The sequence below is a fragment of the Streptomyces polygonati genome (assembly GCF_042650325.1).
In the GTDB taxonomy this organism is placed as follows: Bacteria; Actinomycetota; Actinomycetes; order Streptomycetales; family Streptomycetaceae; genus Actinacidiphila; species Actinacidiphila polygonati.
In genome coordinates this window covers 479,670-537,340 of the sequence record NZ_JBHSBB010000009.1, presented here as the reverse complement: position 1 = coordinate 537,340, position 57,671 = coordinate 479,670, and the positions used below count along the sequence as shown (strand labels likewise).

Sequence of the window (57,671 nt, the reverse complement as noted above, 5' to 3'; positions counted from 1 at the left end):
CGCGGTCGTGGAGGGGCCCGCCGCGGCCAGGCGTCGCTGCAGGCGGGCGTGACGGAACTGGTACACCGCGCCGGTCCGGCGCAGGACGCCCCGCCGGTGGGCGTCCTCCAGGAACAGCATCAGCCGCAGCGGGGTCCGGCCGCGAAGCGCCAGCCAGACGCGGCTCATCGTGAAGGCGCCCCAGGGCCGCGACACCGCCACGCTCGCGCCGACGGCGACCGCGAACGCGGCGCCCGCCAGGAGTCCGTGCGCCAGATCGGGTGCCCGGGAGATCGCCGTACCTCCCAGGGCGATTCCCGCGAGACCGTAGGCCACCGCCCCCACCCGGCGGAAGAGGAAACGGCCCAGCAGCGAGGAGGCCAGGGCGGCGGACAGCGCGAGCCGGAGATCGAAACCGAGGTGGTGGTAGGCCTTCTCCGTGCTGTAGGTGAAGGCCATGGTGTAGGCCAGCCCGAGCGACACCGCGAAGGACAGAGTGAAGGCGAGCGCGGCCAGGCGCTCCTGGCTGAGCACCGCGGGCGGACTCGATATGCGCCGGACATCGGTGGGGACGTCCAGCCAGACGTGCGCGCCGAGCCCGAGTCCGAAGACCGCCAGCAGCCAGCCGAAGAGGTCCGCCGGGATCGACCAGCCGAGGCCGAGCCCGCCGGCCGCCACCAGACCGATCGCGAATCTCGTCGAGAAGCGCCGGGCGGTGCCCCGGAAGCGGACTTCGACCCGGGCCGGGCCCGGCCGCCGTCCCCACCCGTTGGCGACGTAGCCGGCCAGCCCGTAGGACGATCCGTAGACCAGCCCCACCAGGGGACCCTCGGCGAGCATCCCGGTGACCGCGAACATCACCGCGGCCGGCAGCCCGAGGGCGAACCCCCGGGTGGCCGGGGGCATCGCGCGGTCCAGCTGCCACCACGCCAGGTCCGACGTGTGCGCGTTGTGCAGCTGGCGGGCGAGGAAGGTGAGCCAGCGCCTGGCCTGGTCCGGGCTGTAGTCCGGCGACGGCGCGGCGCGTCGGTCCGGATCGGGCGGGGCGGGCCGCCGGGCGTAGACGGCGGGCAGGAAGGCGTCCAGCAGATGGTTCTCGATCGCGGCGCGGTCGGGGAAGCGTACGGCGTCGGTGAGTTCGGCCGGATCGGCGGACGGTGCGGCGTAGGCGGTGCGGGCCAGGTCCACCATCAGCGCGGTCGACAGGGCCCGCGCGAGAGGTCCGTCCGGATGCCGGCGCAGCCGCTCGACGACCGGCTGCCAGCGGGTGGCGCCCGGCGGCTGCCGGGCGGTGAGGAAGTCGGCGGCTTCCTCGACGCCGACCGGGTCGATCTCCACCACGGCGGCCCTGGCCAGTATCGCGCCGCCGACGTGCACCGCCGTCTCGTACTCGGCGCCGCGGCAGGTCACCACGAGCGGACGGCCCCCGGACAGCGCCTGGTCCAGGGCGTCGATCGCCGGCGCGTGCAGCGCGGGCGGCATCTCGTCCAGGCCGTCGAGCACCGGCAGCACCCGGCCCTCGGTCACCAGCCGGACGGCGGCGTCCGGACCGTAGGCCGCCGCGTTGTCCAGGCCCGGATACTCCTCGACCAGCTTGCGGGCCAACCAGGTGTGCAGATGCTCCCGGTGCGGATCCCAGGACGACAACGGCACCAGTACCGGGGTGGGTTCACCCGGTTCGGGATCGCCGAGCAGGCCGAGCGTCAGCAGGATCGCCAGTACGGTCTTGCCGGCCCCCGGCTCGCCCAGCACCACCAGCTGGCGGGCCGGCAGCCGGCGGAAGGCGGCGACCGCGCCGGCGAGATCGCCGCGCAGGTCGAGCCGCTGGGTCTGCCCGGCAGCCCTGCTGTCCGCGCCGAGCACGGCCGACGCCCCGGCGGCCACCGGCCGCCCGGTGCTCGACCACCGGACGCGTATCGGCGCGGGCCGGTGCAGCGACCGGGTCCGGGCCTCCACCGTCCACTGCTGAAGGACGACGGCGGCCAGTTCCCTCGCCGCGCGGTCCAGCCGCCGCCGATCCGTGCTCCCGGCCGTCGGGTCGTCGGCGGCTCCGGGCCCGGGCGGGATCGGGGGAGGGGCGGCGGGCGCCGCGGCCGTCAACTCCGGTTCGTCCCGCAGGATCCGCCGGTGCGCCTCGCGCAGTTCCGGTCCCGGATCGATGCCCAGTTCGTCCGCCAGGGTCCGGCGGGCCTCCTCGTAGGCGGCCAGGGCGTCGGCGCGCCGGCCCGCGCGGCAGAGGGCCAGCATCAGCAGGAGCCGCAGACTCTCCCGCAGCGGATGGGCGGCCACCAGCGGCGTGAGCCGGGCGACGGCCTCGCCCGGTAATCCCTGGTCCAGACTCAGCCGGGCCCGCAGGGAGAGAGCATCGAGCCGCAGTTCGCGTAAGCGCTGCTGTTCGGCCTCGAACGCCGCTCCCGTCAGGCCCTCGAAGGGTTCTCCCCGCCACAGCGCCAGCGCGGCGTCCACCCGTGCCACCGCCGCGTCCGGGTCGCCGAGCCGGCGGTACTCCCCGGCCAGGTGGAGATGGCGGGCGAAGAGGGCGGCGTCGAGCCCGGCGGGGTCGCCGTGCAGGACATAGCCCGCGCCCGCGGCGACCAGCATCCCCTCCGGTGCGCCGAGCCCCGAACGCAGCGCCTGGCGCAGCCGGCTGACGGTGGTCTGCAAGGCGTTACGGGGATGGGCGGGCGGCTGCTCGCCCCAGACCGCGTCGACGATCGCCGCCGCCGGGACCGGTGTGTTCATGTGCAGCAGCAGAACCGCCAGCAGCGCCTGCTGCCGGGCCCCGAGTTCGACCGGCCGGCCTGTCCAGCGCACCTGTACCGGACCGAGCACGCCGAAACGGAACTCGTCGTTCGCCACCGTTCTCCCGTTCACCCTGTCACCTCAAGCCCCGGCATGGCGCCCTCGAACCTACCCCAGGACAGCGACGCTCTTGGTCGAGGCGCCGCCCCGCACGGCCTCCTGACCCCCTGTGAGCAGCGTGAATGCGTGATGACAGCGCTCTGTACGCGGCCTTGTCCAGGCTGGGCGGGCCGACGGCGGCGAGGTCCGGCGCGCGGGCCGACCCGCGTCGTCCGACGCCGGGCCCGGGCGGACCCGCGCCACCCGATCCGCCGCACCCGGCCCGGCCCGGCCCGCCCCGCCGCCGGCCGAGCGGCCGCTGTCCGGGGCCGCGTGACCATGCACCGAGGAAAGGCAGCACCACCGTGACGGCAACCCCGCAGACGACCGGCCCGACGTACGGGGACGACACAGCGAGATGGGGAAACACCCTGGAGCTGGGGCCGGTGCGGATGTCGGTGACACGCGTGGCGGGGCGGCCCTCGCCGGTGCTCGGCCGACCGGTCGGCGGTGACCGCCGGGACGTGTGCCGGATGGCCCTGGCCTGCGACAATCCGCTGACCCTGGGACACGGCGCGCACGCCACCGCGCTGCGGCCGGGCGACCTGATGCTGTGCGGCTCGCCCGAGGAGTCCGACGCCGCGCCCGGGGCGGGGGAGCGCCCGGCGCGGGTGATCGTCTGGGAGCTGCCGCGGCCGCTGCTGGCCGTGCCCGACGACGCGCTGCTCGGCCTGGCGGGGCGGTCGGTACCCACGCGCGGCGGTCCCGGCGCCCTGCTCGCCCGCTTCGTCGAGGGGCTCGCCGAGCAGGCGGAGGAACTGGCGGTCCGCTCGGCCGGATGGCTGGGCGCGGCGGTGGTCGACCTGACGGGTGCCTTCATCTCCGGCGCGGCCGACGCGGGTCCGGTCCGGCCGCCGCAGTCCCACCAGGCGGCGCTGCTGCACAAGGTCAAGACGTACATCGACGGCCATCTCGGCGACCCGGACCTGTCACCGCGCGCCATCGCCGCGGCGCACCACATCTCGTTGCGGTATCTGCACCACCTGTTCCAGCAGGACAAGCGGACCGTCGGCGGCTACGTCCGGGAGCGGCGCCTGGAGCACTGCCGCGCCGAGCTGTCCGACCCGCGGTTCGCCACCAGCACCGTCGGCGAGATCCGGTCCCGGTGGGGCTTCGGCGACGCCGCGGTGTTCTGCCGGACCTTCAAGAAGGCCTACGGGATCTCGCCCGCCGAGCACCGCGGCCGGCCGGCGGCCGGGGGGACGGGAAGGTACGCCGGGCGGTGAGGTGACAGCAGGACCGGCACCGCGCCGTCGGGGCGCGGTGCCGGTCCGGCCGGCGAGTCACGGGCGCAGCTGGGCCGACGTGTGGATGCCGGTCGACTGGAGGGGCTGGTAGCCCTGGGCCAGCAGGGTGGCGGTCAGCGACACCGGGCGGGGCTTCGAGCCGTTGAGGGTGACGGTGAAGGCGGTGCGGTAGGAGCCGCCGGGGCCGAGGTCGGTGTGGGTCGGGGGCGCGACCACCGCGGAGAGCGTGCCGGACTTGTCGGCGGTCAGCGTGACGGGCCGGCCGTCCGCGGTCACCCTGAGGTCGCGGGCCGCGAGGCCGCCGGACCGGGAGAACACCAGCCGGGTCCCGACCGAGGTGTAGGCGGGGCCGTTGCGCGGGCTGCCGAAGGTGATGAAACCGCCGAGCGGTTTCGCGGCCGACCGGCCGGAGGAGCCGCCGGCCAGGGTGATCCGGCCCTGGGCGTCCTTCCCGTCCACGGTGAACTCGTAGACGGTGCCGTTCACCGCGAGGTTGTCGACGTAGGTGTCCAGGCCGGCGCCCGCGTCACCCAGCCGGCCCACATTGGCGATCACACCGATCGCGCCGTCACCGGCGGCGTCGCAGGCCGCGACGTAGTCGCTCAGCGGGTGCTCGCTCTGGGCGCCGAAGGACGCTACCGCCCGGGAGGTGGACCAGTGCGAGGCCGGGCCGGCCACGAAGTGCCGCCAGGTGTCGGCCACCGCGCCGGTGCGTCCCTGGCTGTCGGTCGCCAGCTCGGGCAGGAAGCTGAGCGTGGTGAAGGCGCCCTGGCAGAAGACCGGCAGCTGGAGGTTCGCGCCGTAGGGGATGGCCGCCGGGGTGGAGGTCCAGCTCCGTACGTACATGTCGTACGAGGGGGTGACGGCGGTGAGGGTACGCAGCGGGATCTTGCGGTTGAAGTAGTGCGCCGCCTGCGCCTGCTGGGCCTGGGGGGCGGGCGCGACCGCGAGGTGCAGGCTTCCGTCGAAGCGGACGGGGTCCGCGAAGGGGGAGACCTCCTGCACCCCCGGGGGCCGGCCGGCGTTGCTGGGGTCGTCCTGGAGCCGCAGCCAGGGCCCGGACGGTCCGAGGTCGCGGGCGGTGACCCGCTGCAGGGCGAAGGCGGTGGCCCCCGCGGCGGGCGCGAGCGCGGGCAGGGCCGCGACGACGGCGGCCGTGAGGGAGGCGGTGAGCACTGCGGTGAAGCGGGGCATGCCGTGGGGTTCCCATCGGTAGGGGCGGTGGACGCGGGGGATAGATCCCACCGCGGCCCGGCGGTGACGCCTGCGGCACCCGTTCTCACCCGTACGGCCCGGCCGCGGGGGCCTGGAGGTGCCAGACCCGGGCGGGCGGCAGATTCGCCCAGACGGTCAGGGACGTGGCGACGGCGTGATCGCGGCGCCACTCGTCCAGCGCGGCCTGCACCCGGTGCTGCCGGACAACGCCGGGGGAGGCACCCAGGGCGATGCGGGCGCGGGCGGCGGCGCGATAGGCGATGTACGCCAACTGGCCGCCCGGTGCCAGCGCGTCCCGGTAGAAGTCGAGGACGGCCGTCAACTCGGGCGGGTCGAAATTCGCGAACGGCAGCGTCGAGACGATGACGTCGTAGCGGCGGTCCCTACCCAGCTCGGTCACCGGGGCGTTGATGACCCGTATGCGGTCGTGCCCGGTCAGCCGGCGGTCGCCCCGGAGCCGGGCGGCGAAGCGCGGGTTCAGCTCGACCAGGTCCAAGGAGTCGTCCGGGCCGAGCAGTTCGGCCAGCACCCGGGACACCGCGCCGGTGCCCGCACCGACCTCCAGCACCGCCAGCGGACGGTCGCCGGACCGGTGGGCCAGCGGCCGGGCGAGGGCTCGGGCGAGCCGGCGGCTGCTGGGCGCCACCGCCCCCGTGGCGTGGAAGGCGGCGAACATCTGGGCGGTGAAACAGGCACGGTCGACGAACCGGGGGCGGTAAAGGATCATGCCCTCGACGCTAGGAAGCGCGGCGGCGCGGGGTATCGGCCGGTGCGACACGCCCCACCCCGACGAAAGTCGGGGGTGGGCATGGCCGACCGGCCGTACGGCGGCACTCCGGCCGGTGCTTACGATCAGCCGGTGGACAGCCCCTACCAGCACCGCGGCCCCCTGTGGACGGAAGTCGCCCTCGTCGTCGTCCTCGTCGGCTGGCTGGTGCAGCAGCAGGTGGCGGCGGCGGGCGCCCGGGGGCCGGACGTCCGCGACCTGGTCGCGCTCGCCGCCGCACTGGCGCTTCCGGCCCGCTGGCGGCTGCCGCTGCTCACGGCCGGTCTGGCGGTCGCGGCGATGGCCCTGCGGGGCGCCATCGAGCCGGTCTGGGTGATGCTCTTCCATCTGGCCGCCCGCAGCCGGGTCCGGCCGGCCGTGGCCTTCGCGGCGGTCGTCGCGCTGCTGCCGCTGTTCCCGCGGCCGGAGTGGACCGACGACCGCAGCCCGCCCTGGGGCCCGGGGGTGATGGCCGCGCTCGCGCTGACCGCCGGGCTGTGGTGGGCCGGCCGGCGCCGGCTGATGGATTCGCTCGCCGCTCAGGTGGAGTTGCGCGGCGAGCAGGCCCGGCTGGCCGAACGCGCCCGGATCGCGGCCGAGATGCACGACGTGCTCGCGCACCGGCTCAGCCTGCTCGCCCTGCACAGCGGAGTGCTGGCGATGCGGGCGGACACCCTGCCGCCGCAGGTCGCCGACCGGCTGCTGCTGCTGCGTACCGCCTCCACCCAGGCCCTCGCCGACCTGCGCGACGTCCTCGGCGTACTGCGCGCCGACGAGCCGCCGCCCGGACCGGGGCAGGCGCAGACTCCGGTGCTCCAGGACCTCTCGGTGGTCCTGGCCGAGGCGCGCGAGGCCGGCCAGACGATAGCGGCGACGGTCACCGGGGACATCGAGGCGACCCCGGCCGGGCACCGGCTCGCGGTGCGCCGGCTGGTCCAGGAAGGGCTCACCAACGCCCGCAAGCACGCACCCGGAGCGGCGGTGCGGCTGGCCGTCCACTTCGGGGAGCCGGTCACCACCGTCGAAGTGGTCAACGACCCGGCCCGGACTCTCCCACCGCCCGCGGTGAGCAGCGGCTACGGCCTGATCGGCCTGGACGAGCGGGTCGGCGGCCTGCACGGGCGCTTCAGCTACGGCCGTACGGACGAGGGCGGCTGGCGGCTGGCGGCCCTCATCCCGCTGCGAGCGGGAACGGAGCCGGCATGACCAGGGTGATGGTGGTCGACGACGACGCCCTCGTCCGGCTCGGCCTGTCCGATCTCATCGAGAGCGATCCCGGGCTGGAACTCGTCGCGCAGGCGGCGGACGGGCTCGAAGCGATCGAACACGCGGGCCGGCAGCGGGTGGACGTCGCGCTGGTCGACGTACGGATGCCGCGGCTCGACGGCATCGCCACCACCCGGCGGCTGCGCGCCCTGCCCGCGCCGCCGAAGGTGATCATGCTGACCACCTTCGACCTCGACGAGTTCGTCCACGACTCGCTGGCTGCCGGCGCCGACGGCTTCCTGCTCAAGGACGCCGAACCCGCCGAGATACTGCGGGCGGTCCATGTCGTCGCCGCCGGGCACGGCATGCTCCACCCCGCTGCGGCCCGCCATCTGATCGACCGCTACCACCGCTCCGACCGCCCCGAGGCCCGGCTGGCCAGGGAGCGGGTGCGCCGGCTCACCCCGCGCGAGCGGGACGTGCTGTCCCGGCTCGCCCAGGGCGACACCAACGCGGAGATCGCCGGCCGCCTCGGCATGCGGGAAAGCACCGTCAAGGCGCATGTCAGCCGCATCCTCGCCGCGCTGGAGGCGACCAACCGCGTCCAGGCCGCCCTGACCGCCCGGGACGCGGGCCTGCCGCCCGGGCCCACCCCGCCGGGGGTCTGACCCGCGGTCCGCACCGGGCGCCGACCGGCCCGCGGGCGCGGCCGCGCCGATCTCACCCGCCCGTATCTCCCGCGTGCGGGGGCTGTAACCACGCCGCTGCCGTGATCGTGACCGTCGCGCAACAGCCCCTTCCTAGCGTGCCCCTGGCGGGGAGATCCCGGCGGCGACGACGAAGGGGGCCCGCGTGCCGGAGCCGCAGGCGGCGACCGAGCAGGTCCGTACGGTGTGCTCGTACTGCGGCGTGGGCTGCGGCATCGTGCTGGACGTCGAACGCGGGGCCGGGGGACGGCGCGCCGTCGTGCGGGCGTCCGGGGACCGGGCGCATCCGGCGAACGGCGGCCGGCTCTGCACCAAGGGCGCGACCGGCGCCGAGATGCTCGTGGCTCCCGGACGGCTGACCCGGGCGCTGGTGCGCGCCGAGCGGGGCGCCGAACCGGAGCCGGTGGCCCTCGACGAGGCCGTCGCCGAGGCCGGGCGGAGACTGCGGGCGGTGATGGACGAGCACGGCCCGGACGCGGTGGCCCTCTACGTCTCCGGGCAGCTGTCGCTGGAGGCGCAGTATCTGGCGAACAAGTTGGCCAAGGGCTTCATACGGACCAGCCGGATCGAGTCCAACTCCCGGCTGTGCATGGCCAGCGCGGGCAGCGGCTACAAGCTGTCGCTGGGCGCGGACGGGCCGCCCGGGTCGTACGAGGACTTCGACCGCGCGGAGGTGTTCTTCGTCATCGGGGCCAATATGGCCGACTGCCACCCGATCCTCTTCCTGCGGCTGCTGGAGCGCCGGAAGGCCGGCGCCAAGCTGATCGTGGTGGACCCGCGGCGCAGCGCCACCGCCGACAAGGCGGATCTCTTCCTGCGGATCAGGCCGGGCACCGACCTGGCCCTGCTCAACGGGCTACTGCACCTGCTGGTCGAGAACGGCGACATCGACGAGGAGTTCATCGCCGAGCACACCGAGGGCTGGGCGGACCTGCCCGACTTCCTGGCCGGCTTCCCGCCCGCGAAGGTCGCCGGGATCACCGGCATCCCCGAGGCGGACATCCGCCGGGCGGCCGCCTGGATCGGCGCGGCCGGGGAGTGGATGAGCTGCTGGACCATGGGCCTGAACCAGTCCACCCACGGCACCTGGAACACCAACGCGCTGGTCAACCTGCATCTGGCCACCGGGGCGATCTGCCGCCCCGGCAGCGGCCCCTTCTCCCTGACCGGCCAGCCCAACGCCATGGGCGGCCGGGAGATGGGCTACATGGGCCCCGGCCTGCCCGGCCAGCGGTCCGCGCTGGACGCCGACGACCGCGCGTTCACCGAGGAGTTGTGGGGGCTGCCCGCCGGGACCCTGCGCGCGGAGGCCGGCCAGGGCACCGTGGAGCTGTTCGAGCGGATGGCCGCCGGGGAGGTCAAGGCCTGCTGGATCATCTGCACCAACCCGGTGGCCTCGGTCGCCAACCGCGGCACCGTCATCAAGGGCCTGGAAGCGGCCGAACTCGTCATCACCCAGGACGTCTTCGCCGACACCGAGACCAACGCCTTCGCCGACATCACGCTGCCGGCCGCGCTGTGGGCCGAGAGCGAGGGGGTGATGGTCAACTCGGAGCGCGGTCTGACGCTGAGCCGGCAGGTGGTCGACCCGCCGGGCGAGGCACTCGCCGACTGGCGGATCATCACGCGGGTCGCCCGGGAGATGGGCTTCACCGAAGGCTTCGGGCACGGCAGCGCCGCGGAGGTCTTCGAGGAGCTCAAAGGCGCCTGGAACCCCAGGACGGGCTGGGACCTGCGCGGGGTGAGCCACGAACGGCTGCGCCGGACACCCGTGCAGTGGCCCAGCTCCGACCCGGCCGGCCCCGCGCGCAACCCCGTCCGCTACCTCAATGACGGCGTCAGCCAGACCCCGCTGGTCCGCCCCGACGGCACCCGGCCCCGGCTGGCCTTCCCGACCCCGAGCGGCCGCGCGGTCTTCTTCGCCCGGCCGCACCTGCCGGCCGCCGAACTGCCCGACGACGACTACCCCTTCCTCCTCAACACCGGCCGCGTACAGCACCAGTGGCACACGCTGACCAAGACCGGCAAGGTCGCCAGACTCAACAAGCTCAACCCCGGCCCCTTCGTCGAACTGCACCCGCGCGACGCGGCCGGGCTCGGGGTCGGTGACGGCGACCGGGTGGAGGTGGCCTCACGGCGCGGGCGCGCCGTCCTGCCCGCCCGGATCAGTGACCGGGTCCGGCCGGGCGACTGCTTCGCGCCCTTCCACTGGAACGACCTGTTCGGCGAGTACCTCAGCGTCAACGCGGTGACCAGCGACGCGGTCGACCCGATCTCCCTCCAGCCCGAGTTCAAGGTGTGCGCCGTGCGCCTGACGAAGGTGGCCGCCACCGGCTCGGCTTCACCCGGGGGCGGGATATCCGGGGCCAAGTCGGCCGCGCCCGAGCCCGCGCCCGAACTCGTCCCAGGAATCGACCCCGCGCCGGCATCCGAGCCCGGGCCGCTGGCCGTACTGGCGGCGCTGTGGGGCGTCGGGACCGCGCCCCCGGCCCTGGCGGACGCGGAACGCCAGTACCTCGGCGGCTTCCTCGCCGGGCTGGCGTCGTCGCCCCCTGCCGTCGGCACGCTCCCGGCGCTGCCGGCTTCGGCGCCGCTGGAACGCGGTCACGCCGCGTGGGCCGGCGGTGTGCTGGCCGGGATCTTCTCGCGCGTCCCGGCGCCCGGCACGGCGTCGCCGGCCTCGAAGCCCGCCCCGGACCCTGCCGGCGAGCCCGCCCCCGCCCCCGCCCGGCAAGTCGTCGTCCTGTGGGCCTCGCAGACCGGGAACGCCGAAGAAGCCGCCGCCACCGTGCACGACCGGCTGGCCCGGGCCGGCCGGGCCGTGTCGTCGCGGAGCATGGCCGACACCGCCCCGGGAGACCTCCCCGGCGGCGCCGACCTGCTCGTCGTCACCAGTACCTTCGGCGACGGCGACGCCCCCGACAACGGCGCCGCATTCTGGGAGCGGCTGACCGGCGACCAGCCCCCGGCGCTGCGGGACGTGCGCTACGGAGTCCTGGCCCTCGGCGATTCCAGCTACGACGACTTCTGCGGCCACGGCCGACGCCTGGACGAGCGCCTGGCGGAACTCGGCGGGCGGCGGCTGCTGCCGCGCCTCGACTGCGAACCCGGCGCCCACCAGCGGCAGGCCGAGCGGTGGGTCGAGCAGATCCTCGCCCTCCTGCCCGGTCCCGGTCCCGCTACCCGCCAGCCGGCCGCCACTGCCGCTGCCACTGCCGCCGCCACCGGACCCTCATCCGTACCGCTCCCGGCTCTCGCGACCGGGGCCGTTCCCGCCCAACCCCCCTCCGCCCAGGCGCCCTGCCTCGCGAGGCTGACGGGCAATCGGCTGCTCAGCCTCCCGGGCGCCGCCAAGGAGGTCCGGATGTTCACCTTCGACACCGATGGCGCGCTGGCGTACGAGACCGGCGACGCGCTCGGTGTCCGGCCGCTCAACTGCCCCGAGCTGGTGGCCGAATGGCTGGCGGCGACCGCGCTGGACCCCACCGCCGAGGTGGTGCTCGCCGATCACGGGACGGTCCCGCTGGGCGAGGCACTGCTGCGGCACCTGGACATCACCCGGATCGCCCCCGCCCTGCTCCGGCGGGTCGCCGAGCGGGGCGGGGACCGCGAGTTGCGGCGGCTGCTGCGGCCGGACAACAAGGGCGAGCTGGCGAAGTGGGCCTGGGGCAGGCAGGCCGTCGACCTGGTCGGCGCGCTGTCCCCCGGCCTCACCGCGCAGGAGTGCGCCGGTCTGCTCAAGGGCCTCCAGCCGCGGCTGTACTCCATCTCCTCCAGCCCGCTGGCCCACCCGGGCGAGCCGAGGATCACCGTCTCGGTGCTGCGCTACGACGGGGTGCACGGCCGGCCGCGCAAGGGAGTGGCCTCGACGTATCTGGCCGACCGCGCCGCCGGCGGCGAGGTATCGGTCTTCGTCCGGCGCTCGCCGCACTTCCGGCCCCCGGCCGACCCGGCCACCCCCATGGTGATGATCGGGGCCGGGACCGGGGTCGCGCCCTTCCTCGGCTTCCTGGAGGAGCGGCGCGCCCTGGGTCACCACGGCCGCAACTGGCTCTTCTTCGGCGGCCAGCACCGGGCCGGCGACTTCTACTACCGCGAGGAGCTGGCCGACTTCCAGCGGCACGGCACGCTGGTCCGGCTCGATCCGGCCTTCTCCCGCGACCAGCGGACGAAGATCTACGTCCAGGACCGGATGCGCGAGCACGGCTCGAAGCTGTGGGCCTGGCTCCAGGAAGGCGCCCACCTGTATGTGTGCGGCGACGCGAGCCGGATGGCCAGGGACGTCGACCGGACCCTGCGGGAGATCGTCGCCGTGCACGGCCGCCTGGCACCGGAGGCGGCGGCCGCGCACGTACGTCAGCTCACCGCCGACGGGCGCTACGCCCGCGACGTGTACTGAAGGCCGGCGCGGCGGCCGGCCGTACGGGCGACCGCCTGGTCGTACCGGCGCAGGACGAGGCGGGCGACGGCGGCATGGGTGCCGACCGGTCCGGTCACCAGACCGTCGGTACCCCGCGCGGGACGCGCCGGCCCCGCGGTCCGGGCGCTGCCGCCGCCTGCCGCGGCCCGGGCGGCGGCGCGGGCGAAGAAGCCCGGGGCCACCAGATAACTCGCGACGGCGACCTGGCGGCCCGCCGCCCGCAGTCGCGCCACCGCCTCGGCGGGGGTCGGCGAACTCGCGCACAGATAGGAGGGGACCACATCGACTCCGAGCCGCTCCCGCAGCAGCTCCGCCGTCCGCGCCGTATCGGCGTTGGCGGCCGGGTCGCTCGACCCCGCCGCCGCCAGCACGACGGCCTGCCCGGCGGCGCCCCGCCGTCCGGGCGCGCGATGCCAGCCGGCCTGTGTCAGCCGGTCGTGCAGCGCCTCGGCCAGCAGCGGGTCGGGGCCCAGCGCCGCTGCCACGGCGGCCCGCAGCCGGGGCGCGGCGGCCAGGGAAGCCGGTATGTCGACATGAACGTGATAGCCGGCGCTCAGCAGCAGCGGGACGACGACCACCTCGCCGCGCAGCCCGGCCAGCGTCCGGTCCAGGGACGGAGCGGCGATGTCGAGGAAGGCGAGCCGCACCGGCAGACCCGGCCGCATGGCGCGGACCCGGTCCAGGAGCGTGCCGTACGAGGCGACGCCCTCCGGGTCGCGGGTGCCGTGCGCGACCGCCAGCAGGGTCGTCGCGGCCGGTGCGGGGATCACACCGCGACCGCCAGTCGGTAGCCGCGTCGGGGCACGGTGCGGATCAGTCCGGCGTGGGCGCCCAGCGCGCCGCGCAGCCGGGCGACGGCCGCCTCGACCGCGTGCTCGTCGGCGCCGCCGCCCACCCATACCCGGCGCAGCAGGTCGGCCCGGCTGAGCACCCGGCCCGGGCGCTGGGCCAGTGCCCGCAGCAGCGCCGCCTGGATCGGGGACAGCCACACGCACTCGCCGGCGATCAGGACCGCGCTGCCCTGGAGCACCAACCGCTCCCCGCCGAAGAGCAGTTCGCGGTTCCCCTCCGGGAGCTTCTCGGTGATGGTGCGCACCAGCGAACCGAGTCTGCCCCGCTCGGGACAGGCCGGGTGCACACCGGCTTCCTCCAGCGGGCGGGCGCACACCGGTCCGACGCACACGGCCAGCACACCGTGCTCGGCGCCCTGGCGCAGGGATGCGACGACCTCGCCCCGCAGCCCGAGGTTCTCGGCGGTGTCGAGGAAGCCGGTGATGGCGGGGGCGCTGGTGAAGGCGATGGCCTGGACCTCGCGCCGCACCGTCTGTTCGATCAGCCGGCGTACGGCGTCGGGGTTCTCGGGGGGTCCCCAGCGGTAGACGGGGACCGCGATCACCTGGGCGCCGCGTTCGGACAGCGCGGCGATGAAGCCGGCGTCCAGCGGCGCGCCGTGCTCCTGCACCGCGATGCGGCGTCCGCGCAGGTCGCGGGCGAGCAGCCAGGTGAGCAGCTCGTCGTTGGCCTCGGTGCGCGGGGAGAAGGACTCGTCCAGGCCGCTGGCCCGGACCGCCCCGGTCGCCTTGGGCCCGCGGCTGATGACCACGGCCTGGCCGCACACCTCGCTGAGCCGCCGGCCCAGGCCCCAGCCGTCGGCCGCGCTCATCCAGCCGCGCCAGCCGACGCCGGTGGTGGCGACCACGTAGTCCAGCGGCGCCGCCAGGCAGCGCGTGGTGGCCTGCCGCAGCGCGGTGTCGTCGTCGAGCGGCACGATCCGTACGGTCGGCGCCTCCACCACCCGGGCGCCCCGGCGCTTGAGCAGGGCGACGAGTTCGTCACGCCGCCGGGCCGCGGTCACCCCGACCGTGAACCCCAGCAGCGGGGCACGCGGCTGCGCCGGATCGTCCTCGGCCGCCGCGTCGGCGGGGACGGCCACGGGCGGGCCGGTGTCGGAAGCGGGTCCAGTTTCCATGCCTCGAAGGCTCCGGCAGCACCGTTTCGGCGCTGTTGCGCGGCCGTCACACGGCAGTTAGCGCGGCGGCCCCGGTATTACGCCAGATGTCGGCGGGGTCACACAGGCCGGGGCGCCGCGTGAGCCACGTGTATCGCCGGGGCAACACAGGCGACCCGGTGCGGAAACCGGTCCCGTCGAATCTCGGACCATGACCGCGACCCGAGGAGCCCGCCTGTGACATCCCCGCGTCTTGTCCTGGTCGGCCACGGCATGGTCGGCCACCGCTTCCTGGAGGCCCTGGGCGAACGGCCGCACGACTGGCGGGTGACCGTACTCGCCGAGGAACCCCGCCCCGCCTACGACCGGGTCCGTCTGACGTCGTGGTTCTCCGGGGTGTCCGCGGCGGAACTCTCGCTGTGCCCGCCCGGGTTCGCCGACGACCACGGCATCGATCTGCGCCTGGGCGATCCCGCGGTGTCGATCGACCGCGCCGCCCGCACCGTCACCACCCGCGGCGGCGCGGTCCTGGGCTACGACGCTCTGGTGCTGGCCACCGGCTCGTACCCGTTCGTGCCACCCGTCCCCGGCAGCGACGCCGCGGGCTGCCACGTCTACCGCACCATCGAGAACCTGGAGGCCATCAAGGCCGGCGCCGCCCGTGCCCGGGTCGGGGCGGTGGTCGGCGGCGGGCTGCTCGGCCTGGAGGCGGCCGGGGCGCTGCGCGCGATGGGCCTGGAGACCCATGTGGTGGAATTCGCGCCGCGTCTGATGGCCCTCCAGGTGGACGACGGCGGCGGCAGAGTGCTGCGCCGCGCGATCGAGGACCTTGGCGTGGTGGTGCACACCGGCGCCGGCACGTCGGGCATCGAGACCGGCGACGACGGCGCGGTACGGTCCATGGTGCTGTCCGACGGCACCACCCTGGACGTGGACCTGGTGGTGTTCTCCGCCGGGGTCCGCCCCCGCGACCGGCTCGCCCGCGACTGCGGGCTGCCCGTCGGCGAGCGCGGCGGGATCGTGGTGGACGAGCGGTGCCGCACCGCCGACCCGCGGATCCGGGCGATCGGCGAATGCGCGCTGGCCGCCGACGGCCGGGTCTACGGACTGGTCGCCCCCGGCTACGCGATGGCCGAGGCGGCGGCCAGGGAACTGACGGGCGCCGAGGGCTCCTTCACCGGCGCGGACACCTCCACCAAGCTCAAGCTGCTGGGCGTGGACGTGGCCAGCTTCGGCGACGCGCTCGGCGCCACCCCCGGCTCCCTGGACGTGCTCTACAGCGACAGCCGGGCCGGGGTCTACAAGAAGCTGGTGATCCATCCGGACGGCCAGCTGCTCGGCGGGGTGCTGGTCGGCGACGCCGACGCCTTCGCCACCCTGCGCCCGCTGGCCATCGGCGGCGCGCCGCTGCCGGTCGCCGCCGAGCAGCTCATCCTGCCCGCGTCCCACGGCGGCCCGGCCGGCCCGCTCGTGCTGCCCGACGAGGCCGTGGTCTGCTCCTGCCACAACGTCAGCAAGGGCCGGATCAGGGCGGCGGTCACCGAGCAGGGCTGCGGCAGTCTGACCGAGGTCAAGAAGTGCACCAAGGCCGGTACCGGCTGCGGCAGTTGCCTGAAGCTGGCCGGCGGCATCGTCAGCGACGCGCTGGCGGCGGCCGGGGTCGAGACCGCCCGCGGACTGTGCGAGCACTTCGCGCACACCCGCGCCGAGCTCTACGAGATCGTCCGGGTCAAGGGCATCACCGGCTTCACCCGGCTGCTCGCCGAGCACGGCACCGGGACCGGCCTCGGCTGCGAGATCTGCAAGCCGGCTGTCGCCTCCATCCTCGCCAGTCTGGGCAACGGCCACATCCTGGACGGCGAGCAGGGCGCCCTGCAGGACACCAACGACCACCACCTGGCCAATCTCCAGCGCAACGGCTCCTATTCGGTGGTCCCCCGGGTCCCCGGCGGTGAGATCACCCCCCAGGGCCTGATCACCATCGGCGAGATCGCCCGCGACTTCGGCCTCTACACCAAGATCACCGGCGGGCAGCGCATCGATCTGTTCGGCGCCCGTGTCGAGCAGCTGCCCGCCGTCTGGGCGCGCCTGGTCGCCGCCGGATTCGAGTCGGGACACGCCTACGGAAAGGCCCTGCGCACGGTCAAGTCCTGTGTGGGGCAGACCTGGTGCCGCTACGGCGTCCAGGACTCGGTCGGCCTGGCGATCGAGCTGGAACTGCGCTACCGGGGCCTGCGCGCCCCGCACAAGCTCAAGTCGGCGGTGTCCGGCTGCGCCCGCGAGTGCGCCGAGGCGCAGAGCAAGGACTTCGGGGTGATCGCCACCGCCGAGGGCTGGAACCTCTACGTCGGCGGCAACGGCGGGATGACCCCCCGTCACGCGGACCTGCTCGCGGTGGACCTGGACCGGCCGACGCTGATCCGCACCATCGACCGCTTCCTGATGTTCTACATCCGCACCGCGGACCGGCTGGAGCGCACCGCGCCCTGGCTGGACCGGCTCGAAGGCGGCCTGGACCACCTGCGCGAGGTGGTCCTGGCGGACTCGCTGGGCATCGCCGGCGAACTGGACCGGATGATGGCCCGCCATGTCGAGGACTACCAGGACGAATGGGCGGCCGTCCTGGCCGATCCGCAGCGCCTGCGGCGCTTCGTCTCCTTCGTCAACGCCCCTGGTACGCCCGATCCCACCGTCCGCTTCGTCGCCGAACGCGACCAGATCCGCCCGGCCGGCCCCGACGAGGCCGGCCATGTCCTGATCGGCGGCTCCCGTCTGGAGGTACGGACCCGATGACCGATCCGCTGACCGATCCGCCGGCCGGCCGCGCGGTGGTGGAGATCCACGACGGGGACGCCTGGGTCCCCGTCTGCGAGCTGGACGACCTCCTGCCGGGGCGGGGCGTGGCCGTCCTGCTCGGCGCCGCCCAGGTGGCGCTCTTCCGCGACCCGGCGAACCGGCTGTACGCACTCGACAACCGGGACCCGTTCACCGGCGCCCAGGTGCTCTCCCGCGGCCTGCTGGGCAGCCGCGGCCCGACCGGGGTGCTGATCTCGCCCATGCTCAAGCAGGCCTTCGCGCTGGACAGCGGCCGCTGCCTGGACGACGACACCGCACCGGACGGGACCAGCACCACCCTGCGCCGCTGGCCGGTCCGCCGGCGGCCCGGCAACCTGCACGCCGGCGCCTCGGACGCCGGCTCCTCACAAGGCGACACCTCGCACCCCGGCACCTCACACGGCGGCGAAGGCGGCGTGCACAAGCCGTAGCGCGCCGGTTCCGACGCCGACAGCGGGCGGAAACCGCCGCTGGCCAGCATGGCGGCAGAAGGCCGACCCTCCACACGACAGGCTGGTCCATCATGAGCGCGACCGTACGCGTACCCGAGGAAGCCGCCGCCCCGACCCGGTCACGCGCCATCGGCGAATGGCGTCCCGAGGACCCCGAGTTCTGGCAGCGGACCGGCGCCAGGACCGCCCGGCGCAATCTGGTCTTCTCCATCCTGTCCGAGCACATCGGCTTCTCGGTCTGGAGCCTGTGGTCGGTGCTGGTGCTCTTCCTCGGACCCGGCTACCACATCGACACCGCGGGCAAATTCGTGCTCACCGCGGTCCCCACCGCCTGCGGGGCACTGCTGCGGGTGCCGTACACCTTCGCCGTCGCCCGCTTCGGCGGCCGCAACTGGACCGTCTTCAGCGCGCTCGTCCTGCTGGTCCCGACCGTGTTCGCCGGTGTGGTGCTGCACCCCGGTGTCCACTACGCGACGCTGCTGGTCGCGGCGGCGGTGGCCGGAGTCGGCGGCGGCAACTTCGCCTCCTCGATGGCCAACATCAACGCCTTCTACCCGCAGCGCCTCAAGGGCTGGGCCCTCGGCCTCAACGCGGGCGGCGGCAATCTGGGCGTGCCCGCCGTCCAGCTGCTCGCGCTGCTGGTCCTGGCCACCGCGGGGGCCGGCCACCCCCGGCTGCTGGTCCTGGTCTACATCCCGCTGATCGCGCTGGCGGCGCTGGGCGCGGCCCTGCGGATGGACAACCTCACCATGCTCCGCAACGAGCGCCGGGCCATGCGCGACGCGGTCCGGGACCACCACACCTGGGTGATGTCCGCCCTCTACATCGGCACCTTCGGCTCGTTCATCGGCTTCGGCTTCGCCTTCGGACAGGTCCTCCAGGTGCAGTTCCACCAGCAGTTCGACACCCCGGTCAAGGCCGCGTACCTCACCTTCCTGGGACCGCTGCTCGGCTCGCTGTCCCGGCCGCTCGGCGGCCTGCTGGCCGACCGCCTCAGCGGCGCCCGGGTGACCGCCTGGACCTTCGCCGCCATGGCGGCCGCCGCCTCCCTCGTACTGCTCGCCTCGCGGCAGCACTCACTGCCGCTGTTCCTCGGCGCCTTCATCACCCTCTTCCTGCTCAGCGGCCTCGGCAACGGCTCCACCTACAAGATGATCCCGGCGATCTTCGGCGACCGGGCCCGGGCGGCGATCGACGCGGGCACCGACCCCCGCCAGGCGCAGCAGGCCGCCCGGCGCGGCTCGTCAGCGCTCATCGGCATCGCCGGCGCGGTCGGCGCCTTCGGCGGGGTCCTCGTCAACATCGCCTTCCGCCAGTCCTTCCTGGGCGCGGGCAACGGCGACGCCGCCTATCTGGCGTTCCTCGCCTACTACGTGCTCTGCCTCGGCCTGACGTGGGCGTTCTACCGCGACCGGACCTGACCGGTCGGCCGCCGCGGCAGATCAGGTGCTGGTGGCCCGCAGCAGGAGGAGGGCGATGTCGTCGCTGCGCCGGCTCGGCGGGCGGGTGTGCTGGAGCAGGGAGTCGGTCAGCTGGTCCAGGTCCTCGGCGTCGGCGGACGCGAGGAGGCGGGCGAGGTCGGCCGTGGCCTTGTCCAGGTCGACGCCGGGGGTCTCGACCAGCCCGTCGGTGTGCAGCAGGAGGAGCGCGCCGGGTGGCAGCGGGACCTCGGTGACCGAGTAAGCGGTGTCCGGGCGGATGCCCAGCACCATGCCCGGCGGCAGGTCCACCACCCGGGTGCTGCGGTCCGGGTCGCGCAGCAGCGGCGGCGGATGGCCCGCGTTGGCCAGCAGCACCCGGTGCGCGCCGATGTCGATCTGGGCGTAGAGGCAGCTGGTGAACAGGCCGGGGTCGAGATCGGCGAGCAGCCGGTTGGTACGGTCCAGGACCTGGTCGGGCCGCGCGCCGGCGGTGGCGTAGGCGTGGACCGCGGTGCGGACCTGGCCCATCAGCGCGGCGGCGGCGACGTTGTGGCCCTGGACGTCGCCGATGACGGCGGCGTAGCTGGCCGGTCCCAGCCGGATGAGGTCGTAGAAGTCGCCGCCGATGTCCATGCCGCGGGTGGAGGGCAGATAGCGGGCGGCCACCTCCAGACCCGGGACGGTGGGCAGGGTGTGGGGGAGCAGGGCCTTCTGGAGGCCCTGGGCGAGGCGCTGCTTGGTGTCGTACAGGCGGGCGCGGTCCAGTGCCTGGGCGATCAGGCCGGCCAGCGAGGCCAGCACCGCGCGCTCGTCGGGAGGGAATTGGTGGGGATGGGTGTAGGACAGCACACAGCAGCCGACGGGGCGGCCGGAGACGATCAGCGGCAGGAACGCCCACGCCTGCTTCCCGCTGGCCAGCGCGGGGGCGGTGTAGTGCCGCTTGATCTCCGCCACGTCGGCGAAATAGGCGGGGGTGCCGGTGGTGAGGGTCCGTCCGGCGGGCGAGGACACGGTGTCCACGGGCAGGCCGTCGAGGCGGCCGAGGACGTCGGCCGGGTAACCGCGGTGGCCGAGCACCCGCAGGCGGTCGGCCTCGGCGACGAACATGATCAGCCCGTGCGCGCCGAAGGCCGGCATGATCTGGTCGGCGACCAGGTCCACCAGGTCCGAGACGCCGACCACTTCGGTCAGGGCCGCCGCGAGGTGGATCAGTTCGTACAGCTGTCCGGCCTTGACCGGACTGGTGGTGCCCGGCGGCTGGGGCGGTCGGCTGAGCGACCGCGGTCCGGGGCCGGTGCCGGCCGGAGTGATGCGCACGCTGATTCCGGTGGCGTCGGGATACAGACTGAAGTGCAGCCACCGGTCCGGCGGCCGGCAAGCGGCGAAGGAGGCCGGCTGGCGGCTGAAGACCGCGGCCCGGTAGCGGTCCTCGTAGACCGGATCGTGCAGCCAGGGCAGCTCCTGCCACAGCTGGGTGCCCCGCAGCTCGTCGGCGTCGCGGCCGAGCAGCTCGCCGGCCGCGCTGGTGGCGAAGGTGACCCGCCCCTCCAGGTCGAGGGCGCAGGACCCACCGGGCAGGCGTTCGACGAAGCGCATCGCCGCCGCCGTGTGCCGCGATCCGTCCGCGGGGGCGGTCTCCACGTCCAGGACCTGGATCCGGTCGGGCACGATCAGCCGCCCGGCGCGGTAGGCGTCGTCCAGCAGCTCGGCCGCCCGGCGGCTGCCGTCCTCGATGGCCGCCACCTCCCGCCCGCTGAGATCCGGGGGGTGGGTCGGGGGCCACAGCAGCAGCAGGGCGCCCCAGCAGACGGTGCCGGAGATGAGCGGCGCCGCGGCCAGGGCGAACTGGTAAGGCGTCGCGAGCGCGGTGCGGGGATACTGCCGGGCCAGCTCCTCCTGGCTGTTCACCCACACCAGGCGCTGGTCGTTGACGGCGTCGGACGCCGGGAGCGGCGCGGCCAGGGAGACGGTGTGCCAGGGCTTGGCGAATTTCGGCGGGATGCCGCGGATCACCGCCAGCCGCAGCAGCGGCTCGTCCGGGTCGAGCACCCAGACGGCTCCGGCGGACGCCTCGGTGCGGCACACGGTCTCGGTCAGCACGGCGTCCAGCGGTCCCGGCTCCGCCCCGCCGGCGGCCTCACCCGTCACCGCCACCACCCCTCCCCTGAACCGGGGCGATCGGGGCGTGCCGCACTCGTACCGGCCGCGCGATCAGCACTTTAGGTGCACCACCTTGCCCGGGGGGAGGAGCGTTCACGGTCCATAGCTCCTGTTTATCGCCGCTCCGCCCGTCGCGCGACCTGAACGGCCCGCCCGACGAAACGTGGGGAACCGCCCCGACCGGCCCGCTCAGCCGCGGGAAGCCCCCGTCGGCATCGGGTCGTCGCGCCGCACCGCCACCATGGCCACGTCGTCGTCGAGATGACCGTCGGTGTGCCGGCTCAGGTCGTCGAGGATCCGGCCGAGCAGGAGATCCGGATTCGAGTCCGACCACTGGCCCACCACCGCGTCGAGGTCATAGAAATTACCGGCGGAATCCCGTGCCTCGATGACTCCGTCGGTATAGAGGAGAAAGGTCTCGCCCGGCCCGAATTCGAAGCGCTCCTCCTGGTAATCCCCTCTGCTCCGGCTGTTGAGCCCGAGAGGCGGGGACGGGCGGCGCGGAGGTGTCGGGCCCTCCGGTTTCCGGCCTATCAGCAGGGGCGGATAATGGCCGCAATTGACGGTTTTCACGGTTTCGATCTCATTCGACACCTCCAGGAACAAGGCGGTGACGAACCTTTCCACGGCGGCGCTGTCCGTCTCGCCCGCCTCCCGGAAGTGGGTCTCCATGCTCTGTTCGAGGTAGGCGGCGAGTTCGGGCAGGTCGGCCGCTCTGGGCGCCGCCTCCCGGAAGCCGCCCAGCAGGGTCACCGCGTCGTCGACGGCGGGCAGGCCCTTCCCGCGCACGTCGCCGATGACGAACCGCAGCCCGGTCGGCGTCCGCACCGCCGCGTACAGGTCACCGCCGATGTTCGCACTGGGTTGTGAGGAGTGGTAGACCGAGGCGATGCTCAGCGAGCCGATCCGGCGGGGCAGCGGGCGCAGCAGGACGCGCTGGACCGCGTCGGATATCGCGCGGACCTCGATCAGTTCCCGCATGCTGCGGTCGCGAATGGCGCGCAGGGCGATGACGAATCCGGTGACGCAGACGATGGCGATCACATGGATCCCGGGAATCGCCGAGTACCACAGGCCGTCCATGACATCCAGCAAGAGCGCGATCCCGCAGGAGAGCAGGGCGATCGAGGCCGTCACCCGGACACCGGCCACCGCGGCCGCGATGGTCGGGGGGACCACCAGCAGGGACGCCAGGTGCTGGGATTCCGGCAGTACGAAGCCGAGGACGAGAATGACGGCTATCAGCAGGAGCGCCATGCCCACCGGCCCGTAGCGGATCGCCGGCGGTCTCGCGCCGGTGGCTCCGTCACTGAGCCGGCGACCGATTCGCGCCGCCGCCCGCCGTGCAGGACCGTGCGCGCGGGCCTTCGGTTTTCCTGCCGAGCGGTCGGGATCGGTCGCAGGATGCACGAGCTGTCCTTTGATAGACGGTCACCGCTTGCCCTGCCCAGTATCGCCGATCCCCTGGTGGCGCGCGAATCCCGGCCGTCCCGGGGAATATCGTCTCTGTTCGAAGGCCGGTCCCGATACCGCTGCTTTCACAGGGCGGCTTTTCGCGCCGGTCATTTCCGGTGCCCGCGGAAATGACCCGGACCGCGGCCGGTCCGCCGGAGGCGGGGACCTGCTCCCCCGTGACGCCCGGCGCGAGCCGATCGTTGAACGGGCAGGCGACCGGGAGGAAACGATGACGCCCTTCGAGATCACCACCGCGAGCGTGGGAGAGATGTCGGACCTGAGGAAGTGGGCCCATGACGAGGGCTGGAATCCGGGGGAGTCGGACGTACTGGCCTTCCACTCCGCCGACCCGGGCGGCTTCTTCGTAGGGCGGCTGGACGGCGAGCCGGTCGCCTCGGTCTCCGGCGTGCGCTACGGAGCGGACTTCGGTTTCATCGGCCTCTACATCGCCCGCCCCTCGGTGCGCGGCCGGGGCTACGGGATCCAGCTGTGGCGTACGGCCATGGAACACCTCGCGGGGCGGAACATCGGCCTCGACGGCGTGGTCGCGCAGCAGGACAACTACCGGAAGTCGGGTTTCCGCCGCGCCTGGACCCATGTGCGGTACGAGGGAGTGCCCGCCGCGGAGCCGGCCCCCGGCGACATCGCCGTGGTCGACGGCCGCTCGATCCCGTTCGCCCGGCTCGCCGCCTACGACCGCCGGTTCTTCCCCGCGGCCCGGGACGCCTTTCTCGCGACCTGGGTCGGCATGCCCGGCCACACCTCGCTCGCCGCCGTGCGCGACGGTGAGTTGCGGGGCTTCGCGGTGATGCGCCCGGCCCAGACCTGCTCCCGGATCGGCCCGCTCTACGCCGCCTCACCGGACATCGCCCTCGCCCTGGTGCGGGCGATGTCCGCCGGCGCGCCGCAGTCCGTGGTCGCCCTCGACGTCCCGGACATCAACAGCCGGGCGGTCGAGCTGGTGGAACGGCTGGGTCTCAGCCCGACCTTCGAGTGCGCCCGTATGTACACCGGCCCCGACCCCGAGGTCGATACGGCGGGGATCTACGCCCCGACCACCATCGAACTGGGTTAGCGCCTCGCAGCGCCTCGGCCGGGCGCCGTGTCTCCCGCCGCCGGGAGCCCCGGCCGAAGCCGTCCGCCGGGGACCGGCCCGCGACGCTACAGGTTGATCATGTGACCGGCCAGGCCGTGCACCGCCTCCTTGACCGCCTCGCCCAGGGTGGGGTGCGCGTGCACATTGCGCGCGACCTCATGGACGGTCAGGTCCCACTTCTGGGCCAGCGTCAGCTCGGGGAGCAACTCGGTGACCTCGGGGCCGATCAGATGGCCGCCGATCAGTTCCCCGTGCCGGCCGTCGCTGATGAGCTTCACGAAGCCGGCCGGCTCGCCCAGGCCCTGCGCCTTGCCGTTGGCGGTGAACGGGAACTTCTGCACCTTGACGTCGAAGCCCCGCTCCCGGGCCTGCGCCTCGGTCCAGCCGAAGCTGGCGATCTGGGGCTGGCAGAAGGTGGCCCGGGGGATCATCGTGTAGTCGAGTTCCATCGTCTCCGCGTCCGCGATGGTCTCGGCGGCGATCGCGCCCATCGACTCGGCGGCGTGCGCGAGCATCAGCTTCGCGGTGACATCGCCGATGGCGAAGATGTGCGGGACATTGGTGCGGCAGCGGCCGTCCACGTCGATCGCGCCGCGGTCGGTGAGCAGGACCCCGGTGTTCTCCAGGCCGTAGCCGGTCACCCGGGGCTGGAAGCCGATCGCCTGGAGCACCTTGTCGGCTTCCAGGGTCTGCGCCTGGCCGCCGGTCGAGACATGGACCCGCACCTTCTCGCCGGAGTCGTCGATCGACTCCACCCGGGTGGAGGTGAGCACATTGACGCCCAGCTTGCGGTAGGCCTTGGCCAGCTCGGCCGAGACCTCCTCGTCCTCCAGCGGCACCAGGCGGTCCAGGAACTCCACCAGCGTCACCTGCACGCCGTAGTTGGCCAGCACGTACGCGAACTCGACCCCGATCGCGCCGGCGCCGGCGATGACGATGCTGCCGGGGAGCTCGTCGCTGAGGATCTGCTCCTCGTACGTCACCACCCGCTCGCTGAGCGAGGTGCCGGGCAGCAGCCTGGTGGTGGCGCCCGCGGCGATGATGCAGTGGTCGAAGGTCAGGGTCTCCTGCGACCCGTCCGAGGTGCGTACCGACAGCGTATGGGCGTCGGTGAAGGTCCCCGAGCCGGTGTACTCGGTGATCTCGTTCTTCTTCATCAGGTAGTGCACGCCCCGGACCCGGCCGTCCGCCACCCGGCGGCTGCGCGTGTACGCCTCGTGGTAGTCGAAGCTCACCGTGCCCTCGACCCGGATACCGAAGGTCTTCGCCTCACGCTGGAAGATGTGCGCCAGTTCCGCGTTGCGCAGCAGGGCCTTCGACGGGATGCACCCGACGTTGAGGCAGACCCCTCCCCAGTAGCGCTCCTCCACCACCGCCACCGATCGGCCCAGCTGCGCGGCGCGAACCGCCGCGGTGTACCCACCGGGGCCCGCGCCCAGGACAACGACGTCGAAGTGTGCACTCATATCAACACCATATGGCCCCGGCTGAGTTCGTGGTTCCTTTGGTCGCGCGAGTCGCGCCCCGTATGAGCCCCGCGCGGGGCCGCGCGCCACCGCCGGCCGCTGTGCGGCGCCGCGCCCGCCCGCCGGGGGCTCCGCCGACCGGGCGGAGCCGCGGGCCGCGAGCGCCCCCGCCGCCCCGGATGAACACGGCGGCTATCCGGTGACGCAATTGGCTGGCGGCGTCACCTTGCGCGAGCCCATTGCCGCCCGCTCCCCGCTCGAATTCGGCTTCCGCCCGGGCGAATGCGCCGGTCCCCTATCCGTGCGAAGACCGGGCGTATGTTCCCGTATGCCAGTTCGGCTACTATCCGGCCATGGCACAGAAAGTAGTCACCCTCTACACGGACGACCTCACGGGCGAAGAGTCCACCGAGATCGACACGTACACCCTCCTTGTCAATGGTGCAGGCGTTGAAATCGACCTCACCCCGGACAGCCACGACAAACTGATGGAGGCTCTGAGTCCGTTCCTGCACGCCGACGGCGCTCGGAGGGTTCGCGCACCCGGTACGGGGCGGACTCGCGCGGCGCGCGGCCAGAGCAGCGGCCCGGCGGACGGCCGGGACACCGCCACCATTCGCGCTTGGGCCAAGGACAACGGATTCGAGGTGAACGACCGCGGTCGGGTGCCGGCGCCCGTGATCGAGGCCTATGAGAAGGCGCACTGACAAGACCCGTGTGTGTGATGTGACACGACGGACATAAGCAGCCACCTGCGACCGTGATCGGTCGCAGGTGGCAAGTGCGCCGCGGATTGACGCCGGTGGGATCGCCCGGCGCACGGCCGCGCCGTCACTTCAGGCGGGTCTTCCCGACGCAGTCGCGGTCGGGGCAGAACCAGTCGAGGGTGTAGAAGGGATCGGGCCGCGGTTCCGTGGTCTCGACCTTCACCGACGCCGGGTGGATGGTGCGCCTGCAATAGGGACACGTGCGGGACAACCCGGCCAGTTCACTCTCGTGACACCGCCGGGGCAACGCTTGGAGGTCCATACCCGCACGGTGTCATGGATAGCGCCGCGCCGGGAGCCCGGCCGGTCTCCCCAGGTCCGGAAAGGGGAGGCACACCCTTCCGGGCGAGCATGCCTCCCGGCTTCTTCCGGCTTCTCGGCGCTTGTCCGGCGTCTCCCGTGTTTCCCGCGTTTCCCGCGTTTTTCCGGGCCGCCCCGCCGCGGCCCTCAGCGCATCGGCACGATGTCCGGGGCGTGCGTGCGGATGCCGTCGGCGGTGTCGTCGTCCGGCTGGCGCTCCGCTTCGAGTTCCGCGTTCACCCCGTCGACATAGGTCTGGATCTCCTTGTCGGTCTCGGTCTCGTCCCAGCCGAGCAGCGGCGCCATCAGTTCGGCGACCTCCCGCGCGCTCTTCTTGCCGCGGTCGAAGGTCTCGATCGAGATCCGGGTCCGCCGGACCAGCACGTCGTCCAGATGGCGGGCGCTTTCGTCGGTGACCGCGTAGACGACCTCCGCCCGCAGATAGCCGGGAGCCGCCGCCAGCGGTTCGCCCAGGCTCCGGTCCTCCCGGATCAGCGCCAGCAGTTCCTGGCCAACCGAGCCGTAGCGGTTGATCAGGTGCTCGACCCAGACCGCGTGGAGGCCGTTCTGCTCGGACAGCAGCTGGCTGGTGTTCAGCAGGGCGCGATAGCCGTCGGCCCCGGCCAGCGGAACCTCCTCGGTGCACGATTCCGGCACCTTCCGGTCGGGGAAGTCGCGTACCGCCTCGTCCACCGCGTCCTTCGCCATCACCCGGTAGGTGGTGAACTTGCCGCCGGCCACCACGACCAGGCCCGGCGCCGGCTGGGTGACCGCGTGCTCGCGCGACAGCTTGCTCGTCGCCTCCGAGGCCGCCGCGATGAGCGGCCGCAGCCCCACGTAGACGCTTTCGACGTCTTCCCTGGTCAGCGGGTTCGCCAGCACCGTGTTGACATGATCCAGCACATAGTCGATGTCGGCCTGGGAGGCCGCCGGGTCCGCCTTGTCGAGGGTCCACGGGGTGTCGGTCGTGCCGACGATCCAGTGCCGGCCCCAGGGGAGGACGAACAGCACGCTCTTCTCGGTCCGCAGGATCATCCCGGTGTCGGACCTGATCCGGTCCTTCGGCACCATCAGGTGCACACCCTTGGACGCCTTGATGTTGAACTGCGGGTGCTCCTCGATCAGGCTCTGGATGTCGTCGGTCCACACGCCGGTGGCGTTCACCACCCGCCGGGCGCGGATCTCGTACGACGTGCCGTCCTCGGTGTCGGTCACCACGGCTCCCACGATGCGTCCGTCGGCGCGCAGGAAGCTGGAGACACGGGCTCTGTTGGCCATCAGGGCGCCGTAGGAGGCCGCGGTCCTGATGACGGTCGTGACGAGACGGGCGTCCTCCACCTGGGCGTCGTAGAACTGGATCGCGCCCACCAGCCCCTCTTTCTTCAGGCCGGGCGCGATCCGCAGCGCGTGGCGGCGTGAGAGGTGGCGGTGCAGCGGCAGTCCGCTGCCGTGGCCCGAGGTCACCGCCATCGCGTCGTACAGCGCGATTCCGGCGCCGACGTAGACGCGCTCCCAGCCGCGGTGCTGCAGCGGGTAGAGGATCGGGACGGGTTTCACCAGGTGCGGGGCGAGGCGCTGGTGCAGCAGGCCGCGTTCCTTGATCGCCTCCCGGACCAGGGCGAAGTCGAGCATCTCCAGATAGCGCAGTCCGCCGTGGATCAGCTTGGTCGCGCGGCTGGACGTCCCGGCGGCCCAGTCCTGGCCTTCCACCAGGCCGGTGGACAGACCTCTGGTCACGGCGTCCAGGGCCACCCCGGCGCCGACGACGCCGCCGCCGACCACCAGGACATCGAGTTCCTGCTCCGACATCCGAGAAAGCGCGTCTTTACGGGCCTGGGGGCCCAGAGTCGCTGCCCGCATCCGTACCTCCTGCTGCCAGAGCCACCCGTTTTCGCGCCGGTGGTGGCGAAAGATGAGCGATGCCTCTCCACGGTAGGCATCAGGGGCCGATCCGGCGATATATGGATATTCATGCCCGCGGTGGATATCCATGCCCGGACGTGTCGCCGGACGTGTCGCCGGTCGCGGCGCCGGGAGGGGAGTGAGACTGAGGGAATGTGTACCGGCGGAGTGCCCAGCGATCACGATGTACGGGTCCTGCACGACTTCGAGCCCAGCACGCCCATTCCCCTTGAGCCGGTCGACTCGGTGACGGTCACCACGCTCATGGACAATGTCTCCGACATGCTGATGCCCAGCCAGGGACCGGCGCGCCGGCCCGGTCTGGGGGCGGCGGTCACCGTCCCGGCGCCGACCATGGAATTCGGGCGGGTGCCCGACGCGCTGGTGGCCGAGCACGGTTTCTCCGCCCTGGTCACGGTGGTCAAGGACGGCCGGGAGCACCGTTTCCTGTTCGACGCCGGGACGAGCCCGGACGGCGTGGTGGAGAACATGCGCCGGCTCCGTATCGATCCGGCGTCCATCGAGGCGATCATCTGCAGCCATGGGCATTTCGACCACACGGCCGGCCTCGACGGCCTGATCCGGGCCCTGGGCGGCCGGGTGAACCTGCCGGTGCTGATCCACCCGCACTTCTGGCGCCGCCGCCGGCTCGCGCTGCCCGGCGTCGAACCGCTGGAGATCCCCACCACCAGCCGCCGCGCCCTCGAAGGCGCCGGATTCACCGTGATCGAGGACCGGCAGCCCAGTTTCCTGTTCGCGGGATCGGTCCTGGTCACCGGCGAGGTGCCGCGGACCACCGGATACGAGCCCGGTTTCCCGCCGCAGCAGGCCTGGCTCGGCGGCAAGTGGGAGCCGGACCCGCTGGTGCTCGACGACCAGGCGCTGATCATCGACATCAAGGGCAAGGGACTGATGGTGATGACGGGCTGCGGTCACGCGGGCGTGGTGAACATCTGCCGCTACGCCCGCCGCCTCACCCGGGACCGGCCGCTGCACGCGGTCATCGGCGGATTCCACCTCGGCGGGCCGCTCTTCGAACCGCTGATCCCCAGAGTGCTGGCGGACCTGGCGGAGCTGACGCCGTCCGTTCTCGTCCCCGCCCACTGCACCGGGTGGCGGGCACAGCACGCGATGGCGGCGCGGTTCGGTGAGGCCTTCATTCCCAATACGGTGGGCACCGTCTTCACCCTGTGACCGGAGAGACCGCCCGGCCCGGGACATCGGCTCGGGTTCCCGGCCGGACATGCGGCAGCATGGGGGCCCATGGGTGACTTCCTGGTGGTCGGCGAGTGCGTGGCGGACATCGTGCGGGTGGCCGGGCGGGACGATGTGCCGCATCCGGGCGGCAGTCCGGCCAATGTGGCCTACGGACTGGCCCGGCTGGGGCGGGACACCGCGCTGCTCACCCAGCTCGGGGACGATCCGGCGGGGGCGCTGATCGGGGGGCATCTGCGGTCCGCCGGGGTGGAGTTGCTGGGGGATCTCGGCGCGGACGCGGTCACGCCGACCGCGGTGGTGACGCTGGACGGGCGGGGACAGGCGTCGTACGACTTCGCTGTGCGCTGGACGCTGGGGCCGGTGGACCGGCTGCCCGGTGAGGTGCGGCATGTGCACCTCGGGTCGATCGGGGCGGTGACCGAGCCGGGCGCCGCGACGGTGCGGAAGGTGGTGGCCGGGCTCCGCGCGGGGGCGACGGTGAGCTACGACCCCAATGTCCGTCCCGCTCTCTTCGGGCCGCACCCGGAGGCGGTGGCCCGGGTGGAGGCGTGTGTGGCGCTCAGCGACCTGGTGAAGGCGAGCGACGAGGATCTGGCCTGGCTCTACCCGGGCGAGCCGCCCCGGAGCGTCGCCCGGCGCTGGCTGGCGCTCGGGCCGGGCGCGGTGATCGTGACCTTCGGCGGCGACGGCTCGATGGCGTACACCGCGGCCGGCGAACTGCGCGGCGCGCCGGTACGTACCGAGGTCGCCGACACGGTCGGCGCGGGCGACTCCTTCATGGCCGCGGCGCTGGATACCCTCGCCGGGCTCGGCCTGCTGGGCGCCGCCGGGCGGGCCGGGCTGTCCGCGCTGTCGACGCGGTCCGTGCTGGAGGAGACCGCGCTGGGCGCCGTACTGCGCCGGGCGGCCACCGCCGCCGCCCTCACCGTCTCCCGTCCCGGCGCCAACCCGCCGGACCTGGCCGAACTGCGGGCGGCGCTGGGCTGAGCGGACCGTGCGGTGGCCTGCCGGTGGCGGCCGGGGAGCGCCGACATGACCGTTCCGAACGTCCGGGAAGGACCTCCGGCGGGGCCCTGACCCGCCGGTAGCATGCGATCGCCGACGGCCCGCCGCGCGGTGGCCCCGAGGCCGTACGCATCGATACGGCCCGGCCCGGGACCGGACGGTACGGCGTGTGCCGCCCGGGACCCGGAAACCGAACTCACCCGCGTCCGACTGGAGTTCCCCCTCATGGCACCCGTCACCCGCCGTACGTTCCTCGGTTCGGCCGTCGCGGCCGGCGCCGCGATCGGGCTCGAAGCCCTGCCGGGCTCGGCTCCCTCCGCACAGGCCGCCGCCACCACCACCGGCACCATCGCCGACGTCAAGCACGTGGTCATCCTGATGCAGGAGAACCGCAGCTTCGACCACTACTTCGGGACGCTCAAGGGCGTCCGCGGCTTCGCCGACCGCAGTGCCATCCAAGTCGCGGGCGGCTACAGCGTGTTCAACCAGTCGACCGTCATCGGACGCCAGTACCCCTGGCAGTTCAGCGCGACCCACCCGGCCGGGGGCGCCGACCCCGAGCGGCTGGCGCAGTGCAACGGCGACCTCGCGCACAGCTGGTCGGACCAGCACACGGCGTGGAACGGCGGCAAGATGGACTCCTGGGTGCTCGCCAAGGGCAACGTCCGCACGCTGGGCCACCTGACCCGCGCCGACATCCCGTTCCACTACGCGCTGGCCGACAACTGGACGGTCTGCGACGCCTACTTCTGCTCGATCCTGAGCGCCACCGGCCCCAACCGCACCTACCACTGGAGCGGGACGATCGACCCGGCCGGCACCGCGGGCGGACCGGCGTACAACGGAGGCGACGAGTCGGGGCTGCGCTGGCAGACCTACGCCGAGGCGCTGGAGGCGGCAGGCGTCAGCTGGAAGGTGTACCAGAACGCCGCCGACAACTTCGGCGACAACGCCCTCGCCTACTTCAGCCAGTTCGCCAAGGCGCCGGCCGGCAGCGCGCTCGCGGTCAAGGGCATGGGCTCGGTGCCGAAGGTCACCGGCCGCACCCCGGACGACATCGCCGCGGCCATCCGCGCGGACGCCACCGCGGGCACCTTGCCGCAGGTGTCGTGGGTGGTCGCCGACGAGGGCTCCTCCGAGCACCCCTACGCGACCCCGGCCGACGGCGCGCACTTCGTGCACCAGGTCATCGACGCGCTGGGCGCGAACCCGGATGTCTTCAACTCCACCGTGCTGCTGCTCAATTACGACGAGAACGACGGCTTCTTCGACCATGTGCCGCCACCTGCCGCGCCGGCCGGCACCGACGGCGAGTTCTACAGCGGCACCAACATCGGCCTGGGCATCCGGGTGCCGATGATCGCCGTCTCGCCGTGGAGCCGGGGCGGCTGGGTCAACTCCCAGGTGCACGACCACACATCGGTGCTGCGCTTCCTGGAACGCTGGACCGCGGCCATCGGCCGGCCGGCCGTCTGCCCCAACATCTCGGCCTGGCGGCGCAGGGTGTGCGGCGACCTGACCGGCCTGTTCGACTTCGCCAACCCGGTGTACGGGCTGCCGCCGCTGCCCGACACCTCCGTGGTGATCGGCGAGGCCGCCTGCGCCCCGCTGCCCAACCCGGCGCCGGTGGACAACCAGTTGCCGCAGCAGGAGCCGGGCACCCGGCCGGCCCGCGCGCTGCCGTACCAGCCGAACGCGTATCTGACGCCCTTCACCTTCGGTTCGCTCGGCCAGATCTCGGCCTGGATCACCATGACCAACCAGGGCGCCCCGGCCACCGCGACCGCGCACTTCGCCGCGTACGCCAACGCGCACCGCGGCGGCGGCCCCTGGCAGTACTCGGTGGACGCCAGCGGCACCGCCAGCGACTTCTACAACTGCGGCACCGGCTTCGGCGGCGGCGCCTACGACCTGTCCGTGGTCGGTCCCAACCGCTTCCTGCGCCGCTTCCAGGGCGACGCGACCGGGCCGGGCAAGAACCTCACGGTCACCCCGGCCTATGTCACCTCGCCGGCCACCGGCAAGCTCGCGGTGCGCTTCACCCTGGCCAACTCCGGTACCGCCGCGGTGACGTTCACCATCACCTCCACCAACTACCTGCCGGGCGGCCCCTGGACGTACACCGTCCAGCCGGGGTCCTCGGCGACCAGTGACGTCTTCGAGGCGGTGGTGAGCAGCGCCGGCTGGTACGACTTCACGCTGACCGCGAGCAACGACCCGACGTGGAACCAGCGTTTCACCGGCCACCTGGAGACGGGCCGGCCCAGCGTCTCCGGCTGACCGCACCGCCGCCGGGAGTTCCTCCCTGGTGCGGGCCGGGGCGCACCGCCACCCGGCCCGCACCAGGGAAGCGGGAGGGGGAGCAGCGGGGGAGCGGGCTCAGCCGGCCAGCAGGGTGTCCAGTGCCCGGCCGAAGACCAGCCGGCCGGTGCCGGCCGTGACCCCGTCGAGCAGGCGCGGCAGCCGCCACACCCGCAGCTCCTCCCGCCACCGCACCCGCGAGCCGGTGCCTTCCGGCGCCACATCGATCTCGGCCCACCCGGTGACGATCCGCCCGGTCTTCTCCAGCCGGCAGTGCCCGGCCCCGGCCTCCCCTTCGGGCGGTGTCCAGACGGTGACCCGCATCGGGTCCTCGAACCCGACCCCGCCCAGCCGGGTCCGCGCGGTGAAGGCCGTGCCGAGTCCCGACGGCGGCGGCGTACTCACCTCGATCTCGGTGAACGGCACGGTCGCGCTGTGCCGCTCCCAGGTGGTGACCCGCCGCCACGCCTCGGCCGGCGGCAGTGCGGTGCTGCGTTCGATGACAAAGGGGGACACGGATCCACCGTAGGCGCTGCGACCCGTCAGCGCGCGGAGGCGGCCGGTCCGGGCGGGTGGTGGCCGGCCGGGCGTCCGGGCAGGCCGGGCGCCGCCCCCGGGCCGTCCGCACCCCCGTGACGGGCGGCCCGGGGCGGTTCGACCGCCTTGCCGTGCTCCTTCACCGAGTCATACTCCCGTTCGGCCCCGGAAGGTTGCCACCGAATTCCGGCGGCCCCGCCTCACCAGGCCGAGGGGCGGTAGTCCTTGAGGAAGCAGCCGAAGAGATCCTCGCCGCGCTCACCGCGGACGACCGGGTCGTAGACACGCGCCGCCCCGTCCACCAGGTCGAGCGGGGCGTGGAAACCCTCGGCGGCGAGCCGCACCTTGTCCGGGTGCGGGCGCTCGTCGGTGATCCAGCCGGTGTCCACCGCCGTCATCAGGATGCCGTCGGTCTCCAGCATCTCCTGCGCGCTGGTGCGGGTGAGCATGTTCAGCGAAGCCTTGGCCATATTGGTGTGCGGATGCCCGGGGCCCTTGTAACCGCGGCTGAACTGCCCTTCCATCGCCGATACGTTGACCACGTACTTGCGGCGGGCCGCCGCCGCGGCCATGGCCGGCCGCAGCCTGCTGATCAGCACGAAGGGCGCGGTCACATTGCACAGCTGCACTTCCAGCAGCTCGACCGGGTCGACCTCGCCGACGGTCTGCACCCAGGTGTTGCTGGGGTCGAGATCGGGTACGAGGCCGCCCGCGTCGATCGCGGTGCCGGCCTCGATCCGGGCCAGCGAGGCGGATCCGCTGACCAGGGCCAGCTCGGTGACGTCCCGCGCGGTCAGCGACTGGCCGCGCGGCGAGGGCAGCGCGGCGGCGGTCCGGGCGCCCGAGCCGAAGGCACCGAACACCTCGGACGCCGGCAGCTCACCGGCGGGCAGCGGCGCCGCCTCGGCCGCGATCAGCTCGCTGTAGGCACGCGGGGAGCGGCGAACCGTCTGGGCCGCGTTGTTGATCAGGATGTCCAGCGGCCCGGCCGCGGCCACCGAGTCGGCGAGCGCCACGACCTGCGCGGGGTCCCGCAGGTCGATGCCGACGACCTTCAGCCGGTGGATCCAGTCGCCGCTGTCCGGCATCGCCTTGAAGCGGCGGATCGCGTCGCTGGGGAAGCGGGTGGTGATGGTGGTGTGGGCGCCGTCCCGCAGCAGCCGCAGCGCGATGTACATGCCGATCTTGGCCCGGCCACCGGTGAGCAGCGCCCGCCGCCCGGACAGATCGGTCCGGGCCTCGCGCCGCGCGCGGTTCTCGGCGGCGCAGGACGGGCAGAGCTGGTGGTAGAAGGCGTCCACCTCGACATAGCGGGTCTTGCAGACGTAGCAGGACCGGGGCCGCTCCAGGATGCCGGCGATCTCGGTGCTGACGGACGCCGTCAGCTGGATGCCGAGGGTCTCGTCGTCGATCCGGTCGGCGGCGCCGGTCGCGGTCGCCTCGGTGACGGCCTTGTCGTTGGCGGTCTTGGCCGCCCGGCGCTCCTGGCGGCGGCGCTGCTTCACCGAGCGGTAGATGCCGGCGGTGGCCCGCCGTACCGCGATCGCGTCGGGGTGGTCGACCGGCAGTAGCTCCAGGTCGGCGAGGACGGCGAGGCAGACCTCCATCCGGGCGGCGTCGATGCGGGGGCCTTCGGCGTCGAGCGGGGTCGGGGAGGTGCCGGCGCCGGGCTCGTCGGCGTCGTGGTCCGTGCCGTCGTCGTGCGCGGCGTCGTCAGCTGCGGCGTCGGAGTCCGCGTCCGTGGTGCCGGCGTCGTACGGCTGCTCGTCGTCCTGTTCCGAGCCCGGCCCGTGCGGCGGTGACTGCGACTGGGCGGCGGCTCGCGCGGCGCTGGTGCCCTCCTCCGGCCCGAGGTCGTGAAGGTCCCGCGTTGTCGCCGTCATCCCGCCGCTGCTCTCTCTTGATGGCCTGGCTTCCTGGCCCCGGCCCGGTGCGCCGGGAGCCACCCGGGCCTCGGCCGAACTTTACGTTTCCGGTGACGGCAGCTCCAAACCGGTGGCCCGGCCGCCCGGCCGCCCGGCCGCCCGGCCGACCCCGGCGGCACTCTCGCGCCGCTTCCCCCGTCCCTGCCATGATCACTTCCGCGGTCCCCGTCCGATCCCGCCTCGATCCCCCTGGAGATCCGTTGCGCCCCGACAGCCCGCTCGCCGTCCCGTCCGACGCGCTCTTCGGGGTGCACAACCTGCCGTACGGCGTCTTCAGCACGGCCGCCGAACCCGGGCGGCGGCGGCTCGGAGTCGCCTACGGGGAGCACATCCTCGACGCGGGCGCCGCCGCCCGGGCCACCGGCGCCTCCGCCGAGCTGACCGCGCTGCTCGACGCTCCTTCGCTGAACCCGCTGCTGGCGGCCGGCCGGCCGGTGTGGACCCGGGTCCGGGCCGCCCTCACCGCGTGGCTGACCGCCGACGAGCACCGGGCGGCCGTCGAGCCCCGCATGGTCCCCCGCGCGGACGCGACCTCGCATCTGCCCTTCGACGTCGCGGACTACGTGGACTTCTACGCGTCCGAGCACCACGCCGCCACCGTCGGCCGGATCTTCCGCCCCGGCTCGGACCCGCTGCCCCCCAACTGGAAGCATCTGCCGATCGGTTACCACGGCCGGGCGGGCACCGTCGTGGTCTCCGGCACCCCGGTGGTCCGGCCCTGCGGCCAGCGCAAGACCCCGGCCGACCCGGCTCCCGGTTACGGCCCCACCCGCCGGCTCGACATCGAGGCCGAACTCGGCTTCGTCGTCGGGGCCCCCTCCCCGCAGGGCTCCCGGGTGGCGCTGGCCGACGCGGACGAGCATGTCTTCGGGGTGTGCCTGGTCAACGACTGGTCCGCGCGGGACATCCAGTCCTGGGAGTACGTCCCGCTGGGACCGTTCCTCGGCAAGTCCTTCGCCACCTCCGTCTCGCCGTGGGTGGTCCCGCTGGACGCGCTCGCCGCCGCCCGAGTCGAGCCCCCGGCCCGCGACACCGAGCCGCTCCCGTACCTGGACGACCGCGGCGCCCGGCCGCCGTACGGCCTGGACATCGCCCTGGAGGTCCGCCTCAACGGCCATCTCGTGTCGCGTCCCCCGTTCGCGGCCATGTACTGGACCTACGCCCAGATGCTGGCGCACCTGACGGTCAACGGCGCGAGCCTGCGGCCGGGCGACCTCTTCGCCTCCGGCACGGTCAGCGGCCCGGAGCCGCGCACCCGGGGAGCCCTGATCGAACTCACCTGGAACGGCGAGCGGCCGCTGGAACTCCCCGACGGCACCCGGCGCGGCTTCCTGGAGGACGGCGACGAGGTGACGATCACCGCGACCGCCCCGGGCCCGGCCGGCACCCGGATCGGACTCGGCGAGGTCAGCGGCCGCGTCCGGCCGGCGCACTGAGCGCGGCGCGGCGGTGCCGGGACGCGAGATGGGCGACCAGCGCGGCGATGACGACGGTCAGCGCCAGGCTGACCGGGCCGGTGCCCCAGCCGAGGCCGCCGCGGTCCTTGGCCACGCCCATCCAGTCCGCGAAGGAGGCGCCCAGCGGCCGGGTCAGCACATAGGCCCACCAGAAGGCCGCCACCGCGTTGAGCCCCAGCAGCCGGGCGATTCCCGGTACGACGATCAGCGCGGCGAAGACCAGGCCCGAGGAGAAGTAGCCGAGGTGCAGGGTGGTGGCGGTCAGGTCACCGGCAGCCGTGCCGAGCGCGAAGGTGGCGAGCACGGTCGCCCAGTAGAACGTCTCGCGGCGCGGGGTACGGATGCTGTGGATGGACAGCGTCCCCTCGCTGCGATACCAGGCGATCAGGACGCCGGCCAGCGCGAGGACGAAGACCGGGGTGGTCACCGCGTACGGGATCCCGACGAGGTGGACGATGTCGGCGCACATCGTGCCGAAGACGCTCACCATGACGATCGCGCCCCAGTAGATCCAGGGGGAGTAGCGCGGGGCGCGGAACTGCAGCCGGAGGAGCCAGACGAAGCCGCCGAGCCCGAGGACGCCGCCGATCGCGGGCGACCAGTTGGCGAGGAAGTCCGAGGTGGTCTCGCCCATTCCGGTGGTGAGGATCTTGGTCACCCAGAACAGGGCGGTGACCTCCGGCACTTTGCTCCATGCCGGAGCCTCCGGGCCCGGCGTCCACCCCCGATGCCGGGCCGGTCCGGGTCCCGCCCCGACCTCGGACCGGTCTCCCGCCGCGTACTCGTATCCGGTCTGCTCCATGGGCCCCGCCACTCTCTCAACGCGCCGTGTCCAACTGATGTCTACATGACTGTAGACGAAGTGGCCTCCGCGGGCACACTCGCCTGCGGCGGCGCGGGGGCGGAGTGCGGCGCCGCGCCGCTTGCGGTGGTCGCTCGGCTGCGGGTGCGTGGGGGTTGGTCGCGCGGTTCCCCGCGCTCCTGCGGGGCGGCTCTTCGGCGCGGGGGCGGGGCGGCGTGGTTCCGGTGGCTTGCGGTGGTTGCTCGGCTGCGGGCGCGTTGTGGCTGGTCGCGCGGTTCCCCGCGCCCCTGCGGGGCTTGCAGAGTGCTGTCGGCGGTCGGTGCAGCCCGTGGGGTGGGGTGCCGCGCCGCTTGCGGTGGTTGCTCGGCTGCGGGTGCGTGGGGGTTGGTCGCGCGGTTCCCCGCGCCCCTGCGGGGCCCGCAAGCGCCGTCGGGGGCGGTGCAAGCCGGACCGACTTCGCGCGGACAAGGGGCGGGGGGATCGCGGGATGGGGCGGCGGGCCGCCGCAGGGTGGCGCCTGCCGGCGACGGCAGCCTGGACGCCCCGCAGGGGCGCGGGGAACTGCGCGACCAGCTCCCCACGCACCCGCGGTCGAACGACCACCGCAAGTGGCTCGGCGCCACCACCCACTCAACGGCGGCGGGCGGTCCGGACCGCGCGGCGGAGGGAGAGGCCGAGGGCGGTGGCGACGGCGATCGGGGGGAGCCACCAGGCGTTGACGCCGAGAGAGACCAGGCCCGCGGTGGCGGCGAGGGAGAGGGCGATCCAGACGGCCACCCGCCAGTCGTCGCCGATGACGAACTCGTACCAGAACAGCCCGAAGGCCCGCAGCCGCTTCACCGTCCGACCCCTTCCGGGCCGGCGGCCGCCACACGGCGCAGCAGCCGGGTGTAGCCGAGGCCGACCAGGGCCACGGCCGGGACCAGTACCAGCAGCGCCGCGTCCGAGCCGGGCCAGTGGACCTTGACGCCCTCCGCCGACCAGAAGATCCCGAAGGACGTGAGGAGCGTGCCGACCACGTACTTCATGGCGTTCTCCGGCACCCGGGCCAGCGGGGCGCGGACGGCGACCCCCACGCCGGCGACCACGAGCACCGCCGCCAGCGCGGCCAGCGCCGCCAGCGGCACGTCGTGCTGATTGCCGCCGAACGTGACCACGATGAAGGCCACTTCCAGCCCTTCCAGCGCGACCCCCTTGAACGCGAGGGTGAAGCCGTACCAGTCGCGTACCTTCCAGCGCCGCCGGTCAACCGCCAAGCCCGCCGCGGCGACTTCCGCCGCGAAGGCCGCGCTCTCGTCGTGGGTCGCCTTCCAGCCGGAGGCCCGCAGAATCGCCTTGCGCAGCCATTGGAGCCCGAAGACCAGCAGCAGCGGCCCGATCACCAGGCGCAGCGCCTCCAGCGGGATCCGCGAGACGGCCGGCCCCAGCGCGCCCACCACGACCGCCAGCACGACCAGCGCCGCCCCGGCCCCTTGCAGCGCCGACTTCCAGTGCCGTCCGACGCCCGCCGCCAGCACCAGGGTCAGCGCCTCGACCGCTTCCACCGCGCAGGCGAGAAACACCGTGACCGCCAGCGTCAGATGATGCACGGCGCACCTCCCCTCGCGACAGATGACAAGCCCCTCCCCATGTCTACACCCTTGTAGACATCTTCGGCGACTGGGTGGCCTTCGGGTCAGTGGGCGACCAGGGCCGCGCGGCGGTCCCCGGCCGCCTCCGGCACGGTGCGGCGGACACGGCTCGCGCGGGCGAGCAGGGCGCCGGTCCGGGAGAGCAGCATGCCGACGGAGAAGAAGATCAGCGCGTCGGTGACCACGCCGACCGCGATGTGCTCGGTGGCGAGCCAGCGGCCAAGCTGTTCGGGGAAGAGGTGGGCGGATCCGTAGGCGAACCACAGGCGGGCGCCGATGACGACCGTCCACAGCGCGGCGTACGGAGCACCGGCACGCGAGACGACGCGGCGCTTGGCCGGGTCGTACTCGACACGCATCAGGGCGGCGGCGAGCAGACCGGCCAGCACGCCGGTGCCGGCCCCGATGATCTCCAGGGTCAGACCGTTGCCGTGGCCGGTGGCCGACTTCAGGTAGAGCGGGATGATGCCGCCGGCCAGCAATACCGGCCGCCCCAGCCGGAACCAGCCGATCCTGCGGCGGCCGAGGTCCGCTTCCAGGACCGCGGCCAGTACGGCCAGATTGATGAGCCAGACGCTGGTGTCCATGGCGCGCTCCAGGGGTTCGGATCGGTTGTGCCGACCCCTGAAACCTAGGAATCGGCGGGTGGCCGGGGCGTCCGCCCGAGGGTGGGGCCGGGGTTGACCGCGGGTGGAGGCCGCGGCGCCCACCCGGGGGTGGACGCGGTGGGGGCCGGCGGGCGCCTACCGTCTTCCGTACGGCCGCGTACGCGGTGCCGGTGCCCGTCCGTACGGGTACGAGGGCCCACAGGGGTGACCGAGAGGAGGCGGCGTGCCAGGTCCGCTGATGACCGTCCGGGACCGGACGGCGTACGTGTGGGGTGTCCGGGCGGTGCGCGCCGCGGGGCTGGTCGCGCTGGTGGTGTCCACCTCGGAGCTCCAGCCGCACCCGGGGACGCGGGGCCGGGGACTGGCGGTCGCCATCGGTCTGGTGATCGCCTCGGCGGGCTGGCTGGGCTGGCTGGCCGGCAACGGCCGGCCGCGGTTGACGGCCGGCTCGCTGCTGCTGACGGCGGTGGCCGGCGGGACGCTGGCCGCGCTGTCCCCGAACGGTCCGGCGGCCGCCTTCGCCGCGGTGGCGGCCCTGGGCGCCGGAAGCGTCCTGCGGGTCGAGGTGTCGCTGGGGATCGCGGTGTCCGCCGTCGTCGCCCTGGCGGTGACGAATCTGGCCGTCGACGGGAGCACCACCGCGCTGCTCGGCTACACCGTCCTGATCGGGGGAGGATTGAGCGCGGGGCTGATCCGGCTGGGCAACAACCAGCGCGCCGAGCAGGCCGAGCGGCTGCTGGAGCAGACCGACCGGGCCCGGCAGGCCGAGGCCCGCACGGCGGCCCTGGCGGAGCGGACCCGGATCGCCCGCGAGATCCACGACATCCTCGCGCACTCGCTGGGGGCCCTGTCGGTGCAGATCGAGGCGGCGCACGCCCTGCTCGGCGCGGATTCGCTGCCGGCCGACGACCCGTCGCTCATCAAGGCCGTCGGCTGCGTCAACCGGGCCGGGCAACTGGCCCGGGAGGGACTCGCCGAGACCCGGCGGGCGCTGCGCGCGCTGCGTGAGGACATGTCCTCGCTGCCGGACCTGCTCACCGCGCTGGTGGACGCGCACGGCGCCGACACCGGCGTGGGCCGGGTGCCGCTCGCCGTCTCGGGCCCCGCACGGGCGTTGAAGCCCGACGCGGCACTGGCCTTCTACCGTACGGCGCAGGAGGCGCTGACCAACGCCGCCAAGCACGCCCCGGCGAGCGTCCCGGCGGTGACGCTGGACTACCGGCCGCACGAGGTCGCGCTCACGGTCGTCAATGAGCTGGCCCCGGCGGGTGGGGCGACGGAGCTGGCGGCCAGCGGCAGCGGTTACGGCCTGGTGGGGCTGCGGGAGCGCGCCGAACTGGCCGGCGGCAGTCTGTCGGCGCGGGCGGTGGACGGCCACTGGCGGGTGTGCGTCACAATTCCCACGTGACCAGCTCCGGCCCGCAGCCGCTCGCCCGCCCGATCCGCGTCGTCATCGCCGATGACCAGGCGGCGGTCCGGGAGGGCCTGGCGCTGCTGCTGGACACCGTGCCGGGCCTGTCCGTCGTCGGTCAGGCGCCCGACGGGCTCGCGGCCGTCGCCGCGGTGGCCGAGACCGCCCCCGACGTGGTGCTGATGGACCTGAACATGCCGCGCTGCGACGGCATCGAGGCCACCGCCCGCATCCTGGCCGGGCACCCCGGCACCCGGGTGGTGGTGCTCACCACCTACGCCGACGACGACTCCATCCTCAAGGCCCTGCAGGCCGGGGCGCTGGGCTATCTGACCAAGGACGCCACCCGCGCGGACATCGAACGCGCGGTGAAGGCCGCGGCGGCCGGGCAGGCCGTCCTCGACCCGGCCGTTCAGCGGCGGCTGCTGGCCGCGGCCTCGGCGGGGGCCGCGCTGTCGGCCCCGTCCTCCCCTTCTGCTGCCGCCGAGGCGCCGGAGGTCCCCGCCGGAGCGGCGGACGGCCGGGAGGAGCTGACCGCCCGCGAGGCCGAGGTGCTGAAACTGATCGCCGGCGGCCTGTCGAACCGGGAGATCGCCCGCGCCCTCTTCATCGGCGACGCCACGGTCAAGACCCACATCAACCGCGTCTTCACCAAGACCGGCAGCCGCGACCGCGCCCAGGCCGTGCACTACGCCTACACGCACGGCTACGCAGACCCCCATCCCACCCGCGCCGCCGACTGACTCCCCTTCGCGGCCCGGTGCTTCCCCGGGCCGCCGACCGGGTCAACCCGTGGTCAACCCCCGGGCTGACGCAAGCCCACCCGCTGTCCTCATAGCGTCGCCACGAAGCGCACGGCACCGCCCTCCGGCCTCTAGAGACCGGTCCGCACGGGTGCCGCTGCCGACCGTCGCCCGGAGGAGAGTGCTGTGAACGTCCTGGAACTGCTGGCCGCCATCGGGGTCGTGGTCCTGGTCATCGGACGGCAACTGCGGGGTGAGCCGCTGCGCGGCAAGCGCCTCGTCCTGCTCCCGGTGATCCTGACCGTCATCGGCGCCGTCGACCTGGGGAAGGGCGGCCGCCACCCCACCGCCACCGACATCGCCTGCGTCGCGGTCAGCGCGCTGATCGCGGCGGGCATCGGCGCGGCGCAGGGCGGGGTGCTCCGGCTGGAGCACCGCGGCGGCGGACTGTGGGGCACGATGCCCGCCCGCGGCCTGTGGCTGTGGGGCGGCCTGGTGGCGTCCCGGCTGGTCATGATGGCCGTCGCCGCGGGGATGGGCGCCCATGTGGCGGCCTCCACCGCCCCGATCCTGCTGATGCTGGGTATCAACCGACTCGGTCAGGCCGCCGTGGTCGTGCCCCGCTCGCTGGCCTCGGGCATTCCCTTCGCCCCCGAGAAGAACGGCTCGGTCTTCCTGGCCGGCCGCCTCGACCAGGGTGCCGGGGGCCGCGTCCGGCCCGTGCGGTACGCCGACCGGCGGGACCGGCGGCGCTCCCGCTGACCCGGGGCGCCCGCCTCCGCCCGACCGACGGAACCTCAGCTCACCGGCTGCCGGTCGCCGACGACGGACAGCAGCTGGAGCTTGTCGTGGCTGTCGGTTCCGGGTGTGGCGGTGTAGACGAGCAGCGCCTGGTCCTGGTCGCGGTCGTAGAGGACCTGGCAGTGCAGTTCGAGAAGGCCCAGGTCCGGATGCGCGATGCGCTTGCTGTCGTTGCGGGGGCGGACGCTGATCTCGTGGGCCTTCCACAAGGCGGCGAACTCGCCGCCGCGTGCCAGCAGGGCGTCCACGATCTCCCCCGCGCGGGAGTCGGCGCCCCGCCGCGAATACGCGGCCCGCAGGTCGGAGGCGAGGAAGCGGCCGTGCATCGCGTGATCCTCCTCGGGGTAGATCCGGCGGGCCCGGGGATCGGTGAACCAGCGGTGCACCATGCTGCGGTCGAGGCCGGTGAAGCCGGTCTCGTCGCCGAGCAGCGCCACCGCGAGCCGGGTCTGCGTCAAGGTCTCACCGAGCAGGTTGATCACCTGGGCGGGGGTGTCCTGCAGCCGGTCGAGTATCCGCATCATCCCCGGCGCGATGTGGTCGGCGCGCTGGGCTCTGCCGGGGGTGTTGTGGCCGGCCGTCCGGAAGAGGTGGTCGCGTTCGTCCAGCGACAGGCGCATGCCGCGGGCGATGGCGGCGAGCATCGGCTCGGAGGGCTGCGGGCCGCGTCCCTGTTCGAGCCGGCTGTAGTAGTCGGTGGACATACCGCTCAGCGCGGCAACCTCCTCGCGGCGCAGGCCGCGAGTACGCCGGCGCGGCCCGCGCGGCAGTCCGACGTCCTCGGGTTGCAGGGCTTCCCTGCGGGTGCGCAGGAAGTCGGCCAGCTGTGATCGGTCCATGGCTTCCAGTCTCCCTCCTGGGTGGAAAGGGCGGCGCCGGGCGTCCTCCGGCGCGGGTGCTCCAGCGGCTGCGCGGGGACGGGCGGCACCCTGCTGTGGGCCCGGCCGGGCCTACAGCAGGGTGCCGCCGGACGCCTCCACCCGCTGCGCGTTGATCCACCCGGTGTGCTCGGACAGCAGCGCTGCGACGACTCCGCCGATGTCCTCGGGCTCCCCGACCCGGCCGAGGGCGGTCTGCTCCCCCAGATGCCGGCGGACCTGCTCGTTGTCCCGGACGAAACCGCCGCTGAAATCGGTGGCGATCGGTCCGGGCGCCACCGTGTTGACGGAGATGCCGCGCGGTCCGAGTTCCTTGGCGAGATAGCGGGTGAGGACCTCGACGGCGCCCTTCATCGCCGCGTAGGCGGAAGCACCGCTGCTGACGAAACGGGTCAGCCCGGTGGACAGGTTGATGATCCGGCCGCCGTCCGCGATGAGCGGCAGCAGCCGCTGGGTGAGGAAGTAGACACCCCGCAGGTGGACCTCCGCCATCTCGTCGAAGCCCTCCGGCGTCATCTCCACGAAGGGCAGCAGGACCGCCGTTCCCGCGTTGTTGACCAGGAAGTCGAAGGTCTCCCGTCCCCAGCGGTCCTTGAGCGCCCGGCTCACCTCGTCGGCGAAGGCACCGAAGGAGGAGACCTCACGGGTGTCGAGCCGGAGGGCCACCGCGGTACGTCCCAGCTCGACGGCCGCGTCGACGACCGCGGCGGCCTCCTCGGGGTGCGAGCGGTAGGTGATGATCAGATCGGTGCCGTCCTGGGCCAGCCGCAGCGCGGTGGCCCGGCCCAGTCCCCGGTTCGCGCCGGTGATGAGGGCGATCGTGTTCTGCGTGGTCATGTCCGCTCCGTTGCCCGGCGGGGGCCGCTGCCGTGTGCCGATCACACGACTCCCGACGACCGCGTCCGCCGGTATTCAGCGTGGCCGCACCCGCCCACCGGATGAAGGGCCCACTTGTCCAGGGATCGCCAGTCCCCTCCTGGGCGCCGCACCCCCGCGGCGGTGTCCGGCCGGAAACCTGCGCGCACCCGCCGGGCCCCTGTCGAACACCCGGCCTCTACGGGATATCTTGATATCGAGCAATCTAGAGACCTGGAGCGGAGCGACCGGTGGCTGACTCGACCATTATCTATACGCACACCGACGAGGCCCCGGCCTTGGCGACGTATTCGTTCCTGCCGGTGATCGAGGCCTACGCCTCCACGGCCGGGGTGAGTGTCGAGAGCCGGGACATCTCCCTGGCGGGGCGGATCATCGCTGCCTTCCCCGAGCGTCTTGAGGAGGGCCAGCGAATCGCGGACGCGCTCGCCGAGCTGGGCGAGCTGGCCAAGACCCCGGCGGCGAACATCATCAAGCTGCCGAATGTCTCGGCCTCGATCCCGCAGCTCAAGGCGGCCGTCGCCGAGCTGCAGCAGCAGGGCTACGCGCTGCCGGACTACCCGGACGACCCGAAGTCCGACGAGGACAGGGACGTACGAGCCCGGTACGACAAGATCAAGGGCAGCGCGGTGAACCCGGTGCTGCGCGAGGGCAACTCCGACCGCCGGGCGCCCGCCTCGGTGAAGAACTACGCCAAGGCGCACCCGCACCGGATGGGCGCCTGGACCCCGCAGTCCCGGACGAACGTCGCCACCATGGGCGTGGACGACTTCCGTTCCACCGAGAAGTCCGCGGTGATCGCGGCGGACGACTCGCTGCGCATCGAGCTGCACGGCGACGACGGCAGCACCACCGTGCTGCGCGAGTCCGTGCCGGTGCTGGCCGGCGAGGTGGTGGACGCGTCCGTGCTGCGGGTGGCGGCGCTGCGCGAGTTCCTGACCGACCGGATCGCCCAGGCCAAGGCCGAGGGCGTGCTGTTCTCGGTGCACCTGAAGGCCACCATGATGAAGGTCTCCGACCCGATCATCTTCGGCCATGTCGTGCGCGCCTTCTTCCCCCGGACCTTCGCCGAGTACGGCGCGACCCTGGCCGCGGCCGGTCTCACCCCGAACGACGGCCTCGGCGGCATCCTCAAGGGCCTGGACTCGCTCCCCGAGGGCGCGGCGATCAAGGCGTCCTTCGACGCCGAGCTGGCCGAGGGCCCGGCGCTGGCCATGGTCGACTCCGACCGCGGCATCACCAACCTGCACGTCCCCAGCGATGTCATCGTCGACGCCTCCATGCCGGCCATGATCCGCACCTCCGGCCACATGTGGGGTCCGGACGGCCAGGAGGCCGACACCCTCGCGGTCATCCCGGACAGCTCCTACGCCGGCATCTACCAGGTCGTCATCGACGACTGCCGGGCCCACGGCGCCTACGACCCGGCCACCATGGGCTCGGTGCCCAACGTCGGCCTGATGGCGCAGGCCGCCGAGGAGTACGGCAGCCACGACAAGACCTTCGAGATCCCGGTCACCGGCACCGTACGGGCGGTGAACGGCGGCGGCGAGGTCGTACTCGAGCAGGCCGTCGGCGCCGGCGACATCTTCCGCATGTGCCAGACCAAGGACGTGCCGATCCGCGACTGGGTCAAGCTCGCCGTCTCCCGGGCCCGCGCCACCGGCAACCCGGCGATCTTCTGGCTGGACGAGAGCCGCGCCCACGACGCGGTGCTCATCGAGAAGGTCAACGCGTATCTGACGGAGCACGACACCACCGGGCTCCGGATCGAGATCAGGTCGCCCGCGGACGCCATCGCGTTCTCGCTGGAGCGCATCCGGCGCGGCGAGGACACCATCTCGGTCACCGGCAATGTGCTGCGCGACTACCTCACCGACCTGTTCCCGATCCTGGAGCTGGGCACCAGCGCCAAGATGCTCTCGGTCGTCCCGCTGATCAACGGCGGCGGTCTGTTCGAGACCGGCGCCGGCGGCTCCGCGCCCAAGCACGTGCAGCAGCTCCTCAAGGAGAACTACCTGCGCTGGGACAGCCTCGGCGAGTTCCTGGCCCTCGCGGTCAGCTTCGAGCACCTCGCCCAGACCACCGGCAACGCCCGGGCGCAGATCCTCGCCGACACCCTGGACCGGGCCACCGGCACCTTCCTCAACGAGGACAAGTCGCCCAGCCGCCGCGTCGGCGGGATCGACAACCGCGGCAGCCACTTCTACCTGGCGCTGTACTGGGCGCAGGAACTGGCCGGGCAGAGCGACGACGCCGAGCTCGCGGGGGCGTTCGGGGCACTGGCCGCGTCGCTCGCCGAGCAGGAGCAGACCATCGTCGCCGAGCTGAACGGCGTGCAGGGCCACCCGGTCGACATCGGTGGCTACTACCGCCCCGACCCGGCCAAGGCCGAGGCCGTCATGCGCCCCTCGGCCACGCTCAACAAGGCACTGGCGACGCTGGGCTGACCGCGTCCGCCACGGACATCGGGCGGCGGGCGGGGCCCGNNNCCCCCCCCCCCCGCCCCCGTTCCCGCACGGTCCGGGGGTGCCACGCCACCCGTCACGCCGCCGCCTCCAGCCCCAGCAGCAGCCGCTTGGCCGCGTCGCCGCCCGCGTACCGGCCGGGGGTGCCGTCGGAGCGTACGACCCGGTGGCACGGCACGATCAGCGGCAGCGGGTTGGTGGCGCAGGCGGTGCCGACCGCCCGGACCGCCCGCGGGCTGCCCGCCGCGACGGCGACCTGCGCGTAGCTCTCGGTGCGCCCGTAGCCGATCTCCGGCAGATGGGCCAGGACGTCCCGCCGGAAGCCCTTCGACAGCCGCCAGTCCAGCGGCAGTTCGAACCGCTTGCGACGCCCGGCGAAATACGCGTCGATCTGCCGGGCCGCCTCGTCCAGCCGGCCGGGGGCGTTCAGCACCCGCGGGCTGATCAGCTCGGCGAGCTGCCGCAGCACCGCCTGATGGTCCTGTACGGCGTAGGCGACCTTGACCAGGCCCTGCTCGGTGGCGGCCAGCAGCAAGGGCCCGGCCGGGGTGTCGAGGACGCGGTAGGCGACGTCGAGGACACCTTCGTGCATCGCGTCCCGGGCCAGGCGCTCGCGCAGCCGGCCCATCGCCGCGGGGTCCTGCTCGGGCAGGCCGGCGAACAGGTTCTCGCCGCCGGGGTCGCCGTGGTCGCCGGGGTGGTCGGTGGTGGTTGTGGTCATGGTCATGGTCGTCTCCTCGCTGCCGTCGTGCCGTCTTCTGACGTGTGCGCGGCGCCGTCCGCCGCGGGACCCGGGCCGGTGGGATGCCGCGGGTAGGTGCGGCGCAGCGTCTTCATGCCGTCGGCCGCGGCTCTGCGGGCCGCGTCGGTGCTGCCGCCGGTGAGCGCGGCGATCTCCCGGTAGGGCAGGCCGGCCAGATAGTGGTAGGCCACCACCTGCCGCTGCCGCTCCGGCAGCGCCTTCAGCGCCGCCCACAGGTCGGGGTCCCAGTCGTCCTGCCTGCCGGTACGCCCGGGCCGGTCCGGCGGCTCCCCGACGGGGACGGCGCGGCGGGCCGAGCCGCGGGTGATGTCGATGGCCTTGCGGTGGGCGACGGTCACCAGCCACGCCTCGACGTTCGCGTCGGCCGGCAGCTCGGGATACGCCCGCAGGGCCGCCAGGAACGTCTCCGACCAGGCGTCCTCCGCGTCGTGCGGACCCAGCACCGCCCGTACGACGCGGAGCACCATCGGGCCGTGGTCGGTCACGATCTGTTCGAAGGGTGGCTTGCTCACACCCGGTAAACGACGGGGAGACCCGGAACGTGAGACCGGATACCGGCCCGGGCCCTTTTGGTACGGGCCCGGGCCGGTATCGCGGCTGAGCGCGGGGTCAGACGGGTGTGGCGGCCGGCTGGAGCGCCACCGCGGCCTCGGCGGTGTGGACCAGGAAGGTCAAGGACTCCTGGAAGTACAGCTCGACGGTGTCGGCGTCGTGCCCGAGATAGCCGATCGAGACGTCCTGGCCAAGGCGCAGCTCGAAATCGCCGCCCCGGGTGGCGAGCAGGAAGGCGCCGTCGATGGCCGGGGCCCAGATGATGTCGCCGTTCACCAGGCGGGCGAGGTGCTCGTGGATCGGGTAGCCGTGGTCGGAGGTCTCATTCACCGCGGTGTAGGCGTCCGCGCTGAGCGCCAGGGTGTAGGCGCCGTCCACACCGGCCAGCCGCAGTGCCGAGATGGCCCGGCTGATCACGTCCGGGTAGGCCCGTACGTCGGCGGGGAGCGTCAGTCCGGTGTTGGACGAGGCCGCCCGGATGCCGGTGATGCCCGCGGCCGGATAGCCCTCGAAGACCGCCCGGTCCTCGGCGAAGGCCAGGGCGCGCGCGGCGTCCTTGACCGGCTGCCAGTCGGCGTCCCGCGCGCCGCGCTCCACGTCGTCCACCTGGGCGCGGTCGACGGTGAACGGCACCCGCAGCTCGACCACCGGCTGCGAGCGGCGGACACGGGCGATCACGCCGTCGCCCGGCGCGGGCACCGCGGGGTCCAGGTGCCCGGTGGACACCGCGGCCAGTTCGAGGCCGCCGGGCTCGGGGACGTCCACGATGCGGCGGGCGGCCACATTGCGCTTGAAGGTGCGGGTCGCCTCCGCCTCCAGGTCCGCCCAGGCGGCCGCGGAGACGGGGGCCAGTTCACGGTGCAGATTGTTCACGGGGTCGTGCTCCTGTTCAGATTGCCGATGCCCAGGCTGCCGTCGGCCGGCCGGGGGATGGGGGCGGGCGCGGGAGGAGCCGGCGCCGGGGACGTGGCGGCGCCGGCCGCCGGCCGTGCGGGCTGGTCGTCGAGGAAGTCGGCGGCGGGCACGTAGAACAGCGTGCCGGTGACCGCCGTGGAGAAGTCCAGGACACGGTCGTGGCTGGCGGTCCCCGTCCCCAGGAACATGTTGCGCAGCATCCGCTCGGTGACGTCGGGAGTGCGGGCGTAGCCGATGAAGTAGGTGCCGAACTCGCCCCGGCCCGGACTGCCGAACGGCATGTTGTCCCGCAGGATGTCCCGCTCGGTGCCGTCCGGGTCGGTGATGGTGTTCAGCGCGACATGGGAGGCGTCCTCGTCCAGCTCGATGTTGGTCGCCTTCGTGCGCCCTATGATCCTCTCCTGCGCCTCGACCGGCAGCGTGTTCCAGGCGTCCAGGTCGTGCAGGTACTTCTGCACGATCACATAGCTGCCGCCCGCGTGCGCCGGGTCCTCGCCGCCGATCAGCACCGCGTCGCGCGCGACGTCGCCCACCGGGTTCTCGGTGCCGTCCACGAAGCCCAGCAGGTCCCGCGCGTCGAGGTACATGAAGCCCTGCACCTCGTCCTGGAGGGTCACCGCGCCGCCCAGCCGCCGCATGATCTCGGCGGCGAGCTGGAAGCAGAGGTCCTGGCGGCGGGCGCGCACATGGAACAGCAGGTCGCCGGGGGTGGAGGGCGCGCGGTGGCGGGCACCTTCCAGCGCGGTGAAGGGACGCAGCTCCGCCGGGCGCGGGTAGTCGTACAGCCGGTCCCACACCTCGGAGCCGACCGCGGCCACACAGCTCAGCGAGGAACCGGGCGCCCCGAAGCCGAACGCCCGCTCCAGCCCGGCGAGATCGGCGAGCAGGCCGCGTACCGCCTCCTCGCCGCCGGGGTCGACGGTGACGACCAGGAAGGTCGCGAAGGTGGTCAGCGGGCTGAGCACCGGCTGCGGCTCCGACCCGGGAACCGGCTCCGGCGCGGACCCGGCCGCCGGTGGCGTTGCGGATGTCAAACCGTTCTCCTGCCCTTCGTACGGCTCTCTGCTCTCTGCCCGGCACCGGGTCTCGCCACCGGGCGCCTGGCATGCCGCCCGGTGATCACACCGGCTCCCCTGGACCCTACTGGCTGCCCTGCCGGGGCGGGCCGCCGCACCCCGACCGCGGCCGCCGGCGCTCCAGGGACAGAGCGTCTCCCGCATCACCTTCCATCCGGCGCCCGCGCCCCCTCCGGCGGAGAGCGCCGGCTGACACAAGCGAACGCCACCGGGCCGCGCCGCGCGCCGCGCACGACGCGAAAGACCGCCGGAAGCGGCATCATTTCGCGGCGCGCGGCCAAGCGGCCCCTATGAGACCTCTCGCCGCACCCCGCCCGCACGCGCCCAGCGTCCAGCACCGCGCCCAGCGCCTCGCCCGCCGGGGGCGGTGATGGCCGAGCACTGGTACAAGCAGGCAGTGGTCTACTGCGTCGAGGTGGACTCCTTCCAGGACTCCGACGGCGACGGCATCGGGGACCTGCGCGGTCTGGCCGGCCGGCTGGACTACATCGCCCGGCTCGGAGCCACCTGCCTGTGGCTGAACCCCATCCACCCGTCCCCGCTGAAGGACGACGGCTACGACGTCACCGACTACTACGCCATCGATCCGCGCCTCGGCACCCTCGGTGACTTCGCCGACCTGCTGCGGCTGGCCGCCGACCGGGGCCTGCGGGTGATCATGGACCTGGTGGTCAACCACACCTCCGACCAGCACCCGTGGTTCACCTCCGCGGTCTCCGACCCCGACTCGCCGTACCGCGACTGGTACGTCTGGTCCGACAAGGAGCCCGACGACCGCCGCCAGGGCATGGTCTTCCCCGGTGAGCAGGACGAGACCTGGACGTACTCCCGCAAAGCGGGCGCCTGGTACTACCACCGGTTCTACGACTGCGAGCCCGACCTCGACATCGCCAACCCGCGGGTGCGCGAGGAGATCAAACGCATCACCGGCTTCTGGGCGCAGCTCGGCGTGTCCGGATTCCGGCTGGACGCGGCCCCGTTCGTCATCGAACTGACCCGCCCGGACCAGCCCGACCCGCCGGAGGACTGGAACTTCCTGACCGAGCTGCGCGAGCACCTGTCGTGGATCAGGGGCGACGCGGTGATCCTCGCCGAGGCGAACGCCAAGCCCGAGCGGCTGCCCGAGTTCTTCGGGGACGCGGCCGGCTCCGGCGACCGGATGCACATGCTCTTCGACTTCCAGCTCAACGCCCGGCTGCTGCTCGCGCTGGCCCGGGGCGACGCGGGGCCGGTCAGGGACGTCCTGCGCGACAGCCCCGGGATACCCTCGTCCGCCCAGTGGGCCACCTTCCTGCGCCTGCACGACGAGGCCGACCTCAGCCAGCTCGACGACCAGGAACGCCAGGACGTCTTCGCCGCCTTCGGCCCGGACCCGGACATGCAGCTCTACGACCGCGGTATCCGCCGCCGCTTCGCCCCGATGCTCGGCGGGGACCAGGCCCGCCTCCGGCTCTCCTACGCGCTGCTGCTGGCGCTGCGGGGCACCCCGGTCCTGCGCTACGGCGAGGAGATCGGTATGGGCGAGGACCTGCGCCTGCACGGGCGGGACGCCATCCGCACCCCGATGCAGTGGTCCGCCCACCGCGGCGGCGGCTTCAGCACCGCGCCCAGCCAGGCCAACGCCTCCCGGCTGATCCGGCAGGGGCCCTTCGGCTACAAGCACGTCAATGTCACCGACCAGCGGCGCGACCCCGACTCCCTGCTGACCTTCCTCGAACACGCCATCCGGATGCTCCGCGAGTGCCCCGAGGTGGGCGAGGGCGGCGCCTCCTGCCTCACCGACGGCGCCATACCCCCCTCCGTGCTCGTGCACCGCGCCGACTCCCGCTCCGGCTCGATGCTCTTCCTCCACAACCTCGCTCCCACCCCCGTCACCCTCACCCTCGACCCCGCGCCGGCCACCGGCCCCGATTTCGGCGAGGTCTTCTCCGACCACCCCTACGACGACCCGACGCCCGACTTCGCCGATCTCCCGCTGGGCCCTTACGGCTTCCGCTGGATCCGCCTGAAGCGCCACTCGGGCTGAGCGTTTGTCGGGTGGGCGATTTGGATACGGAGAGACCCTGATCACGTCAATGCCGACGGCAGGGGAAACGCCATGTCCCAGCAGATCAATATCGCCACCCAGACCGCTTTCGGCGAAGCCGTGGCGAGCGGCGACCTCGACGCCTTCGTGGAACTCGTCGCGCCCGACTCGGTCGATCACGACCCGGCCCCGGTGCAGGGCCCGGGGCCGGAGGGCTTCAAAGCCATGTTCGCCCAGCTGCGGGCCGCGTTTCCCGATCTGCGGGTCGAGGTGGACCATCTGGTGGCGACCGACGACGAATTGGCGTTCGCCTACACCATCAAGGGAACCCATCGCGGCGAGCTGAACGGTCACGCGCCGACCGGCAGGCCGGTGAGCTACCGGGGAATGCAGATCAGCCGTTTCGTGGACGGGAAAATCGTCGAGCGCTGGGGAAGCAGCGACGAATTGGGAATGATGCGGCAGCTCGGCCTCATCAGCTGAGCACCGGCCGACCCCGTATGCCGGGCCGGGCTCCGAGTCCGCGATGACCGAGCGGTCAAGAGGGTGAGGATGATCAAGGGGCCGCTGGCGCGGGCGGGAGGCCGTTCGCCGGAGGAGCGCTACCGGTGGGTGGCCCTGACCAACACCACCGCCGCGGTGTTCATGGCGCAGCTCGACGGCTCCATCGTGATCATCGCGCTGCCGGCGATCTTCCGGGGCATCCGCCTCGACCCGCTGGCGCCGGGGAACATCGGCTATCTGCTGTGGATGATCATGGGCTACCGGCTGGTGCAGGCGGTCCTGGTGGTCACCGTCGGCCGGCTCGGCGACATGTTCGGCCGGGTCAGGATCTACAACGCCGGCTTCGCGGTGTTCACCGTGGCGTCGGTGCTGCTGTCCTTCGATCCGTTCCACAGCGGCCACGGAGCGCTCTGGCTGATCGGCTGGCGGCTGCTGCAGGCGGTGGGCGGTTCCATGCTCACCGCCAACTCGGTGGCCATCCTGACCGACGCGTTCCCCGCCGACCGCCGCGGCTTCGCCCTCGGCATCAATCAGGTGGCCGCCCTGGCCGGGCAGTTCATCGGCCTGGTCGCGGGCGGTCTGCTGGCCGCTGTCGACTGGCGGGCGGTGTTCTGGGTGAATGTGCCCGTCGGCCTGTTCGGCACCTGGTGGGCGTACCGCAGACTCCGCGAGACCAGCTCGCGCGGCGGCGGACGTATCGACTGGTGGGGCAACATCACCTTCGCCGTCGGGCTGAGCGCGGTCCTGATCGGCGTCACCCAGTCGCTCCAGCCCTACCGGGGCCACACCATGGGCTGGTCGAACCCCGAGGTCTACCTCCTGGTGGCGGGCGGCGTGGCGCTGCTGGTGGCGTTCGTCGTGATCGAGACCAGGATCGCCGCGCCGATGATCCAGCTCGGCCTGTTCCGGATCAGGGCCTTCACGGCGGGCAATGTGGCCGGCTTCGCGGTGTCCACCGCCCGCGGCGGCCTCCAGTTCGTGCTCATCATCTGGCTGCAGGGGATCTGGCTGCCGCTGCACGGCTACGACTTCAGCCGGACGCCGCTGTGGGCGGGCATCTTCCTACTGCCGCTGACGGCTGGCTTCCTCGTCTCCGGGCCGGTGGCGGGCACCCTCTCCGACCGCTTCGGCGCCCGGGGCTTCGCCTCGGCCGGCATGCTGGTGTTCGGCGGCAGCTTCATCGGTCTGACCCTGCTGCCGGTGGACTTCCCGTACTGGGCGTTCGCCCTGATCATCACCGCCAACGGCATCGGCAGCGGTATGTTCGGCGCGCCCAACTCCTCCTCGATCATGAGCAGCGTGCCCGCCGACCAGCGGGGTGTGGCCTCCGGGATGCGCGCGACCTTCCAGAACGCCGGCACCGCGCTGTCGATCGGGGCCTTCATCTCGCTGATGGTCGCCGGGCTGTCCACCAGCCTGCCGGAGTCGCTCGCGGGCGGGCTGGAGGGGCAGGGCGTCCCGCACGGCGTCGCCCAGCATGTCGCCACCCTGCCGCCGGTGTCGTCGCTGTTCTCGGCGGTCCTCGGCGTGAATCCGATCCAGCATCTGCTGGCGCCCAGCGGAGTGCTCAGCACCCTGCCCGCCCAGGCCCAACGGACCATCACCGGCCGGGAGTTCTTCCCGCACCTGCTGTCCGGCCCCTTCCACCAGGGCCTGGTGGTGGTCTTCACGGTGGCCACCGCCCTGTCCGCGCTGGCCGGCGTCGCGTCCCTGCTGCGCGGACCGCGGGCGCGGGTGGGGGACGGGACCGAGGGGCGATGAGCCCGCGCGGAGCGTCCGGACCCGCCGTACGAGGCGAGTGCCCGCCGGCTCAGCCGGTGAAGCCGATGTGCACGTGGTCGTGGTGGGTGTCGTCGGAGAAGAACTGGTTCGGCGTGGCACCGCCCGACAGCTGTACGGGGCCGCCCACGTTGTACGACCCCGCCGCGGCCGCCGCGCGCATGAACGCGGTGATCAGGGCCCGTGAGGTCGCCGGGTCCACCACCGGACGGCCGTTGATCCGCCAGACGTCGAAGGCCCGGCCCCGGGGGTGGTCGCTCGGGCGGGTGGTGCCGAAGACGTCCAGCGGATGGCCGGAGCGGACGACGCTGACCGAGATCCGGTAGGTGCCCGCGAGGTGGGTCATCGCCCGCAGCACACTGCTGTGCACGGCTCCGCTGCGGATGTCCGCCGCCGCGTCCGGCGGCAGCTGGATCCGGGAATCGGTGAGCACCGCCCGCGCGGCCGTGCCCAGGCTCACGGCCGGCCCCGGCGCCGCGGGGTGCAGAGCGGTCACGCCCCAGCCGGCGGAGGTCCGGGTGAGCCGTACGTCCACGGTCGTCCCGCCGTGGCGGACCGTCCCCCCGGTCATCGTGGCCTGGTCGCACACGACCAGGACGCTCGCGGAGTCGGGCAGGATGCCGCCGTACTGCGCGTCGATCACGCGGACGACCGCCGCGTCCGCGGCCGGCGTCAGCGAACCGGTCCCGGCGGCGAGGCGGGTGGCCAGCCCGGCCGGCAGACCCAGCGCGGCGGCCCGGGCGGCCGCGCGGCGCGCACCGCCCTGTCCGGTCCGCCAGGTGCCGAACGCCTCGACCAGCCGGACGGCGGCGAGTTTGGCGGCGGGCTGGATCTCCCCGGGACCGGGCAGCCAGAACACCGGCGCCGGCAGCGCCCCACCGCTCGGGGGCGTGCTCACGGCGGGGGAGGAGGACGACGACGGGCCGGGCGATCCGGAAGCGGCCGGGGTACCGTCGGCCGCGGGCGCCTTCGTCCCCGTCGTCGCGGCGTTCGAGCAGCCGGTGGCGGCGCACCAGGCGACCGCGCCGGTCAGCAGCGTACGGCGGCCGACGGCTCCGGACGGGCCGGGGTGGATCGTGGGACGACGGGCCATGACCGGCTCCTCGGACGGGCGGCGGTGCTGAGCGGAGAACGCCGGCCCGGCGCACCGGGCGCACCGGGCGCGGTTCCGGCAGCGGGCGGTCGTGGGTCCGGCGTGCGGGCGCGAGCCGGATCAAGGCCAGGCCCGGCAGCGGGCTGCCCGGCTTGGCCTTGAGGTTCATGGCGTCGGGGTCACGGCTTGGTGGTGACCTTGTTGCCGTCCGCGTCGACGGCCCACCACAGGGCGCCGAACTGGTTGAGTCCCTGGCCGTTGGCCTGGCCGGCCTTGGTGTCGTTCACGAAGCCGTAGAGCGGGTGCCCGTTGTACGTGACCTGGGTGCCGCCGGACCCCTTGGTGGTGCCGAGCAGGTTGCTCTTGGCGCTGCCGGTGGCCTTGGCCGTGCCGGAGGTGTGCAGCGGCGGCCAGGCGACGGCGCAGGCACCGGAGCAGTTGGACTTGTTCTTGGTGTCCTTCATGAACAGGTAGAGCGTCTTGCCCTTGCCGTCGACCAGGACCTCACCGAGCTTGCCGACGGACTTGGTGGTCACCGTGGCCTGCGAGGTGGCGGCCTTCACTTCGGTGTCGGCCGCCGCGGTGTTGGCGGCGACCGTCGCCTCGGGCGCGGGCTCGGCGGCCTTCTTGGTGCTGGACGAACAGCCGCTCGCCGCGGTGGCGAGCAGCAGGGCGGCGACGGTCCAGGAGGCCGTCTTTGCGGTGCGATTCATCAAAGGCTCCAGGTGGTGTGCTTGGGCCGGGAACCCCCACCCTCGGGCCTGCGGGCCCCTCACCACCGTCGCCCACGCCCACGGACCGCGCGGCGCCGACCATTCAGACCAACCGCTGCGCCGGATGGACTACGGTCCGGGGCCGGCGCACGCACCGCCCGGCCCCGGACCGTGTCCGGCGACCCACCGGTCGCCGGACGCCGTCGCTCATTGCCTGCGCGCGGCTACTTCCACCCCGGCGTGATGACGTCGCGGCCGAAGCGCGCCATCTCGGTGTGCTGGGGGGAGAACTGAAGGAGCATGAGGTCGACGCCGGCTTCCTCGTACGCCCGGATACGCGCGGTGATCTGCTCGGGGGTGCCGACCAGTCCGGCCCGCAGGCCGCGGTTGGAGACGCTGTACTCCTCCAGCGAGACCTGCGACTCCAGCTGCGAGCCCTCCACGAAGTCCTGGTAGGAGGCGTAGGCCTCGGGGGAGGAGCGGACATCGAGGATACGGCGCAGCTCCTGCTGGGCCTCCTCCTCGGTGTCGCGGCAGATCACATAGCCGGACACGCCGAAGGTCAGCGGCGCGAGCCCGCGGGCCGACCGGCGCTCGCGCATGTCGGCGATCTTCGCGGCGATGGTCTCGGGCGAGTCGCCGTGCATCACATAGGCGTCGCCCCGGGTGGAGATGAGGTCCTTGGCGGTGGGCGACTCACCACCCATGTAGAGCGTCGGCCGGCGGACCGGCTTGGGCTCCAGGACGGTGCCCTCCAGGTCGTACAGCCCGCCGTGGTGGGTGACGGTCTCCTCGGTCAGCAGCCGGTTCAGCACTTCGAGCCACTCGCCGGTGCGGGCGTAGCGGGCGTCGTGCACATCGAAGGGGACGCCGTACTGGGTGGCCTCGTCCTTCCACCAGGAGGAGACCACGTTCAGGCTCAGCCGGCCGGGGGCGACGGTGTCCAGGGTGGACAGGGCCTTAGCGGTGAGCGACGGCAGGTGGTAGTTGGGGCGCACGGCCAGCATGAGTTCGAGGCGGCTGGTGACGGCGGCGACGGCGGGTGCCAGCGTCCAGGCGTCGAGGCTCGGCGCGCGGTGCCCCTTGATGTCGTTGAGATTCAGCTCGGCGATCAGGGTGAGGTCGAAGCCCTGGTCCTCGCTCGCGACCGCGAGATCGCGGATGTAGGGCCAGTCGATGGACATGGCCTCGTCCGGGACGTTGCGCAGCCAGCCGCCGAATATCGGCATCCAGTATCCGAAGCGCATCAGCGGGTCTCCTCTTCCGCGATCAGCCGCTTGAGCAGGCGGGCGATCTGCTGGGGTCCCGAGCGCGGTGCCACGCTCTCCACCTCGGGGTTGTAGTTG

At 73.3% G+C, this 57,671-nt stretch carries 45 protein-coding genes (2 of these 45 cut by a window edge); 20 read left to right on the top strand and 25 right to left on the bottom strand.

The genetic code is table 11. From position 1 onward, the window contains the following. A protein-coding gene (locus ACFO3J_RS12510; RefSeq protein WP_386429118.1) for a BTAD domain-containing putative transcriptional regulator crosses the window boundary here: on the bottom strand, positions 1-2,853 show its 5' portion. The gene continues 87 nt to the left of window position 1, outside the view; only the first 2,853 of its 2,940 coding nucleotides appear in the window; it begins with the start codon at positions 2,851-2,853; its stop codon lies off the left edge, out of view. A 332-nt stretch (positions 2,854-3,185) separates the two neighbouring features. On the opposite strand from ACFO3J_RS12510, the gene ACFO3J_RS12505 reads away from it, so the two are divergent. Beyond that, the gene (locus tag ACFO3J_RS12505) at positions 3,186-4,106 is read left to right on the top strand and encodes a helix-turn-helix transcriptional regulator (RefSeq protein ID WP_386429116.1); all 921 of its coding nucleotides are present in this window, start codon (positions 3,186-3,188) and stop codon (positions 4,104-4,106) included. A gap of 57 nt (positions 4,107-4,163) precedes the next feature. Here ACFO3J_RS12505 and ACFO3J_RS12500 read toward each other — a convergent pair whose 3' ends face one another. Together ACFO3J_RS12500 and ACFO3J_RS12495 are read right to left on the bottom strand one after the other, a co-directional pair. Further along, entirely contained in the window at positions 4,164-5,321 is a 1,158-nt protein-coding gene (locus ACFO3J_RS12500; RefSeq protein ID WP_386429115.1) for a hypothetical protein, read from the bottom strand. Positions 5,322-5,406: 85 nt separating this feature from the next. Continuing rightward, positions 5,407-6,069 (bottom strand): class I SAM-dependent methyltransferase, encoded by a 663-nt coding sequence (locus tag ACFO3J_RS12495; protein ID WP_386429113.1) that lies wholly within the window; start codon positions 6,067-6,069, stop codon positions 5,407-5,409. A gap of 132 nt (positions 6,070-6,201) precedes the next feature. On the opposite strand from ACFO3J_RS12495, the gene ACFO3J_RS12490 reads away from it, so the two are divergent. The 3 genes from ACFO3J_RS12490 to ACFO3J_RS12480 all read left to right on the top strand — a co-directional run bounded on the left by ACFO3J_RS12490 (position 6,202) and on the right by ACFO3J_RS12480 (position 12,420). Beyond that, on the top strand, positions 6,202-7,314 hold the full coding sequence (locus ACFO3J_RS12490) for a sensor histidine kinase (RefSeq protein ID WP_386429112.1): 1,113 nt from the start codon (positions 6,202-6,204) through the stop codon (positions 7,312-7,314). Continuing rightward, positions 7,311-7,982, top strand: coding sequence for a response regulator (locus tag ACFO3J_RS12485; protein WP_386429110.1), 672 nt, complete (start codon positions 7,311-7,313; stop codon positions 7,980-7,982). Before ACFO3J_RS12490 ends, ACFO3J_RS12485 begins: the two co-directional genes overlap by 4 nt. A 184-nt stretch (positions 7,983-8,166) precedes the next feature. Further along, the gene (locus ACFO3J_RS12480; protein WP_386429108.1) at positions 8,167-12,420 is read left to right on the top strand and encodes a molybdopterin-dependent oxidoreductase; all 4,254 of its coding nucleotides are present in this window, start codon (positions 8,167-8,169) and stop codon (positions 12,418-12,420) included. Here the strand turns inward: ACFO3J_RS12480 and ACFO3J_RS12475 are convergent. After that, positions 12,399-13,211 (bottom strand): sirohydrochlorin chelatase, encoded by an 813-nt coding sequence (locus ACFO3J_RS12475; protein WP_386429107.1) that lies wholly within the window; start codon positions 13,209-13,211, stop codon positions 12,399-12,401. The two genes, ACFO3J_RS12480 and ACFO3J_RS12475, sit on opposite strands and share 22 nt — an antisense overlap. Next, positions 13,208-14,410 carry a uroporphyrinogen-III synthase gene (locus ACFO3J_RS12470; RefSeq protein ID WP_386429105.1) on the bottom strand — a complete coding sequence of 401 codons (1,203 nt, stop codon included), beginning with the start codon at positions 14,408-14,410 and terminating at the stop codon, positions 13,208-13,210. Before ACFO3J_RS12470 ends, ACFO3J_RS12475 begins: the two co-directional genes overlap by 4 nt. Before the next feature lie 252 nt (positions 14,411-14,662). On the opposite strand from ACFO3J_RS12470, the gene nirB reads away from it, so the two are divergent. The 3 genes from nirB (at position 14,663) to ACFO3J_RS12455 (ending at position 19,097) form a co-directional block, all read left to right on the top strand. After that, positions 14,663-17,182: a nitrite reductase large subunit NirB gene (nirB, locus tag ACFO3J_RS12465; RefSeq protein ID WP_386429219.1), complete on the top strand. Its 2,520-nt coding sequence runs from the start codon at positions 14,663-14,665 to the stop codon at positions 17,180-17,182. Further along, positions 17,179-17,655, top strand: a complete 477-nt coding sequence (gene nirD / locus ACFO3J_RS12460) for a nitrite reductase small subunit NirD (RefSeq protein WP_386429103.1) — start codon at positions 17,179-17,181, stop codon at positions 17,653-17,655. The genes nirB and nirD overlap by 4 nt, the downstream gene beginning before the upstream one ends. Positions 17,656-17,747: 92 nt before the next feature. After that, the gene (locus ACFO3J_RS12455) at positions 17,748-19,097 is read left to right on the top strand and encodes an MFS transporter (protein ID WP_386429101.1); all 1,350 of its coding nucleotides are present in this window, start codon (positions 17,748-17,750) and stop codon (positions 19,095-19,097) included. A 21-nt stretch (positions 19,098-19,118) separates the two neighbouring features. Here the strand turns inward: ACFO3J_RS12455 and ACFO3J_RS12450 are convergent, their stop codons facing one another. Together ACFO3J_RS12450 and ACFO3J_RS12445 are read right to left on the bottom strand one after the other, a co-directional pair. Next, on the bottom strand, positions 19,119-21,251 hold the full coding sequence (locus tag ACFO3J_RS12450; protein ID WP_386429099.1) for a SpoIIE family protein phosphatase: 2,133 nt from the start codon (positions 21,249-21,251) through the stop codon (positions 19,119-19,121). 195 nt (positions 21,252-21,446) lie between these two features. Further along, positions 21,447-22,514, bottom strand: a complete 1,068-nt coding sequence (locus tag ACFO3J_RS12445; protein ID WP_386429098.1) for a PP2C family protein-serine/threonine phosphatase — start codon at positions 22,512-22,514, stop codon at positions 21,447-21,449. A 427-nt stretch (positions 22,515-22,941) separates the two neighbouring features. Here ACFO3J_RS12445 and ACFO3J_RS12440 point away from each other — a divergent pair, with 427 nt between their 5' ends. Beyond that, entirely contained in the window at positions 22,942-23,787 is an 846-nt protein-coding gene (locus ACFO3J_RS12440; RefSeq protein ID WP_386429096.1) for a GNAT family N-acetyltransferase, read from the top strand. 86 nt (positions 23,788-23,873) lie between these two features. On the opposite strand, the gene lpdA is transcribed toward ACFO3J_RS12440, so the two are convergent. Continuing rightward, the gene (gene lpdA / locus ACFO3J_RS12435) at positions 23,874-25,274 is read right to left on the bottom strand and encodes a dihydrolipoyl dehydrogenase (RefSeq protein ID WP_386429095.1); all 1,401 of its coding nucleotides are present in this window, start codon (positions 25,272-25,274) and stop codon (positions 23,874-23,876) included. Positions 25,275-25,627: 353 nt separating this feature from the next. Between lpdA and ACFO3J_RS12430 the strand changes: the two genes are divergently transcribed. Further along, entirely contained in the window at positions 25,628-25,981 is a 354-nt protein-coding gene (locus ACFO3J_RS12430; RefSeq protein WP_386429093.1) for a histone-like nucleoid-structuring protein Lsr2, read from the top strand. 507 nt (positions 25,982-26,488) lie between these two features. Here the strand turns inward: ACFO3J_RS12430 and ACFO3J_RS12425 are convergent. Then, the gene (locus tag ACFO3J_RS12425; RefSeq protein WP_386429092.1) at positions 26,489-28,201 is read right to left on the bottom strand and encodes a glycerol-3-phosphate dehydrogenase/oxidase; all 1,713 of its coding nucleotides are present in this window, start codon (positions 28,199-28,201) and stop codon (positions 26,489-26,491) included. 210 nt (positions 28,202-28,411) lie between these two features. On the opposite strand from ACFO3J_RS12425, the gene ACFO3J_RS12420 reads away from it, so the two are divergent. From ACFO3J_RS12420 to ACFO3J_RS12410, 3 genes are all read left to right on the top strand, one after another. Continuing rightward, the gene (locus ACFO3J_RS12420) at positions 28,412-29,437 is read left to right on the top strand and encodes an MBL fold metallo-hydrolase (protein ID WP_386429090.1); all 1,026 of its coding nucleotides are present in this window, start codon (positions 28,412-28,414) and stop codon (positions 29,435-29,437) included. 69 nt (positions 29,438-29,506) lie between these two features. Then, the gene (locus tag ACFO3J_RS12415) at positions 29,507-30,448 is read left to right on the top strand and encodes a carbohydrate kinase family protein (RefSeq protein WP_386429089.1); all 942 of its coding nucleotides are present in this window, start codon (positions 29,507-29,509) and stop codon (positions 30,446-30,448) included. 243 nt (positions 30,449-30,691) lie between these two features. Next, the gene (locus ACFO3J_RS12410; RefSeq protein ID WP_386429087.1) at positions 30,692-32,746 is read left to right on the top strand and encodes a phosphocholine-specific phospholipase C; all 2,055 of its coding nucleotides are present in this window, start codon (positions 30,692-30,694) and stop codon (positions 32,744-32,746) included. 99 nt (positions 32,747-32,845) lie between these two features. Here the strand turns inward: ACFO3J_RS12410 and ACFO3J_RS12405 are convergent, their stop codons facing one another. Next, complete coding sequence (locus ACFO3J_RS12405) at positions 32,846-33,283, bottom strand: SRPBCC family protein (protein ID WP_386429085.1); 438 nt, start codon at positions 33,281-33,283, stop codon at positions 32,846-32,848. Positions 33,284-33,504: 221 nt separating this feature from the next. After that, positions 33,505-34,911: an SDR family NAD(P)-dependent oxidoreductase gene (locus ACFO3J_RS12400; protein WP_386429217.1), complete on the bottom strand. Its 1,407-nt coding sequence runs from the start codon at positions 34,909-34,911 to the stop codon at positions 33,505-33,507. Positions 34,912-35,429: 518 nt separating this feature from the next. Here ACFO3J_RS12400 and fahA point away from each other — a divergent pair. After that, the gene (gene fahA / locus ACFO3J_RS12395; protein ID WP_386429083.1) at positions 35,430-36,665 is read left to right on the top strand and encodes a fumarylacetoacetase; all 1,236 of its coding nucleotides are present in this window, start codon (positions 35,430-35,432) and stop codon (positions 36,663-36,665) included. Here fahA and ACFO3J_RS12390 read toward each other — a convergent pair. From ACFO3J_RS12390 to ACFO3J_RS12375, 4 genes are all read right to left on the bottom strand, one after another. Further along, entirely contained in the window at positions 36,637-37,371 is a 735-nt protein-coding gene (locus tag ACFO3J_RS12390; protein ID WP_386429081.1) for a COG4705 family protein, read from the bottom strand. The genes fahA and ACFO3J_RS12390 overlap by 29 nt on opposite strands. Before the next feature lie 747 nt (positions 37,372-38,118). Beyond that, a complete protein-coding gene (locus tag ACFO3J_RS12385) occupies positions 38,119-38,328 on the bottom strand; it encodes a hypothetical protein (RefSeq protein ID WP_386429079.1) in 210 nt (69 codons plus the stop codon). After that, entirely contained in the window at positions 38,325-39,077 is a 753-nt protein-coding gene (locus ACFO3J_RS12380) for a COG4280 domain-containing protein (protein ID WP_386429077.1), read from the bottom strand. The genes ACFO3J_RS12385 and ACFO3J_RS12380 overlap by 4 nt, the downstream gene beginning before the upstream one ends. Positions 39,078-39,163: 86 nt before the next feature. After that, positions 39,164-39,706: a hypothetical protein gene (locus ACFO3J_RS12375; RefSeq protein WP_386429075.1), complete on the bottom strand. Its 543-nt coding sequence runs from the start codon at positions 39,704-39,706 to the stop codon at positions 39,164-39,166. A 244-nt stretch (positions 39,707-39,950) separates the two neighbouring features. Between ACFO3J_RS12375 and ACFO3J_RS12370 the strand changes: the two genes are divergently transcribed. From ACFO3J_RS12370 to ACFO3J_RS12360, 3 genes are all read left to right on the top strand, one after another. Further along, positions 39,951-41,135, top strand: a complete 1,185-nt coding sequence (locus ACFO3J_RS12370; RefSeq protein WP_386429074.1) for a sensor histidine kinase — start codon at positions 39,951-39,953, stop codon at positions 41,133-41,135. Continuing rightward, the gene (locus tag ACFO3J_RS12365) at positions 41,132-41,881 is read left to right on the top strand and encodes a response regulator (RefSeq protein ID WP_386429072.1); all 750 of its coding nucleotides are present in this window, start codon (positions 41,132-41,134) and stop codon (positions 41,879-41,881) included. The genes ACFO3J_RS12370 and ACFO3J_RS12365 overlap by 4 nt, the downstream gene beginning before the upstream one ends. Positions 41,882-42,067: 186 nt before the next feature. Then, positions 42,068-42,643 (top strand): DUF1453 domain-containing protein, encoded by a 576-nt coding sequence (locus ACFO3J_RS12360; protein WP_386429070.1) that lies wholly within the window; start codon positions 42,068-42,070, stop codon positions 42,641-42,643. Positions 42,644-42,678: 35 nt separating this feature from the next. Here ACFO3J_RS12360 and ACFO3J_RS12355 read toward each other — a convergent pair whose 3' ends face one another. After that, positions 42,679-43,521, bottom strand: a complete 843-nt coding sequence (locus ACFO3J_RS12355; protein WP_386429068.1) for a helix-turn-helix transcriptional regulator — start codon at positions 43,519-43,521, stop codon at positions 42,679-42,681. A gap of 111 nt (positions 43,522-43,632) precedes the next feature. Beyond that, positions 43,633-44,397 carry an SDR family NAD(P)-dependent oxidoreductase gene (locus ACFO3J_RS12350; protein ID WP_386429066.1) on the bottom strand — a complete coding sequence of 255 codons (765 nt, stop codon included), beginning with the start codon at positions 44,395-44,397 and terminating at the stop codon, positions 43,633-43,635. A gap of 269 nt (positions 44,398-44,666) precedes the next feature. On the opposite strand from ACFO3J_RS12350, the gene ACFO3J_RS12345 reads away from it, so the two are divergent. Next, positions 44,667-46,886 (top strand): NADP-dependent isocitrate dehydrogenase, encoded by a 2,220-nt coding sequence (locus ACFO3J_RS12345; RefSeq protein ID WP_386429064.1) that lies wholly within the window; start codon positions 44,667-44,669, stop codon positions 46,884-46,886. Positions 46,887-46,980: 94 nt separating this feature from the next. Here the strand turns inward: ACFO3J_RS12345 and ACFO3J_RS12340 are convergent, their stop codons facing one another. The 4 genes from ACFO3J_RS12340 to ACFO3J_RS12325 form a co-directional block, all read right to left on the bottom strand. Further along, positions 46,981-47,631, bottom strand: coding sequence for a methylated-DNA--[protein]-cysteine S-methyltransferase (locus tag ACFO3J_RS12340; protein WP_386429062.1), 651 nt, complete (start codon positions 47,629-47,631; stop codon positions 46,981-46,983). Next, positions 47,628-48,179, bottom strand: coding sequence for an RNA polymerase sigma factor (locus ACFO3J_RS12335; protein ID WP_386429060.1), 552 nt, complete (start codon positions 48,177-48,179; stop codon positions 47,628-47,630). Before ACFO3J_RS12335 ends, ACFO3J_RS12340 begins: the two co-directional genes overlap by 4 nt. A gap of 97 nt (positions 48,180-48,276) precedes the next feature. Next, positions 48,277-49,092, bottom strand: coding sequence for a family 1 encapsulin nanocompartment shell protein (locus ACFO3J_RS12330; RefSeq protein WP_386429058.1), 816 nt, complete (start codon positions 49,090-49,092; stop codon positions 48,277-48,279). After that, positions 49,089-50,168 (bottom strand): Dyp-type peroxidase, encoded by a 1,080-nt coding sequence (locus ACFO3J_RS12325; protein ID WP_386429056.1) that lies wholly within the window; start codon positions 50,166-50,168, stop codon positions 49,089-49,091. The genes ACFO3J_RS12330 and ACFO3J_RS12325 overlap by 4 nt, the downstream gene beginning before the upstream one ends. A gap of 412 nt (positions 50,169-50,580) precedes the next feature. Here ACFO3J_RS12325 and ACFO3J_RS12320 point away from each other — a divergent pair, with 412 nt between their 5' ends. The 3 genes from ACFO3J_RS12320 to ACFO3J_RS12310 all read left to right on the top strand — a co-directional run bounded on the left by ACFO3J_RS12320 (position 50,581) and on the right by ACFO3J_RS12310 (position 54,501). Beyond that, positions 50,581-52,236, top strand: coding sequence for an alpha-amylase family protein (locus tag ACFO3J_RS12320; RefSeq protein WP_386429054.1), 1,656 nt, complete (start codon positions 50,581-50,583; stop codon positions 52,234-52,236). A gap of 72 nt (positions 52,237-52,308) precedes the next feature. Then, a complete protein-coding gene (locus ACFO3J_RS12315; RefSeq protein ID WP_386429052.1) occupies positions 52,309-52,719 on the top strand; it encodes an ester cyclase in 411 nt (136 codons plus the stop codon). A 69-nt stretch (positions 52,720-52,788) separates the two neighbouring features. Then, positions 52,789-54,501, top strand: coding sequence for an MFS transporter (locus ACFO3J_RS12310; protein WP_386429050.1), 1,713 nt, complete (start codon positions 52,789-52,791; stop codon positions 54,499-54,501). 49 nt (positions 54,502-54,550) lie between these two features. Here ACFO3J_RS12310 and ACFO3J_RS12305 read toward each other — a convergent pair whose 3' ends face one another. The 4 genes from ACFO3J_RS12305 to ACFO3J_RS12290 all read right to left on the bottom strand — a co-directional run. Continuing rightward, complete coding sequence (locus ACFO3J_RS12305; protein WP_386429048.1) at positions 54,551-55,612, bottom strand: hypothetical protein; 1,062 nt, start codon at positions 55,610-55,612, stop codon at positions 54,551-54,553. Between the two features lie 179 nt (positions 55,613-55,791). After that, a complete protein-coding gene (locus tag ACFO3J_RS12300) occupies positions 55,792-56,325 on the bottom strand; it encodes a COG4315 family predicted lipoprotein (protein ID WP_386429046.1) in 534 nt (177 codons plus the stop codon). 224 nt (positions 56,326-56,549) lie between these two features. Next, positions 56,550-57,572 (bottom strand): LLM class flavin-dependent oxidoreductase, encoded by a 1,023-nt coding sequence (locus ACFO3J_RS12295; RefSeq protein ID WP_386429044.1) that lies wholly within the window; start codon positions 57,570-57,572, stop codon positions 56,550-56,552. Then, on the bottom strand, positions 57,572-57,671 hold the final stretch of the coding sequence (locus tag ACFO3J_RS12290) for an ATP-grasp domain-containing protein (RefSeq protein ID WP_386429042.1). Its footprint extends 821 nt past the window's final position; 100 of the gene's 921 nt are visible here — the last part of the coding sequence; the start codon falls outside the window, past its right edge — the gene reads right to left on this strand; the stop codon is at positions 57,572-57,574. Before ACFO3J_RS12290 ends, ACFO3J_RS12295 begins: the two co-directional genes overlap by 1 nt.

Excerpts from the sequence above, each read along its gene's own strand:
- ACFO3J_RS12500 (WP_386429115.1), bottom strand. The coding sequence starts at position 5,321 with ATGCCCCGCTTCACCGCAGTGCTCACCGCCTCCCTCACGGCCGCCGTC.
- ACFO3J_RS12495 (WP_386429113.1), bottom strand. The coding sequence starts at position 6,069 with ATGATCCTTTACCGCCCCCGGTTCGTCGACCGTGCCTGTTTCACCGCC.
- ACFO3J_RS12485 (WP_386429110.1), top strand. The coding sequence starts at position 7,311 with ATGACCAGGGTGATGGTGGTCGACGACGACGCCCTCGTCCGGCTCGGC.
- ACFO3J_RS12470 (WP_386429105.1), bottom strand. The coding sequence starts at position 14,410 with ATGGAAACTGGACCCGCTTCCGACACCGGCCCGCCCGTGGCCGTCCCC.
- nirB (WP_386429219.1), top strand. The coding sequence starts at position 14,663 with ATGGTCGGCCACCGCTTCCTGGAGGCCCTGGGCGAACGGCCGCACGAC.
- nirD (WP_386429103.1), top strand. The coding sequence starts at position 17,179 with ATGACCGATCCGCTGACCGATCCGCCGGCCGGCCGCGCGGTGGTGGAG.
- ACFO3J_RS12455 (WP_386429101.1), top strand. The coding sequence starts at position 17,748 with ATGAGCGCGACCGTACGCGTACCCGAGGAAGCCGCCGCCCCGACCCGG.
- ACFO3J_RS12445 (WP_386429098.1), bottom strand. The coding sequence starts at position 22,514 with ATGGCGCTCCTGCTGATAGCCGTCATTCTCGTCCTCGGCTTCGTACTG.
- ACFO3J_RS12440 (WP_386429096.1), top strand. The coding sequence starts at position 22,942 with ATGACGCCCTTCGAGATCACCACCGCGAGCGTGGGAGAGATGTCGGAC.
- lpdA (WP_386429095.1), bottom strand. The coding sequence starts at position 25,274 with ATGAGTGCACACTTCGACGTCGTTGTCCTGGGCGCGGGCCCCGGTGGG.
- ACFO3J_RS12430 (WP_386429093.1), top strand. The coding sequence starts at position 25,628 with ATGGCACAGAAAGTAGTCACCCTCTACACGGACGACCTCACGGGCGAA.
- ACFO3J_RS12425 (WP_386429092.1), bottom strand. The coding sequence starts at position 28,201 with ATGCGGGCAGCGACTCTGGGCCCCCAGGCCCGTAAAGACGCGCTTTCT.
- ACFO3J_RS12415 (WP_386429089.1), top strand. The coding sequence starts at position 29,507 with ATGGGTGACTTCCTGGTGGTCGGCGAGTGCGTGGCGGACATCGTGCGG.
- ACFO3J_RS12410 (WP_386429087.1), top strand. The coding sequence starts at position 30,692 with ATGGCACCCGTCACCCGCCGTACGTTCCTCGGTTCGGCCGTCGCGGCC.
- ACFO3J_RS12400 (WP_386429217.1), bottom strand. The coding sequence starts at position 34,911 with ATGGAGGTCTGCCTCGCCGTCCTCGCCGACCTGGAGCTACTGCCGGTC.
- ACFO3J_RS12375 (WP_386429075.1), bottom strand. The coding sequence starts at position 39,706 with ATGGACACCAGCGTCTGGCTCATCAATCTGGCCGTACTGGCCGCGGTC.
- ACFO3J_RS12355 (WP_386429068.1), bottom strand. The coding sequence starts at position 43,521 with ATGGACCGATCACAGCTGGCCGACTTCCTGCGCACCCGCAGGGAAGCC.
- ACFO3J_RS12350 (WP_386429066.1), bottom strand. The coding sequence starts at position 44,397 with ATGACCACGCAGAACACGATCGCCCTCATCACCGGCGCGAACCGGGGA.
- ACFO3J_RS12340 (WP_386429062.1), bottom strand. The coding sequence starts at position 47,631 with ATGACCATGACCACAACCACCACCGACCACCCCGGCGACCACGGCGAC.
- ACFO3J_RS12320 (WP_386429054.1), top strand. The coding sequence starts at position 50,581 with ATGGCCGAGCACTGGTACAAGCAGGCAGTGGTCTACTGCGTCGAGGTG.
- ACFO3J_RS12315 (WP_386429052.1), top strand. The coding sequence starts at position 52,309 with ATGTCCCAGCAGATCAATATCGCCACCCAGACCGCTTTCGGCGAAGCC.
- ACFO3J_RS12310 (WP_386429050.1), top strand. The coding sequence starts at position 52,789 with ATGATCAAGGGGCCGCTGGCGCGGGCGGGAGGCCGTTCGCCGGAGGAG.
- ACFO3J_RS12305 (WP_386429048.1), bottom strand. The coding sequence starts at position 55,612 with ATGGCCCGTCGTCCCACGATCCACCCCGGCCCGTCCGGAGCCGTCGGC.
- ACFO3J_RS12300 (WP_386429046.1), bottom strand. The coding sequence starts at position 56,325 with ATGAATCGCACCGCAAAGACGGCCTCCTGGACCGTCGCCGCCCTGCTG.
- ACFO3J_RS12295 (WP_386429044.1), bottom strand. The coding sequence starts at position 57,572 with ATGCGCTTCGGATACTGGATGCCGATATTCGGCGGCTGGCTGCGCAAC.